This window comes from Peribacillus sp. NPDC097198 (genome assembly GCF_044762055.1).
In the GTDB taxonomy this organism is placed as follows: domain Bacteria; phylum Bacillota; class Bacilli; order Bacillales; family DSM-1321; genus Peribacillus.
On the sequence record NZ_JBIWDO010000003.1, the window covers coordinates 230,686 to 288,356 of the forward strand.

The 57,671-nt window shown below is 41.6% G+C and carries 58 protein-coding genes (2 of these 58 only partly in view); all 58 read left to right on the forward strand.

Annotation, left to right across the window (positions count from 1 at the left end; genetic code table 11):
* Positions 1-939 carry the 3' portion of a signal recognition particle-docking protein FtsY gene (gene ftsY, locus ACIQXQ_RS06595; RefSeq protein WP_402868269.1) on the forward strand. The gene continues 114 nt to the left of window position 1, outside the view, so 939 of the gene's 1,053 nt are visible here — the last part of the coding sequence; the start codon falls outside the window, past its left edge; the stop codon is at positions 937-939.
* 133 nt (positions 940-1,072) lie between these two features.
* Positions 1,073-3,454 carry a hypothetical protein gene (locus tag ACIQXQ_RS06600; RefSeq protein WP_402956267.1) on the forward strand — a complete coding sequence of 794 codons (2,382 nt, stop codon included), beginning with the start codon at positions 1,073-1,075 and terminating at the stop codon, positions 3,452-3,454.
* The gene (locus ACIQXQ_RS06605; protein WP_402868272.1) at positions 3,451-4,386 is read left to right on the forward strand and encodes an ABC transporter ATP-binding protein; all 936 of its coding nucleotides are present in this window, start codon (positions 3,451-3,453) and stop codon (positions 4,384-4,386) included. Before ACIQXQ_RS06600 ends, ACIQXQ_RS06605 begins: the two co-directional genes overlap by 4 nt.
* Complete coding sequence (locus ACIQXQ_RS06610) at positions 4,383-5,234, forward strand: ABC transporter permease (RefSeq protein ID WP_402868274.1); 852 nt, start codon at positions 4,383-4,385, stop codon at positions 5,232-5,234. The genes ACIQXQ_RS06605 and ACIQXQ_RS06610 overlap by 4 nt, the downstream gene beginning before the upstream one ends.
* Positions 5,231-6,781 (forward strand): hypothetical protein, encoded by a 1,551-nt coding sequence (locus ACIQXQ_RS06615; RefSeq protein ID WP_402956269.1) that lies wholly within the window; start codon positions 5,231-5,233, stop codon positions 6,779-6,781. The genes ACIQXQ_RS06610 and ACIQXQ_RS06615 overlap by 4 nt, the downstream gene beginning before the upstream one ends.
* A gap of 7 nt (positions 6,782-6,788) precedes the next feature.
* A complete protein-coding gene (locus tag ACIQXQ_RS06620) occupies positions 6,789-7,793 on the forward strand; it encodes an AAA family ATPase (protein WP_402868277.1) in 1,005 nt (334 codons plus the stop codon).
* A 68-nt stretch (positions 7,794-7,861) separates the two neighbouring features.
* A complete protein-coding gene (locus tag ACIQXQ_RS06625; RefSeq protein WP_402956271.1) occupies positions 7,862-8,656 on the forward strand; it encodes a DUF58 domain-containing protein in 795 nt (264 codons plus the stop codon).
* Positions 8,657-8,665: 9 nt separating this feature from the next.
* Positions 8,666-10,432 (forward strand): vWA domain-containing protein, encoded by a 1,767-nt coding sequence (locus ACIQXQ_RS06630; protein ID WP_402956273.1) that lies wholly within the window; start codon positions 8,666-8,668, stop codon positions 10,430-10,432.
* Complete coding sequence (locus tag ACIQXQ_RS06635) at positions 10,422-13,208, forward strand: VWA domain-containing protein (RefSeq protein WP_402956275.1); 2,787 nt, start codon at positions 10,422-10,424, stop codon at positions 13,206-13,208. Before ACIQXQ_RS06630 ends, ACIQXQ_RS06635 begins: the two co-directional genes overlap by 11 nt.
* Before the next feature lie 106 nt (positions 13,209-13,314).
* Entirely contained in the window at positions 13,315-13,647 is a 333-nt protein-coding gene (locus ACIQXQ_RS06640; RefSeq protein WP_402868284.1) for a putative DNA-binding protein, read from the forward strand.
* An 11-nt stretch (positions 13,648-13,658) separates the two neighbouring features.
* Entirely contained in the window at positions 13,659-14,999 is a 1,341-nt protein-coding gene (gene ffh, locus ACIQXQ_RS06645) for a signal recognition particle protein (protein WP_402868286.1), read from the forward strand.
* Between the two features lie 150 nt (positions 15,000-15,149).
* The gene (rpsP, locus tag ACIQXQ_RS06650; protein WP_053345299.1) at positions 15,150-15,422 is read left to right on the forward strand and encodes a 30S ribosomal protein S16; all 273 of its coding nucleotides are present in this window, start codon (positions 15,150-15,152) and stop codon (positions 15,420-15,422) included.
* 13 nt (positions 15,423-15,435) lie between these two features.
* Complete coding sequence (locus tag ACIQXQ_RS06655; RefSeq protein ID WP_402868288.1) at positions 15,436-15,666, forward strand: KH domain-containing protein; 231 nt, start codon at positions 15,436-15,438, stop codon at positions 15,664-15,666.
* 221 nt (positions 15,667-15,887) lie between these two features.
* Entirely contained in the window at positions 15,888-16,274 is a 387-nt protein-coding gene (locus tag ACIQXQ_RS06660; protein WP_402956278.1) for a YlqD family protein, read from the forward strand.
* A gap of 10 nt (positions 16,275-16,284) precedes the next feature.
* Positions 16,285-16,803, forward strand: coding sequence for a ribosome maturation factor RimM (gene rimM / locus ACIQXQ_RS06665; RefSeq protein WP_402868292.1), 519 nt, complete (start codon positions 16,285-16,287; stop codon positions 16,801-16,803).
* On the forward strand, positions 16,803-17,537 hold the full coding sequence (trmD, locus tag ACIQXQ_RS06670; RefSeq protein ID WP_402956280.1) for a tRNA (guanosine(37)-N1)-methyltransferase TrmD: 735 nt from the start codon (positions 16,803-16,805) through the stop codon (positions 17,535-17,537). The genes rimM and trmD overlap by 1 nt, the downstream gene beginning before the upstream one ends.
* 131 nt (positions 17,538-17,668) lie before the next feature.
* Positions 17,669-18,016, forward strand: coding sequence for a 50S ribosomal protein L19 (gene rplS / locus ACIQXQ_RS06675; RefSeq protein WP_402868296.1), 348 nt, complete (start codon positions 17,669-17,671; stop codon positions 18,014-18,016).
* Between the two features lie 210 nt (positions 18,017-18,226).
* A complete protein-coding gene (gene lepB, locus ACIQXQ_RS06680; protein ID WP_402956282.1) occupies positions 18,227-18,781 on the forward strand; it encodes a signal peptidase I in 555 nt (184 codons plus the stop codon).
* A gap of 17 nt (positions 18,782-18,798) precedes the next feature.
* Positions 18,799-19,671 (forward strand): ribosome biogenesis GTPase YlqF, encoded by an 873-nt coding sequence (gene ylqF, locus ACIQXQ_RS06685; protein ID WP_402868300.1) that lies wholly within the window; start codon positions 18,799-18,801, stop codon positions 19,669-19,671.
* Between the two features lie 174 nt (positions 19,672-19,845).
* Positions 19,846-20,613: a ribonuclease HII gene (locus tag ACIQXQ_RS06690; RefSeq protein WP_402956499.1), complete on the forward strand. Its 768-nt coding sequence runs from the start codon at positions 19,846-19,848 to the stop codon at positions 20,611-20,613.
* A gap of 21 nt (positions 20,614-20,634) precedes the next feature.
* Complete coding sequence (locus ACIQXQ_RS06695) at positions 20,635-22,761, forward strand: hypothetical protein (RefSeq protein WP_402956284.1); 2,127 nt, start codon at positions 20,635-20,637, stop codon at positions 22,759-22,761.
* Positions 22,758-23,030 (forward strand): EscU/YscU/HrcU family type III secretion system export apparatus switch protein, encoded by a 273-nt coding sequence (locus ACIQXQ_RS06700; RefSeq protein WP_402956286.1) that lies wholly within the window; start codon positions 22,758-22,760, stop codon positions 23,028-23,030. Before ACIQXQ_RS06695 ends, ACIQXQ_RS06700 begins: the two co-directional genes overlap by 4 nt.
* 450 nt (positions 23,031-23,480) lie before the next feature.
* A complete protein-coding gene (sucC, locus tag ACIQXQ_RS06705) occupies positions 23,481-24,641 on the forward strand; it encodes an ADP-forming succinate--CoA ligase subunit beta (RefSeq protein ID WP_402956288.1) in 1,161 nt (386 codons plus the stop codon).
* An 18-nt stretch (positions 24,642-24,659) separates the two neighbouring features.
* Positions 24,660-25,562: a succinate--CoA ligase subunit alpha gene (sucD, locus tag ACIQXQ_RS06710; protein WP_402868308.1), complete on the forward strand. Its 903-nt coding sequence runs from the start codon at positions 24,660-24,662 to the stop codon at positions 25,560-25,562.
* A gap of 144 nt (positions 25,563-25,706) precedes the next feature.
* Positions 25,707-26,573 (forward strand): DNA-processing protein DprA, encoded by an 867-nt coding sequence (dprA, locus tag ACIQXQ_RS06715; RefSeq protein ID WP_402956290.1) that lies wholly within the window; start codon positions 25,707-25,709, stop codon positions 26,571-26,573.
* A gap of 265 nt (positions 26,574-26,838) precedes the next feature.
* On the forward strand, positions 26,839-28,914 hold the full coding sequence (gene topA, locus ACIQXQ_RS06720; protein WP_402868312.1) for a type I DNA topoisomerase: 2,076 nt from the start codon (positions 26,839-26,841) through the stop codon (positions 28,912-28,914).
* Between the two features lie 399 nt (positions 28,915-29,313).
* Entirely contained in the window at positions 29,314-30,636 is a 1,323-nt protein-coding gene (gene trmFO, locus ACIQXQ_RS06725) for an FADH(2)-oxidizing methylenetetrahydrofolate--tRNA-(uracil(54)-C(5))-methyltransferase TrmFO (protein ID WP_402956293.1), read from the forward strand.
* Positions 30,637-30,696: 60 nt separating this feature from the next.
* On the forward strand, positions 30,697-31,599 hold the full coding sequence (xerC, locus tag ACIQXQ_RS06730) for a tyrosine recombinase XerC (protein WP_402868315.1): 903 nt from the start codon (positions 30,697-30,699) through the stop codon (positions 31,597-31,599).
* A gap of 20 nt (positions 31,600-31,619) precedes the next feature.
* Entirely contained in the window at positions 31,620-32,147 is a 528-nt protein-coding gene (gene hslV, locus ACIQXQ_RS06735) for an HslVU peptidase proteolytic subunit (protein WP_402868317.1), read from the forward strand.
* A 13-nt stretch (positions 32,148-32,160) separates the two neighbouring features.
* Entirely contained in the window at positions 32,161-33,570 is a 1,410-nt protein-coding gene (gene hslU, locus ACIQXQ_RS06740; RefSeq protein WP_402868319.1) for an ATP-dependent protease ATPase subunit HslU, read from the forward strand.
* A 107-nt stretch (positions 33,571-33,677) separates the two neighbouring features.
* Positions 33,678-34,457, forward strand: coding sequence for a GTP-sensing pleiotropic transcriptional regulator CodY (gene codY, locus ACIQXQ_RS06745; protein WP_402868321.1), 780 nt, complete (start codon positions 33,678-33,680; stop codon positions 34,455-34,457).
* A gap of 983 nt (positions 34,458-35,440) precedes the next feature.
* Positions 35,441-35,836, forward strand: coding sequence for a flagellar basal body rod protein FlgB (flgB, locus tag ACIQXQ_RS06750; RefSeq protein WP_402956295.1), 396 nt, complete (start codon positions 35,441-35,443; stop codon positions 35,834-35,836).
* Positions 35,836-36,294: a flagellar basal body rod protein FlgC gene (gene flgC, locus ACIQXQ_RS06755; RefSeq protein WP_402956297.1), complete on the forward strand. Its 459-nt coding sequence runs from the start codon at positions 35,836-35,838 to the stop codon at positions 36,292-36,294. Before flgB ends, flgC begins: the two co-directional genes overlap by 1 nt.
* 23 nt (positions 36,295-36,317) lie before the next feature.
* A complete protein-coding gene (fliE, locus tag ACIQXQ_RS06760) occupies positions 36,318-36,626 on the forward strand; it encodes a flagellar hook-basal body complex protein FliE (RefSeq protein ID WP_402956299.1) in 309 nt (102 codons plus the stop codon).
* A 92-nt stretch (positions 36,627-36,718) separates the two neighbouring features.
* Complete coding sequence (gene fliF / locus ACIQXQ_RS06765) at positions 36,719-38,320, forward strand: flagellar basal-body MS-ring/collar protein FliF (RefSeq protein ID WP_402956301.1); 1,602 nt, start codon at positions 36,719-36,721, stop codon at positions 38,318-38,320.
* A gap of 12 nt (positions 38,321-38,332) precedes the next feature.
* Positions 38,333-39,352 (forward strand): flagellar motor switch protein FliG, encoded by a 1,020-nt coding sequence (fliG, locus tag ACIQXQ_RS06770; RefSeq protein ID WP_402956303.1) that lies wholly within the window; start codon positions 38,333-38,335, stop codon positions 39,350-39,352.
* The gene (gene fliH, locus ACIQXQ_RS06775; RefSeq protein WP_402956305.1) at positions 39,345-40,106 is read left to right on the forward strand and encodes a flagellar assembly protein FliH; all 762 of its coding nucleotides are present in this window, start codon (positions 39,345-39,347) and stop codon (positions 40,104-40,106) included. Before fliG ends, fliH begins: the two co-directional genes overlap by 8 nt.
* Positions 40,107-40,108: 2 nt before the next feature.
* Positions 40,109-41,428, forward strand: coding sequence for a flagellar protein export ATPase FliI (fliI, locus tag ACIQXQ_RS06780; RefSeq protein ID WP_402956307.1), 1,320 nt, complete (start codon positions 40,109-40,111; stop codon positions 41,426-41,428).
* Between the two features lie 2 nt (positions 41,429-41,430).
* Positions 41,431-41,874 carry a flagellar export protein FliJ gene (fliJ, locus tag ACIQXQ_RS06785; RefSeq protein WP_402868333.1) on the forward strand — a complete coding sequence of 148 codons (444 nt, stop codon included), beginning with the start codon at positions 41,431-41,433 and terminating at the stop codon, positions 41,872-41,874.
* 8 nt (positions 41,875-41,882) lie between these two features.
* Positions 41,883-42,500 carry a MotE family protein gene (locus tag ACIQXQ_RS06790; RefSeq protein ID WP_402956309.1) on the forward strand — a complete coding sequence of 206 codons (618 nt, stop codon included), beginning with the start codon at positions 41,883-41,885 and terminating at the stop codon, positions 42,498-42,500.
* Positions 42,501-42,526: 26 nt separating this feature from the next.
* The gene (locus ACIQXQ_RS06795; protein WP_402956311.1) at positions 42,527-43,924 is read left to right on the forward strand and encodes a flagellar hook-length control protein FliK; all 1,398 of its coding nucleotides are present in this window, start codon (positions 42,527-42,529) and stop codon (positions 43,922-43,924) included.
* Between the two features lie 8 nt (positions 43,925-43,932).
* On the forward strand, positions 43,933-44,568 hold the full coding sequence (flgD, locus tag ACIQXQ_RS06800; protein WP_402956313.1) for a flagellar hook assembly protein FlgD: 636 nt from the start codon (positions 43,933-43,935) through the stop codon (positions 44,566-44,568).
* 11 nt (positions 44,569-44,579) lie between these two features.
* Positions 44,580-44,963 (forward strand): TIGR02530 family flagellar biosynthesis protein, encoded by a 384-nt coding sequence (locus ACIQXQ_RS06805; protein ID WP_402956315.1) that lies wholly within the window; start codon positions 44,580-44,582, stop codon positions 44,961-44,963.
* A gap of 77 nt (positions 44,964-45,040) precedes the next feature.
* Positions 45,041-46,240 carry a flagellar basal-body rod protein FlgF gene (gene flgF, locus ACIQXQ_RS06810; protein WP_402956317.1) on the forward strand — a complete coding sequence of 400 codons (1,200 nt, stop codon included), beginning with the start codon at positions 45,041-45,043 and terminating at the stop codon, positions 46,238-46,240.
* 50 nt (positions 46,241-46,290) lie between these two features.
* Positions 46,291-46,506, forward strand: a complete 216-nt coding sequence (locus ACIQXQ_RS06815; protein WP_402868573.1) for a flagellar FlbD family protein — start codon at positions 46,291-46,293, stop codon at positions 46,504-46,506.
* Positions 46,503-46,931 carry a flagellar basal body-associated protein FliL gene (gene fliL / locus ACIQXQ_RS06820; protein ID WP_402868342.1) on the forward strand — a complete coding sequence of 143 codons (429 nt, stop codon included), beginning with the start codon at positions 46,503-46,505 and terminating at the stop codon, positions 46,929-46,931. The genes ACIQXQ_RS06815 and fliL overlap by 4 nt, the downstream gene beginning before the upstream one ends.
* 52 nt (positions 46,932-46,983) lie before the next feature.
* Positions 46,984-47,982 carry a flagellar motor switch protein FliM gene (gene fliM, locus ACIQXQ_RS06825; protein WP_402868343.1) on the forward strand — a complete coding sequence of 333 codons (999 nt, stop codon included), beginning with the start codon at positions 46,984-46,986 and terminating at the stop codon, positions 47,980-47,982.
* On the forward strand, positions 47,972-49,195 hold the full coding sequence (fliY, locus tag ACIQXQ_RS06830) for a flagellar motor switch phosphatase FliY (RefSeq protein WP_402956319.1): 1,224 nt from the start codon (positions 47,972-47,974) through the stop codon (positions 49,193-49,195). Before fliM ends, fliY begins: the two co-directional genes overlap by 11 nt.
* A gap of 20 nt (positions 49,196-49,215) precedes the next feature.
* Positions 49,216-49,578 carry a chemotaxis protein CheY gene (gene cheY, locus ACIQXQ_RS06835; protein ID WP_063231856.1) on the forward strand — a complete coding sequence of 121 codons (363 nt, stop codon included), beginning with the start codon at positions 49,216-49,218 and terminating at the stop codon, positions 49,576-49,578.
* A 19-nt stretch (positions 49,579-49,597) separates the two neighbouring features.
* Positions 49,598-50,272, forward strand: coding sequence for a flagellar biosynthetic protein FliO (locus ACIQXQ_RS06840; RefSeq protein WP_402956321.1), 675 nt, complete (start codon positions 49,598-49,600; stop codon positions 50,270-50,272).
* Positions 50,269-50,934 carry a flagellar type III secretion system pore protein FliP gene (gene fliP, locus ACIQXQ_RS06845; RefSeq protein ID WP_402956323.1) on the forward strand — a complete coding sequence of 222 codons (666 nt, stop codon included), beginning with the start codon at positions 50,269-50,271 and terminating at the stop codon, positions 50,932-50,934. The genes ACIQXQ_RS06840 and fliP overlap by 4 nt, the downstream gene beginning before the upstream one ends.
* A 14-nt stretch (positions 50,935-50,948) precedes the next feature.
* Positions 50,949-51,218 carry a flagellar biosynthesis protein FliQ gene (gene fliQ / locus ACIQXQ_RS06850; RefSeq protein ID WP_402868351.1) on the forward strand — a complete coding sequence of 90 codons (270 nt, stop codon included), beginning with the start codon at positions 50,949-50,951 and terminating at the stop codon, positions 51,216-51,218.
* A gap of 3 nt (positions 51,219-51,221) precedes the next feature.
* On the forward strand, positions 51,222-51,998 hold the full coding sequence (gene fliR, locus ACIQXQ_RS06855; protein ID WP_402868354.1) for a flagellar biosynthetic protein FliR: 777 nt from the start codon (positions 51,222-51,224) through the stop codon (positions 51,996-51,998).
* Positions 51,999-52,000: 2 nt separating this feature from the next.
* Positions 52,001-53,083, forward strand: a complete 1,083-nt coding sequence (flhB, locus tag ACIQXQ_RS06860; protein ID WP_402868355.1) for a flagellar biosynthesis protein FlhB — start codon at positions 52,001-52,003, stop codon at positions 53,081-53,083.
* A 37-nt stretch (positions 53,084-53,120) separates the two neighbouring features.
* Positions 53,121-55,157 (forward strand): flagellar biosynthesis protein FlhA, encoded by a 2,037-nt coding sequence (gene flhA / locus ACIQXQ_RS06865; protein ID WP_402956325.1) that lies wholly within the window; start codon positions 53,121-53,123, stop codon positions 55,155-55,157.
* Positions 55,154-56,326, forward strand: a complete 1,173-nt coding sequence (flhF, locus tag ACIQXQ_RS06870; RefSeq protein WP_402956327.1) for a flagellar biosynthesis GTPase FlhF — start codon at positions 55,154-55,156, stop codon at positions 56,324-56,326. Before flhA ends, flhF begins: the two co-directional genes overlap by 4 nt.
* On the forward strand, positions 56,310-57,176 hold the full coding sequence (locus ACIQXQ_RS06875; RefSeq protein WP_402956329.1) for a MinD/ParA family protein: 867 nt from the start codon (positions 56,310-56,312) through the stop codon (positions 57,174-57,176). The genes flhF and ACIQXQ_RS06875 overlap by 17 nt, the downstream gene beginning before the upstream one ends.
* A gap of 10 nt (positions 57,177-57,186) precedes the next feature.
* Positions 57,187-57,671: the 5' portion of a protein-glutamate methylesterase/protein-glutamine glutaminase gene (locus ACIQXQ_RS06880; protein ID WP_402956331.1), read on the forward strand. 613 nt of this gene lie beyond the right edge of the window; the window shows 485 of its 1,098 coding nt (coding positions 1-485); it begins with the start codon at positions 57,187-57,189; its stop codon lies beyond the right edge, outside the window.

A 57,671-nucleotide genomic window follows, 5' to 3' on the forward strand; every position in this document is an offset into this window, starting at 1 on the left:
ATCGGGGAAAAGTTTAAGCAAGGTTTAACGAAGACGAGGAATTCCTTTACCGGAAGGGTTAATGAACTCGTTGCCCGTTACCGGAAAGTGGATGAAGACTTTTTCGAAGAACTTGAGGAGATTCTCATCCAGGCTGATGTAGGCTTCGATACCGTTATGGAATTAATCGACCAATTAAAAATGGAAGTGAAACTGCGCAATATCTCTGATACGAGAGAAGTGCAATCTGTCATTTCTGAAAAACTTGTTGAAATTTACCAAGGTGATGAAGAAGGAATATCCAGCTTGAACATTCAACAAGACGGCCTGACGGTCATTCTCTTTGTCGGTGTGAACGGTGTAGGTAAAACAACGACAATCGGTAAACTTGCCCATAAGTTTAAGGAAGAAGGCAAATCGGTCGTATTGGCGGCTGGTGATACTTTCCGCGCCGGAGCGATTGAGCAACTCGAAGTGTGGGGAGAACGTGTCGGTGTCAGTGTCATTAAACAAGGAGAAGGATCTGACCCTGCTGCTGTTATGTTCGATGCCGTTCAAGCGGCTAAGGCACGCAAAGCCGATATCCTGATTTGTGATACAGCAGGCCGTCTGCAAAATAAAGTGAATTTGATGAAGGAATTGGAAAAGGTGAAGCGTGTAATTGAACGTGAAGTGCCTGGTGCACCACATGAAGTGCTCCTTGCCCTTGATGCAACGACGGGTCAAAATGCACTCATTCAAGCGAAAACGTTCAAGGAAGCGACAGATGTAACGGGTATCGTCTTAACGAAGCTTGATGGTACAGCAAAAGGCGGAATTGTCATAGCGATCCGAAATGAGCTTTCCATTCCCGTGAAATTTGTCGGACTTGGTGAAAAAATGGACGATCTTCAAGAATTCGATGCTGAAAAATATGTGTATGGGCTCTTTGCCGATATCATTGATAAAGAAGAAGTATAAAGGTGGATAGTTTTAGCCGGAAGGGATTTTCCCTTCCGGTTTTTTTGATTTTTTTTACTTTTTATATAAATACTGTATACTTTTTCGTGATCTAATCGTCTATTAGGAGTATAGAAAAAAAGGGGGAGTTCGGTTGTTCAGAAAATTAAAGGGAATCGCTGCTTGTTTATTATTTTTAGGCCTATTTTTACATTCATATACAGTTCAAGCAAAAGCAGCGGACACGGACATAAAAATCTCGATTGAAACAGGGTTTGATGGATACATAACTCGGGCCAAGGCCATGCCGATGACCGTACATATCGAAAATAAGGGGGAGGCTTTCAGCGGTACGCTGATTTTTCAATTTCAGGCCGATTACGATTTCGGAGGGTCGCAAATTCTAAAAGTGGAATTGCCAAAGGAAAGCAAGAAAACCTATTCCGTTTCACTTCCAGGGTATACCGACGAAAATTATAATTATAATGGGACCGCACTGGCGAAGTCGATTTATCTCTATGAGGGAGATTGGAAGAATGGTAAAGAAGTAGACTATTCCGGCCCGAAGGTACTGGCACCTAAGTTCTTTGATGAAAGCGAGGACCTGATTGGAGTATTAAGTGAAAATTTCGATCGTTTGACGGAATTGAGAGTCTTGCCATCCCTCCAAGCCAGGATGGTCGAGTTGGAAAAAGAAGATTTGCCTAAACAGTCAATTGGCTATGAAATGTTAGATTATTTAATCATTGATGAATTTGCAATTGCCGCTTTGGATGAGGCACAACAGAAAGCACTAAAGGGTTGGATCCGTTCTGGTGGTGTATTGATTTCCGGGTCATCACCAAGTGCCGCTCAATCATACGGGTCCCTGTATAACCTTTTACCGATGAAGATGGATAAAGGAATCAAGATGGATTCATCCTTTCTTACAGAAAAGAAAAAAGATCGACCATCCTTTGAACAATTGCCGGGCTTTAATGGTGAAGTGGAGAAAGGGACAGAAATCATTGCGAAGAGCGGGTCATCACCGGCCGTTGTCAAAAAGCAATATGGAAACGGGATGATTGTCCAGACGGCCTTTTCGTTAGGAGATGAGCCACTTGCCTCTTGGAAAGGATACGGCACGTGGTTTGAAGCGATTTTAAAGAAGGTGGAGTTGAATGCGTTTTCCACTTCAAGTGAATTCATGGACGAAGCAAGATGGGAAATGAATGACCCCAATAGTTACTTTGATGATACGAATTTATCCGTGATTCAATTGGCATTGTTGCTGTTAGTCTACGTTGTGATCATTGTACCGATTTTATTTGTTATTCTGAGGAAAATGGATAAAAGGGAGCACGCTTGGTGGATCATTCCTTTGATTGCCTGCATTACGACGATTCTAACGTTTGCCGTCGGAGCGAAAGATCGTCTTGCCAAACCTCAACTCAATCAATTGGGAATCTATCAAATTGAGGATGACCAAATCATCGGCATCCAATCGAATGTCCTCCTGTCCAATAAAGGAGGCAATTACAACCTGACTTTCCCGAAAAATGAGTTAGTTGCGATGCCAATGACTCAGGAGGGATTAGGTGGAAGCGTGAAAAGAGCACCAATGCTTGAAGAGAAAGCTACCGATATGGAATTGACCTTTCCAAACGTCGAATATTGGTCTACCAGGTCCTTTATAGGAAAGGTTTATAAAGAAAATGCAGGTCAATTGAAAAATGACTTGACCGTTGAAAACAGGACCTTGACAGGTACGATTCAAAATGAGACGCCTTATGACCTTAAGGAATTAATGATCCTGACCGGCAATGAACGAATCAATCTCGGAACGTTGAAGAAGGGGGCAGAGATCAAGGTAAATGAAGCGTTAAAGAGTGATTTCTTATTTAAACCGTATGGAACGACATCGTCTTCTTGGAATAATGGAACTATGGGAAAAAAAATCGATATTGAAAAAATGCGCAGGGATCAGCTTCTTTATCTGACGGAGGCGTATTTCGGAGGGGCCTCGACAAAATCCGAACCTGTCATCGGCGGTATAACCGACGATTCAATCGTAGACGTTAGACTATCGAAAAAACCGAAAGTAAATATAGATAATCTGATTTTCCAAACATTCAGTCCGAAAACAATTTTGGCTGGGGAAGTGACATTGTCAAAAGAAATGTTCGCGGGGTCTGTGAATGCCCTCCGGGGTTCAGTTGGCGAAGAAGAAGGATATGGTACGTATTGGTTTGAAAGGGGAGAATATGAATATATCAGTTCAGTTCCAAAGATCATGAAGGACGATACATTCAAAGCGTCAGAAATGACGATTAAGTTCAGTAAACAAGATGTTAAGTATGAACTCTATAATTTTTCGACTGAAAAGTATGAATCGATACCTAAGGGAGAACGGGAAATTACTTTCAAAGGGACTAAGGATATATCATCCTATGTATCAAAACAAGGGAACATCCAGATAAAAGTCATGATAGATAATGATGATGACCCGAGTGTAAGGATGCCACAAATCACTGTGAAGGGAGTGGTGGAGAAATGATAGAAATTATACAGTTAACTAAACAGTATGGCACGTTCACCGCATTGGATCACTTGGATTTGCAAATAGACAAAGGAACCGTGTTTGGTTTTGTCGGTCAAAATGGGGCAGGGAAATCCACGACTTTTTCCATTTTGGCTACCTTGCTTGCACCAACATCGGGGACGGCTTATATCAATGGCTACAATATATCGAAGGAACCTAAACAAGTCCGTAGCCAGATCGGTTATATGCCTGACTTTTTTGGTGTGTATGATCAATTGAAGGCTGAAGAGTACCTGGATTTTTACGGAGCAAGTTATGGTATACCCGTTTCGGAACGGAGTAAACTGATTCCACAACTGCTCGAGCTCGTAAATTTATCGGATAAAAAGGATTCCTATGTGGATCTTTTATCACGGGGAATGAAGCAACGGCTTTGTCTTGCAAGGAGTCTGATACACGACCCCGAAGTGCTTATTTTGGATGAACCCGCTTCCGGGCTTGACCCGAGGGCTCGTGTCGAAATGCGGGAGATTTTAAAGGAATTGAAACATATGGGTAAAACGATTTTGATATCATCGCATATTTTACCTGAACTTGCGGAAATGTGTGATGTGCTCGGCATCATCGATCAGGGTAAATTGAAAGCACAAGGGTCGGTCGCGGAAATCCAACATAAGCTGCAGGGCGAAAAGAGCCTGATTATTAAGGTTCATGAGGATATTGAGCGATCCATCGCTTTTCTAGAAGATAATCCGGATATTAGCCAGATCAATACGCATGTTGATGAAAAAACGATTCAGTTTCTATTCAAAGGAGATGCAGGGGCCCAACAACAGCTGCTGAAGTCCTGTATGTTGCAAGACTTGCCCATTGTCTCTTTTTCGGAAATAGAGACGGATCTGGAGGATGTGTTCATGGAAATCACGAAAGGGGTTGAACTGTCATGAAGAGCTGGCTGATGAATCCGGTTTTGAATAAAGAGTTTAAGCTACGCTTTCGCTCTTTTAAAAGTTTTTTAGGTGTATTATTCTATGTTCTTGCGATTGGTGCCATCGTTATCGGTATGATTTTTATTCAGTCTCTTAGTAGCATGGGCGGGCGCGTTGACCCGGATGCAAGCCGGAGTATGTTTATATTTCTATCCGTTATCCAACTGGCCTTGGTCTTGTTCATTACACCTGGACTGACGGCAGGGGTCATCTCGAGTGAGAGGGAGCGACAGACGTTAAATATTTTATTGACAACTTCCCAAAGCTCGACAGGCATCATTTTCGGGAAATTAATTTCATCCATTTCCTACTTGCTATTACTGGTTGTGGCCAGTTTACCGCTATATAGCATCGTCTTTTTATTCGGCGGAATTTCGCCGAATCAGCTTTTGATGGTGCTGGGCTTCAATGTCTTCACCGTCATCGTATATGGCAGTATCGGGGTGCTTTTTTCTACACTTGTGCGAAAAACCATTCCGGCGATGGTCACGACTTATGGAATCACATTGTTTTTAGTAGGTGGCACAGCTTTATTGACCCTACTATTCACGACCATGGCCGTGGGGAATCAGGTAAATGTGACCACACCAACGACTAACCCATTGCCTTACTTAGCGGCCATGCTAAATACCCCAATCGTATTAATCGGCTTTGTTGAACCGACTTACTCTGAGGAAATCCAGAAGTTATCGGGGATTGATTTTCCGCTTTGGGCGTCTCATTTGATTTGCTACACACTTCTACTAATCGGGTCCGTTCTTCTAAGCGTTAAAAAGCTGCGCGTGGGGATGAAGACAAAACGATGAACAAAGATCTTATCCATGATGAACTCCAGTTTCTCAAGTTGATTAAACCCGTTAAGCGGCAACTTTTCATGCAGCATGTGATGAGGGAGGGGCAACTTTTACTCCTTGCCGTGTCTGCATGGACGACTTTACTATTTTTCATGGCACGTATAGTAGTCATTCCCTTCGTTTTCCGTTATTTTTTCATTGGAATCATCTGTTTACTTGCTTTTTTTGTCTATAGAATCATTAAAGGAAAACCCGGTAATAAAACGGCTGCTTTGCTGTTTAACCAGTATGTTCCTGATGACCGTGTCGTGACGGGATTCGCTTTTTTAGGGGAGATTGGTGAGCTTAAGTCGCTCCAGCTCAGGGATGCTATCCACCATATGAAAATCCATCAGGAGGAGGCCCTCAGAAGGAAGAAAGTATGGGTACATCCGAAATGGCTGACGCTAGCTCTTTGTTTAGCGATAGGAGGTTCCCTATTGGCAATTTTGCCAAATCAGAAAATGGATCAAGCCAGGCAGGCGGAAAAAGAAGTGAAGCTTGTCGAGGAGGTCAAAAAAGAGCTTGATGAAAAAGTGAAGGAAATAAAGGATCCTGATGTCAAAAAGACATTGAAAGATGTAAAAGAGAAAGTTGCGCTAGAGAAAGAGGCTGAGAAGGCCTTAGAGGCACTCGCCAAACAATCAAGCGAGCTGCAATTAAAAGAAAAGAAGCAAAGAGAAAAGCAAGAGTCACTGGAAACCTGGAAGGATCAGTCAAAAAAAAACGGCCTTACGGAGCTGTCCAAGGCACTTGAACAAAAGGACATGCGACTGGTCGAAAAAGAACTGAAAGAACTAAATGAAAGATGGGATGAGCTGTCCAAGGAACAGAAGCAGGCCCTAGAGAGCTACACAGAGCAGGATCGTCCATTAACGGAAGAACAATTGGATGCACTGATGCAGCAGTTGGAGGAAGCGATGGAATCGGGAGAACTTGCCAAGCAGTTAGCATCAGCCAATCAAGCTGTTCGTCAAGCGGGATCCCAACTTCAGAATAAAATGAGTCAAGATGGTATTCCTTCTTCTCAAACAGCTTTTTCTAACAGCGATGGAACACAAGGGAACCAACCCGCCAATCAGCCCCTAGGTCAGCCCTCCTCTACGCCTAATGGACAGCCCAACGCCAATTCTGGGAATAATCCCGGAAGCCAAAAAGGACAAGGACAGGGTCAAGGACAAGGACAAGGACAAGGACAAGGACAAGGAGCAAGTGGAACCGGCGGAGGAAAAGGAGGCACGAAGGGGGGTGCTGGACAAGGGTCGAGGGAAATGCTGACGATTCCCGAAAAGACCGATGGAAAGCAGAATATGGAAACCGACAATGGGAAACTTGGTGAAGGGAGTGGCGAGAAGGAGGAGGCCGAGGGTCCAGTATTGAGGGGGAACTTGCGGAATTATGAGGAGGTCTATCAGCAGTATGAGGAATCTTATCGCAAAAGTACGGATCGCCTTAGGCTACCCTCTGATTTGAATGATATCGTCAAGAATTATTTTAATAATCTTGATCCGGAAAGGTAGTGGGAAAATGACGGAAAAAGAACAGCAGTTTAATGAAGCAGGGACTATGATTGAGAGAGTTAAGCAGGAAATCTCCCGTTTTATAGTTGGGCAGGAAGACGTGATCGATCAAGTTTTATGGAGCATTTTTGCAGGTGGCCACGTATTGCTTGAAGGCTTGCCGGGACTTGGGAAGACGATGCTCGTTCGGACGATTTCGGAATGCCTGGATTTAGAGTTTTCTAGAATCCAGTTTACACCAGATCTGATGCCTTCCGATATTACGGGAACCATGTTATTGCAACCTGGAGAGGACGGAAGGCAGCAGTTTACCTTCCATGAGGGGCCTCTTTTTTCTCATATCGTCTTAGCTGATGAAATCAATCGGGCGACGCCGAAGACACAGAGTTCGCTTTTAGAGGCAATGGGGGAGAGAACTGTAACAGTCATGGGGGAAACGAAACAGCTTGATCAGCCCTTCTTTGTGCTTGCAACCCAGAATCCAATCGATATGGAGGGGACGTATCCATTGCCCGAAGCCCAGATGGACCGGTTTATCTGTAAGATTCTTGTCCGTTATCCATCAAAGCAGGAATTAAAGCAGATTGCCCTTCGAACGACAGGCAGGGAAACCATTTCTATTGAAAAAGCTGCCTCCATCAAGGATGTTTTGTTACTGCAGCAACTAGTAAAGGAGGTCCTTATTTCAGAAGAGATGCTGGATTACGCGGTTTTGATTATTTCGAGTACTCATCCAAATGTGGAGGAATCGCCGGAACTTGTCCGGCAATACGTTCAATTCGGAAGCGGACCTCGTGGGTTGCAAAGTTTGATCAAAATGGCAAAGGCAAGGGCTTTATTTGCCGGGCGTTATCATGTTTCTGCCGGTGACTTGAAGCAAACGGCCTATCCTGTGCTGAGGCATCGGATTATACTCAACTTTGAAGCGGAAGCAAACGGGGTTCTCATCGATTCCATTATTTCTGAAGTCGTTGAGTCGGCGTATAAATTAGGAAAAGGAACACCGGTTTGATGGTAGCTTATGCTTTTTTAGAAAGGCTACAGAAAAAGAGATTGCTCGTGAAAACGAGGAAGCGAGGGATGCATAAAGGTTCGAGACGGTCGAGTGCGTTTGGTTCTTCGCTTGAGTTCTCCGATTTTCGGGCCTATCAACCGGGAGACGATGTCCGGCAAATCGATTGGAATGTATTTGGCCGAACCCAGAAGCATTATATAAAAAGGTTCCTCGATGAACAGGAGTTATCCGTTGCCGTTTACCTGGATATGTCTTCTTCGATGCGAACTCTCCCGGGAAAATGGGAACAGGCGCGAAAGCTCGCCGCTTCATTGAGCTTTGTTGTCCTTGCAAGCGAAGACCGTCTGAATTTTGTTCCCGTCGGTAATCAAGGAGCCTATCCTATTCGACGTAAAGGAGCGGTTCACCGTAAAAGGGTTTTTCGAGAGATAGCTGGATTGGAAGATACGGAGAGAAGCGGGGAGTTTTATGAGCAACTTGGCAAAGTGATGGTGAGGAATCAGCAACTTGCGATTATCATCTCGGATGGTCTTGAGCCCATCAAAAAGGTGGAGGCGACTTTAAGAAAGCTACGCTCGGCAAGACAAGAAGTCTGGTTCATTCAACTGCTGGGGAAAGAGGAACTTCAACCTATGTATGATGGGGACCTGAAGTTTGTGGATAGTGAAATGGAAACAGCGGTCAATGTTAGCCTTAATCCGACCCTCATCGACAACTATCGAAGGCGTCTAGCACACCATAACGAGCAGCTTGAAGCTATCTGTGAAAGTCTTGGCAGCCGCTATATGCTCATATCTGCTGAAACGGATATACAAACGATTTTATTTCACGACTTCCCACGCCACGGGCTAATGAATTGAGGTGATGATATGCATATTTCAAACCCACTCTTTTTTCTATTGTCCATTTTTATCGGAGCCGTCATTCTGTTTTATTTTTTCCGGAAGCAATATGAGAAAACGACGATTTCGTCCAATTTATTATGGGAGCAGGTGCTGAATGAATGGCAGGCTTCTCCATGGCTTCATAAATTACAGCATAATCTCTTATTCTGGCTTCAACTTCTCGTACTTCTCCTCCTCATGTTCGCGTTGGTTCGACCCTTTTGGTTTCAAAAGGGCATTCCGGGCGACCACCTAATCCTAATTGTCGACACATCGGCTTCGATGAGTGCAAAAGAAGGGGAGCTCACCCGGTTTGAAAAAGCCAAGCAAGAAGTGGGGGAGATGCTTCAAGCGGTGGATGATCAAGAAGTGACAATCATAGATGCTGGTCAAAAGCCTGTGATACTTGCCAATCACGAAACAAACCGGGCTGAGTTAAAAAAACAAATAAAAGAAATGGAGCTAACATACAGTCATGAGCATGTTGATAAGGCATTGAAACTGGCAGACTCGCTAGCGGCTGGAAAAGAATCGGTCATTCATTTATACTCCGATGCGGTTGTGGAGGAGGACCTTAGGGGGTTATCGGAAGACATTCCCATTGGTGTACATAATTTCAGCAGCCTGACTGGCAATCTCTCCTTGCTTTCATTTGGCACGGCAAGCTCTGAAGGAGGCATTACTGGGGTGGCGGTCATTGAAAATCAAACGAAGCAGGATGAAACGGTGAAATTTCAAGTAACGAATGGAAAAGATGTTCTATTCACAAAAAGGATAATGGTGAAAGCAAGCAGCGAGAAAATAATTGATATACCGGTTCTGAAAGAAAAACCGTATTATACGGCCTCCATCATTGTGGATGATGACTATTCAGCGGACAATGAAATGACGGCCATCCAAACGGCCGTATATGAGAAAGTCTATGCAGTGGGGGATGTGAATCCATTTTTGATTAATGGGCTCGAAACGATTGGCCTTGATATCATCCAGCTTGACGATAAAGAAAAAGTCGAAATGGATGGAATCGTGATTGCCGAAGGAGTGGACTTAGAGGAACTTGGATCGTACCCGCTTCTTTTTATCAATGCCACTGAAAAAGGTAAACAAAAACTGACAGGTCAACCAAAGGGAACGGGTGACCCACTCATGGACTACGTACAAATGGACAAAGTGTATATTGAATCGGCATCCCCTCCGATCAGCAAGCAATGGCATCATGTTACTACAAGTGAGGGTATACCGCTCATTCAAAAAGGTACGCACCAAGGACAGCCGATCATTGCCCTGAACTTCTCCGTTGCGGACAGCGATTGGCCGTTACAACCTGGATTTCCTATATTTTTATATAATTCCTATCAATGGCTGACCCAACAGTCGAACTTTCTAGGTTACTATCAGCCTGGTGAAGAAAAGTGGTTGAATCTTGGAACGGAAACGGGAAAATTGGCTATATTTACAGAGTCCGGAACGAATCTCTTTTCCATTGATTTGCAAAAGGAGGGCTTTCGAGCGCCAAATAAGCCCGGTATATACGAAGCAATGGCGGGAGAACAGGCATTTTACTTTTCGGTTTTATTGGACGAAAGGGAAAAAAGAGTCGATTCAGCTCCGTCGTTCAAGATGAATATGAAATCATCAGAGTTGAAAGAAGGGGGAAGCGATACAAAACAGGATATCTTATGGTACTGGCTGACTTGTATGGCCCTTCTGCTACTAATGGCCGAATGGGAGGTATATCGACGTGGGCATTGATGTTACTTATCCCCTGGTTTTTTTATTGCTGCTTCCCTGTGCAGCGCTTATTTATATGTATGTGATAAAATCACATAATCAAACGAAGCATGTAGAGACGGTCGTTGTGGCCATATTGCGGTCATGTATTTTTTTTCTCATTGTATTGGCACTGAGCGTTCCGCAATTGCTACAACCTATCAAGGGATCGATGGTTGTTTTTTTAGTCGATCGTTCTGCAAGTGTCAAAGACTCTGACACAAAGTCGCTGGCTTGGATTGAGAAAAGTGTTGAAACCATGGGTAGAGACGACTCCTTTGCGGTGGCAGCCTTTGGGGGCAGTGCCGTTGCTGAGCAGGCGTTGTCGACAAAACATACGCCCATAAGCCAATTTAGCGGTGAAGTGGAAGAAGAGGCAAGTCAATTGGATTCAGGCATTCAATTTGCTTCCTCGCTCATTCCGAGCTATTCAAGTGGGAGAATCGTCCTTTTTTCGGATGGCAATGAAACGTCGGGAAGCAGTGTGGAGGAGGCCAAACTACTTGCAAATAAAAATATTGAGCTCGACATCGTGCCACTAATCGAATCGATTGGCGAAGATGTCGCCCTGAAGAATGTAACGATTCCCCCATCTATCTATCAAGGCGAAAAAACGGAGATTTCATTGGAGGTCTTTAGCAATACAGCGAAAAAAGCGACTGTCCGCATTTCACTGAATGATCAGGAAATCATCAAAAAGGCAGTGAGTGTAAAAGAAGGGACTAATTTATTCTCTGTTTCTCATACAGCCGAGAAAACTGGACTACAAGTATATAAGGCCGAAATCATCGCTGAAAATGATACATTTGCGGAAAATAACCAATTGCAGGCAATCACGAATGTAAAAGGCACACCAAAAGTATTGATTGTCGAAGGTGAGTCAACAGGACGGCTTGAAAATATTTTGAACGGCAGCGGGCTAATTGTCGAATCGACGATACCGGAAAAACTGCCGACCACTTTATCCGGCTTTTTACAATACCAATCGATTGTGTTTAATAATGTTCCTGCCACCTCAGTCTCGGAAATTCAAATGAAAATGATAGAGCGGTCCGTTAAGGATTTCGGTAATGGGTTCGTGATGACCGGCGGAGAAAATAGTTTCGGGCTCGGCGGGTATTTCAAGACACCAATTGAGAGATTACTTCCAGTAGATATGGACATCAAAGGAAAAAAAGAGATGCCATCTCTTGGACTGATGATTGTTCTCGACCGATCAGGCAGTATGGATGGAAACAAGCTATCATTGGCAAAGGAAGCGGCTGCCCGCTCTGTTGAACTTTTGCGTGAAAAGGATACGTTTGGATTCATTGCCTTCGATGACCGACCATGGGAAATCATCGAAGCAGCCCCACTTAAGGATAAGGAAAAAGTCGTGGAGAAGATTCGTACACTGTCTTCAGGTGGCGGTACTGAAATCTTCAGCTCGCTTGAAATGGCCTATGATAAGTTAAGGGATGAAAGGTTGCAGCGGAAGCACATTATTTTGTTGACCGATGGACAGTCAAACGCTTCAAGTAATTATGAAGACTTGATTGAAGAAGGAAAGGAAGAGAACATAACCCTCTCTACCGTTTCAATTGGAAATGATGCCGATAAGAACCTACTTGAGGACTTGGCCGACTTTGGTGCGGGGCGCTATTACGATGTCACGGATGCTTCCGTTATTCCGAGCATTTTATCGAGGGAAACCGTCATGGCGAGCCGCACTTACATTGAGGATACCCCATTTTATCCATCTATCAAGGACAATCCGGAATGGAACGGATTGTTTAAGGATGGCGTACCTAAGATGAATGCCTACATCGCGACAACTGCAAAGCAGCGTGCATTACAGTCGCTGATCAGTGAAAAAGAGGATCCCGTCCTTGCCGAGTGGCAATATGGAATAGGAACGACGGCAGCTTTCACTTCGGACATTAGTGGGAAATGGTCGGGCGATTGGCCTGCTTGGGGAAAGTGGGGGACATTTCTCAATCAATTGATCACAAACACGCTGCCCAAGTTCGAAAGTGAGCCGTATATGCTCACACAGGATAATGGTGGGGAGGAAACGGTCATCAACCTTGAATCGTCCACACAAAATCACCTTCCTGTATCGGCAAATGTAGTGTCTGAAAAAGGTGAGGAAGTAGACGTCAATACGAAGCTCATCGCGCCGGGAAAATACGAAGTCATCATGCCTAAGCAATCAGGGATGTATTTTCTCAGCATAAAACAAGATACCAAGGGTGGAAGTACGAATCTATATCAAACAGGTTTCACCGTGCCCTATTCAGAGGAATACCTGCAACAAGGCCTAAACAAAGCGCTTATTAAGGAATTATTGGCTGTTTCGGGTGGTCAGGAGTTGAAGGATGAATCTGAGGCATTCCGGCCATTGCAAAATACGTCTAGGCAAGAACAAAGTATTAGTTCTTGGCTACTTTTATCGGCATTCTTGCTTTTATTTTGCGAAATTGCGGTCCGAAGGTTTGGTTGGCACAGAGTTTCGCGTATCTATTCGGGAAGTCGCGAAAAATCAGAAACCACTTCATCTAGGCAAAACGAAAGAGTCGCAAAACTGAAAAAGGTAAACCAAAAAGTTGGTAAGGACGAAGCATTAAAGAAGCAGCCTGTAGAAATCGAGCAAAAAAAGGAGCAGGTAAAAGCAGTGCCAGCTCGCCACCACAAGAAGGAACCTGTAAATAAATTATCGGAATCGGAACGCGAAGAGCAGATGAAGCGCCTGATTGAAGCGAGAAAACGAAAAAAATGATGATTTTTATCTTGTGGTAAGGAGTTTAGCTTGACATGAAATAATCGACACTATACAATATAAACTTGTAAAGGGTTTTCACTTAACAGCAGGGAGGCTTGCTAACATGCTTGAAAAGACAACGCGGATTAATTATTTGTATGACTTTTACCAATCGTTGTTAACGGAAAAGCAGCAGAGCTATATGGCCCTCTACTATCTGGATGATTACTCTCTTGGAGAGATTGCCAATGAATACGAAGTCAGTAGGCAGGCAGTCTATGATAATATAAAAAGAACAGAAGCAATGCTCGAAGAATATGAAGCGAAGCTATTGTTATTTCAAAAATTTCAAGAGCGTAACCAATGGATTGCGAATGTGAAGGATCTTTTAGAGAAGGAATCCTTTTCTAAAGAAAAGTTGCTTGACGCAATTACAGCGCTTGAGAAGTTAGATTAGGAGGCGGCAATATGGCATTTGAAGGATTGGCCGACCGACTGCAGAACACGATGCAAAAAATCCGTGGAAAAGGGAAGGTCAACGAAGCAGACGTTAAAGAAATGATGCGTGAAGTTCGTTTGGCCCTGCTTGAAGCGGATGTTAACTTTAAAGTCGTGAAGGAATTTGTGAAGCGTGTAAGTGAGCGTTCGGTAGGTCAGGAAGTGCTAAAAAGCTTAACCCCCGGTCAACAGGTAATTAAAGTAGTTAAGGAAGAATTGACTCAGCTGATGGGCGGCGAACAGAGTAAGATTGCCGTTGCCTCCAAACCACCGACTGTCATTATGATGGTAGGTCTTCAAGGGGCAGGTAAAACGACGACTACCGGAAAGCTGGCAAATCTTCTTAGAAAAAAATACAACCGTAAGCCATTGCTGGTTGCGGCTGATATTTACCGTCCGGCGGCGATTAAGCAGCTTGAAACACTTGGCAAACAATTAAGCATGCCTGTTTTTTCCCTAGGTGATCAGGTCAGTCCTGTAGAAATTGCGAAACAGGCGATTGAAAAGGCGAAGGAAGAACATCATGATTATGTGTTGATTGATACCGCAGGTCGCCTCCATGTTGATGAAAATCTGATGGGCGAACTGAAAGATATCAAGGAATTGACCAAACCGGATGAAATCTTCCTAGTTGTCGATGCGATGACAGGTCAGGATGCTGTCAATGTGGCTCAAAGTTTCAATGAACAGCTCGGTCTAACTGGAGTCGTATTAACGAAGCTAGATGGGGATACTCGTGGTGGTGCGGCACTTTCTATTCGTTCCGTTACGGACACGCCGATTAAATTTGTCGGTATGGGCGAAAAATTGGATGCACTTGAAGCATTCCATCCAGAAAGGATGGCTTCAAGAATCCTTGGTATGGGCGATGTATTGACCCTTATCGAAAAAGCACAAGCCAATGTTGATGAAGAAAAAGCGAAAGAATTAGAGAAAAAGATGCGTACCGCTACTTTTACCTTTGATGATTTCCTTGAACAGCTTGGTCAAGTGCGCAATATGGGACCGCTTGATGATATTTTGAAGATGATTCCTGGTGCGAATAAAATGAAAGGGATGGATAACCTTCAGATCGATGAGAAACAGATTGGTCATGTTGAGGCTATCATCCGTTCAATGACGACGCAAGAGAAAGAACATCCAGAAACCATGAATGCATCCCGCAAGAAACGGATTGCCAAAGGGAGCGGAAGATCGATCCAAGAAGTGAACCGTCTACTGAAGCAATTTGAAGAAATGAAAAAGATGATGAAACAAGTTACAAGCATGCAAAAAGGAAAGAAAAAGGGATTTAAATTCCCGTTCATGTAAGTTTTTTTTATGGGAAATGAGCATAAAAATAGGCTGAAACCGCCTATTTAAACACTTTTTTCACCTGTTAAGAAAAAAACCTTTACAAACATACAAGACATTTGATATTATACTATCTTGTGTGAAACTATTCGGAGGTGCTTATTTAAAATGGCAGTAAAAATTCGCTTAAAACGTATGGGAGCAAAAAAATCTCCTTTCTATCGTATTGTAGTTGCAGATTCTCGTTCACCACGTGACGGACGTTACATCGAAGTAGTGGGAACTTATAACCCGGTGACTCAACCAGCTAAAGTTGACATCAATGAAGAGCTTGCTCTTAAATGGTTACAAGATGGAGCTAAACCATCTGATACAGTTCGCAACTTATTCTCAACTCAAGGCATCATGGAAAAATTCCATGTTGCAAAAAACAGCAAGTAATCGACGCTAGTTGATGAAATCTTTAATTGAAACGATTGTTTCAGCACTTGTGGATCATCCGGAAGAGGTTATTGTAACTTCGAAGGAAGAAGCCGACCGGGTTGTTTATGTCCTCTCCGTTCATAAAGAAGACATGGGCAAGGTCATCGGTAAACAAGGGCGTGTTGCTAAGGCGATTCGAACTGTGGTATATGCAGCAGGATCTTCACAGCAGAAGAAAATCTATTTGGAGATTTCCGAATAAGGAGGGCTAATCCCCTCCTTTTTTTGTACTTCAAGAAAAGTTCAATCCCGGGTCTACTTACAATTTCATGGATTCGGGGTCTAATTTTCATTCTTTTGAGACACATCTTTCACCGTTTTACGTTATACTTAAGAGAATGACCCTCATTTTTTCAAAAGATTACCCTATCATACATATTTTTTGAACGAAATAAGAAATCATAGATAATAGGAGGCGCTGGAATGAAAATTCTCCAAAACGTAATCGTTAACCAAGTATTAACGGAATCCAGCAAGAATCAGCTCCTCGATAAGTACAAATCAAAACGACTACAACTTCAAAAAGAAAGTGAACAGCTTCGTTTTGAACTGAAAAAACTTGAAAAGACCCGTAACCTTCAGCCTGCCAGCCTTCGTTCTCATTTTGAAAAAGAAATTAACCAAAGGCAGGAAAAAATCAAACTGCTTGAATTTCAAATGGAACAGTTGGAAATCCTTCCTATTGGAAGCGAACTGAAGGAACGGGAAGTCCAAAGCATTATTGATGTAGAAATCGGGGCAGATTGGGACGATCTTATGACAACGAAGACAATTGTCATTAAAGATGGAATTGTCTCGGAAATTCGTTAGAGGTGAAAGAATGGAAAACTGGTTTAATGTAGGTAAAATCGTCAATACGCACGGTCTTCTAGGAGAAGTCCGTGTTATTTCATCAACAGATTTCCCGGAGAAGCGGTACAAAGTTGGCAATACGCTGTATTTGTTCAGGGAAACAGAGAAAAAACCATTGCCGCTTACAATCAGGTCACACCGGACTCATAAAAACTTTAATCTATTGACGTTTGAAAACTATTATAACGTCGGTCAGGTAGAAGCTTTCCGCAACGGGATTTTGAGAATAAAGGAATCACAGCTTGGCAAACTGGATGAGGGGGAATTTTTCTTCCACGAGATCATCGGCTGTAAGGTCTTCACGGATGAAGAAGAGGAAATAGGAGAAATCGTAGAGGTATTGACTCCAGGTGCCAATGATGTTTGGGTCATTAAAAGGACGGCAGGCAAGGATGTTCTAATCCCGTATATTGATCAGATTGTAAAAGAGGTCGACATCTCGGAGAAAAAGGTTATCATCACGCCGATGGAAGGACTATTGGACTGATGAAAATCGATGTACTTTCTCTTTTTCCAGAAATGTTCGAAGGAGTGCTTGGTTCGTCTATGTTAAAAAAGGCGGCAGAAAAGCAGGCTGTCAGCTATCAAGTGACCAATTTCCGCGATTACGCAGATAATAAACATTCAACTGTTGATGATTACCCATATGGCGGTGGGGCAGGCATGGTGTTGAAGGCACAGCCCATTTTTGATGCTGTAGAAGCGATCAAAGGCCAAGGTGACCTAAAACCTAGGGTAGTACTCCTTTGCCCGCAGGGGGAGCGCTACACGCAGAAAAAAGCAGAGGAACTTGCAAAGGAAGAACATCTCATTTTCGTATGCGGCCATTATGAAGGATATGATGAGCGTATCAGGGAGCATATCGTCACAGATGAGATATCAATAGGCGACTATGTACTTACAGGTGGAGAATTGGGGGCCATGGTCATTATAGATAGTGTTGTCCGCTTGTTGCCGGGTGTTCTTGGAAATGTTGATTCCCCGATTCTTGATTCCTATTCTTCTGGTTTATTAGAGCACCCTCATTACACTAGACCTGCAGATTTCCGGGGCATGAAAGTCCCGGATCCACTCATATCCGGAAATCATAAAAAAATAGATGAGTGGCGGATGAAAGAATCATTACGGAGAACATGGCAGAGACGACCTGATTTGCTTGAAAGCTATGAACTTTCCGATCTTGAGAAAAAATTGCTGTCAGAGATTCAAAAAGAAGAATGATCGCTATTGCATCAATGCATATTGTATGGTAGGATAGACCTTGTGACTTGGGCAAAAGTCCGGTCTTATATCGATGTTCCGCTGCAAAACAATTCAGTATTTGCAAGAGCGTCCAGGAGGAGTTGGAATTCATGCAAAATCTTATTAACGAAATTACAAAAGAACAACTTCGCACAGATCTTCCATCATTCAGACCTGGTGACACAGTACGTGTACACGTTAAGGTTATTGAAGGAACTCGCGAACGTATTCAGTTGTTTGAAGGCGTTGTAATCAAACGTCGTGGCGGCGGAGTTAGTGAAACTTTCACAGTACGTAAGATTTCTTACGGCGTTGGAGTAGAACGTGCTTTCCCTGTTCACACACCAAAAATTGCGAAATTAGAAGTTATCCGTCACGGTAAAGTCCGTCGTGCGAAACTTTATTACCTACGCGAACTTCGTGGTAAAAAAGCACGTATTAAAGAAATTCGTCGTTAATTCTTCGAATCTCTCTATGCGGGTTTACCATGATCCACATAAGGTGCGAAACCAAATCGTATACAAAAAAAGGAGCCTGTTTTACAGGCTCCTTTTTTTATCGATTAAACCATCCGGAAAAGAAGTGAGAGGGTCCTAAACCTGCTCGCTATAGCGTCCGTAACATGTTAAAATGATTAGATGATATGCTTTTCTAAAAGGGTGGTAAGGATGGCGAAAAAGAAAAATGAATTGTGGGAATGGATAAAGGCAGCCCTAATTGCGGTCATTTTAGTAACGCTTATTCGTTATTTCCTTTTGGCCCCAATCTATGTGGACGGCTTTTCCATGATGCCGACTTTGAAGGATACAGACCGTATGCTCGTTAATAAATTCTCTTATTCAGTGGGTGAACCAAAAAGATTCGACATCATCGTCTTTAAAGCGCCGGAAGGCAAGGATTACGTTAAACGGGTCATAGGTCTTCCTGGTGAAAAGGTGGAATATAAAGATGATATACTTTATGTGGATGGAAAAGAATATGGCGAACCATATTTGGATGAATATAAAAAGCAATTGATTGATGGTGGACCATTGACCGAGCCTTTTACAATAAGTGATATCATTGAACAAGAAACGGTGCCTGAAGGACATTTATTTGTTTTGGGAGATAATCGTCGCTTCAGCAAGGACAGCCGCCATATCGGGGTTGTTTCGTACCGGGAAGTGTTAGGCAAAACTAAATTAGTTTACTGGCCAATCAAAGACTTTCGATTGGTGGAATAGTAGAAAGGTGGATTCCATTGACAATACAGTGGTTCCCTGGCCATATGGCCAAAGCGAGACGGGAAGTAACAGAAAAATTAAAACTGGTGGACATCATATTTGAACTTGTGGATGCACGTATCCCGGCATCTTCACGGAATCCGATGATAGATGAGATTATCCAGCATAAACCAAGGCTTATCTTGTTGAATAAAGCCGATATGGCTGATCCGGTAAAAACCAATCAGTGGCTTGATTATTATAAATCACAAGGTAAAACGGCAATTGCTATTAACTCACAGGCGGGAAATGGTCTGCATCAGATTACGACGACTTCTAAAATGCTCTTGAAAGAGAAGTATGATCGGATGGAGTCAAGAGGAATCAAGCCGCGTGCGATTCGTGCGATGATCGTCGGGATTCCGAATGTCGGGAAATCGACGCTGATCAATCGGCTTGCTAGGAAGAACATTGCCAAAACGGGCAACACGCCTGGTGTGACGAAGGCCCAGCAATGGATAAAGTTCGGTAAGGAACTCGAACTTTTAGATACACCGGGGATTCTGTGGCCTAAATTCGAGGATCAGGAAGTCGGTTTAAGATTGGCCTTGACAGGAGCAATCAAGGATACGATTTTAAACTTGCACGAAGTCTCTCTCTATGGTCTTCGCTTCTTGGAAAAAGAATATCCAGATCGGTTGAAATCACGATATAATCTTGATGTTATCCCACAAGAAACGCTGGAACTTTTCGATGCAGTTGGGAAGTTCAGAGGATGTATAGCCTCTGGAGGGTATATCGATTACGATAAGACCGCAGAACTGGTCGTTCGTGAGATCCGTTCTGAAAAGATGGGCCCGCTCACATTCGAGCTACCGCCTAAAGAGGATCAAGAAAACACGCCCGACTAACCTCTGTCTGGGCCAAGCTGTACAAGAGAATAAACACGGAGCGGGACTTTAGGCATCGAAGGTTGTTTTAACCTAAATGATGTCTCTTTTCCGCTCCGTATTTTTGATGGAACTATAGGAATGTAACATTTCTGCCGATACTTATAATGATGGGTGATAAAAATGAAAACAGCCATGAATATTAACGAAATTTCTTCAAGATTAAAATCCATAAGTAATCCGGAAGATCCTTTTTTGCAAGAATGCCGAGAGGATGCTCGCAAGGGAGTCGCCGATTTAATCGGCAAATGGAACAAAACCTACGAAAAAGCTCAACAAATCAGGGATACCTTCTTAAAAATGTCAGAGTTTGAGCGAGAGCTGCGCCAACAAGGGTTTTCGGTTCTTGCCGGTATAGATGAAGTAGGAAGAGGGCCCTTGGCTGGTCCGGTAGTGACAAGTGCGGTTATTTTACCAGAGACTTTCTATTTGCCTGGGCTAAATGATTCGAAAAAAATTTCCGAGTCCAAAAGGGAACAATTTTATGAGGCGATTCATAAAGAGGCTATATCAATTGGGATAGGCATTGTACATAGCGAAGAAATCGACGAAATCAATATCTATCAGGCTACGAAAAAGGCCATGATGGCAGCGGTGAACAATCTTTCGGAATTGCCGGATCATTTATTGATTGATGCAATGGAACTGGATATGCCCATTCCTCAGCTCTCGCTAATAAAAGGAGATGCTAGAAGTATTACCATATCTGCGGCTTCAATCGTCGCTAAGGTGACACGTGACAGGATGATGAAGGAATATGGGGTAAAGTACCCGGAGTATGGATTTGAAAAGCATATGGGCTATGGTACGAGCCAACACCTCGAAGCTCTCGATAAGCATGGGCTTACACCATGGCACAGAAGAAGTTTCGCACCTGTAAAGGAAATTTCGGCAAGGAAATAAGGATTAAAGGAGGATGAGGGGATGCAATCAATAACAAATGGTCAGTCTGTTTCTACACCCGTTGAGATACAAGGAAGCACGAATCTAAAGAGTGGGCAAATTCTTTTCGGAAAAGTGAATAAGATCTTTCCGAACCAAACGGCTGAAGTGCAGATTGGCCAACAAAAAATGATTGCGCACCTGGACGTCCCGCTACAGGTTGGGGAAAGATATTGGCTTCAAGTGCAGCCAAATGAGGGACAGGTGGTTTTGAAAGTACTTGATTCCCCGAATGTGAACCTCTCGAATACAAAAGAAGCAGCGGCACAGCTACTTGTTTACCTTGGTGTTAAGTCGGAACCAGAGTCTGCAAAGCTTGCCGAGTTTTTACTGAGAAATCAATTCCCCATCACCAAAGATTTCTTCTCATCAGCATTGCAATGGGTTAAAGCGGCAAGTACAACTGAATCGGGACTTTCCGTTATTAAAACGATGGTTACGCAGCAGCTACCTTTTGTTAAGGAGGTATTTTTTGCATTGGCCGAACTAGCAAAAGGTGAACCTTTTCATAAGTTACTAAGTGGTCTGCAACAACAATTACAGGAAAGCGGATCTGACACAAAGACGCTGGTGCAGCTAAAAGCCGTATTGGAGTCCCTACATATTACTAAACAAGATCAATTGCAACAAACTGGTTTGCACAGACTTATTGCAACTTGGCTTGATTCCAAGTCGACACCAGATATGAAATCAGGAGCCTTTTCCTTGCTTCAAAAGACTGGTTTCATTCCAAGTGGGATAACTGAAACGGAATTACTGAGAAGCATAGTTGCTGAATCGGTGCGGGCGCCGGAACCCATGAAGACCCCAACGGCTAATAAACTACAGCAAGGACTGCAAGCACTAGCAAATGGAACGCTTGGACAAGGGAATATGGAATCTAACCTTATTAAACTATGGGGGAGTTCGGATATAGGAGCGACGGCATCTTCAGATGTAAAAGATGTAATACCGTATAAAAGCATCGCAACCAATGAAAGGTCTGGACTTAATCTAAACCTGCTTGAACGTGCTTTTGGGAAAGGCTCCTCGGCAAGGGAACCAGGGACTATCCCTATGATTCAACGGAATGGAATCCAAAGCGAAAATGAAGGGCCGGAGTTAATCTCAGAATCATTAAAGAGCTCTAAGGCTGATACCCAATGGCAGGGGATGCAACAGACGGTCCGGCAAATTCCAGTGTTTACAAAAGAAGTCCTTAATCTTACTTCACATTTACTTGAACGTGCTTTTTCCGAGGTGTCTGCCAATCGTAAAATCACCCCGGCCGATCTAGAAGTCGATGAATTATTGAGTCAAATAAATAAGGATGTAGGGCAAGTTGGTGAGTCGAAGGGGAAAGTGGGGGATCTTCTACTTCAGGCTTTTAAGCAAGTTCCAGAAACTCCCTCTGTTGCTATCAATCCCGAGAAACTAGTGCTGAGCCATTTAATAGATGAAGGTTTTCAACCAAATGATTTTACAAATGGGACAGCTGTAGCCCAACAACTGAAAGAATGGACCAAAATGCTTGGGCTTCAACTGGAGCATGTTCTTGCTAATCTATCGGGAGGCGAATCGGAAGCGCTATCAGAGGAGTTAGAAACTCTCAAGCCTTTACTCCTAAAATTGTTGAATGAGCAGCATCCACCAGCAATTAAAGACATGGCTGAACAAATAGTGAATCGGCTCACTGCTCAGCAGGTTCTTTCACAGGATAACGGACCCATGCAAAATTTATTGCTCACCCTTCCTCTCAACTTAGGTTCGTTCCAAACGGATTTAACGTTGCAATGGAGTGGAAGGAAAACAAAGGATGGAAAGATCGATCCCGATTACTGTCGTATCCTGTTTTATTTAGAGTTAGAGAACCTTAACGAAACCATCATTGACATGCAAATCCAAAACCGCGTCATCAACGTGACTATCATCAACGAGCAGAATCAAACAATTGAAACTGCGGCGAGTAATTATCTGGACGTGTTGAAGGATAATTTGCGATTGATGGATTACAAGTTATCAGGAGTTTTATTTCAGGACACAACACGCACAAGAAATACGGGTGTGAGGCAGACTACTGTTCCTTTTTCAGAGACAGGAACTTATAGTGGGGTGGACATTCGGATATGAAACAGGAAAAACGGAAAGAAGCGATTGCCTTAAAGTATGATGCAAAGTCATCGCAGGCACCTGTCGTGTTGGCTAAGGGAAAAGGCAAGACGGCAGAGAATATCCTGGTAAAGGCAGAGGAACTGAATATTCCTGTACAGAAGGACGAAACGTTAACGGAACTTTTGGGTCAGCTTGATATTAATCAAACGATACCGGAAGAATTATATGGAGCTGTTGCCGAAGTATTCGCTTTTGTTTATAAGGTGGACCGGAATGCTAAAAGTTAAAACCCTAATTTTATTCGGCAGGTTAAAAAAATGGTCGGATTGTGAAGGAAACCATAAAAAGTACTGAAAAAAATTATTATATTAAAAACATAGTAAACTAATGATAAAAGGATGAAGCAGAAGCTTCGTGCTTTTATTTTTTTTGTCCAAAAAAATAAATCAGGGTGCAAATCTTATAAAAGTGAAGCAAAGAAATTCCTAAAAATGGCTTTAAATAAGGTGTTTAATTAAAAAAGTCTGTAGGTGTAAAATGATCATCCTGAAAATGAGCCTATGAATGAATAATGTATTTTCTTCCATATAATAGAAGGTTAATTAGGTATATTGTAATAATTATTTTTCATAGTCGATAAAGAAAATTATGCATGAAAGAGAATTTTGTTGTAATATGGTAGAGAAAACACGCACCAAATTTAAGTTTTGTTTTTTAGTAGATAAGGAGGATGGGAAATGAATATCCATGAGTATCAGGGGAAAGAGATTTTGAGACAATACGGGGTATCTGTTCCAAATGGCCGAGTTGCCTTTACTGTTGATGAAGCAGTTGAAGCGGCGAAGGAGTTAGGTACAGATGTTGTTGTCGTCAAAGCTCAAATCCATGCGGGTGGCCGCGGAAAAGCCGGCGGAGTTAAGGTTGCGAAGAATCTTGATGAAGCGCGTACATATGCAGAAGAGATTCTTGGTAAAACGTTGGTGACCCATCAAACAGGGCCTGCAGGTAAAGAAGTGAAGCGTTTACTTATCGAGGAAGGCTGCGATATCACCAAGGAATATTACATTGGTCTGGTCTTGGACCGTGCAACGAACAGTGTAGTATTGATGGCCTCCGAAGAAGGCGGAACGGAAATCGAAGAAGTGGCTGAGAAAACTCCCGAGAAAATCTTCAAGGAAGTAATTGACCCTGTGGTCGGTTTAACAGGTTTCCAGGCACGTAGAATCGCTTTTAATATTAATATTCCAGCTCCATTAATAAATAAAGCATCTAAATTGATGATCAACTTATATACAGCATTCGTAGAAAAAGATTGTTCGATTGCCGAAATCAATCCGTTAGTCGTGACGGGGGATGGCAATGTAATGGCCTTGGATGCTAAATTGAATTTTGATGACAATGCAATATACCGTCAGAAAGATATTTCAGAGTACCGTGATTTGGATGAAGAAGATGCTAAAGAAATTGAAGCATCAAAACATGGTCTTAGTTACATATCGCTTGACGGAAATATTGGCTGTATGGTTAATGGCGCCGGGCTTGCAATGGCAACAATGGACATCATTAAACACTATATGGGCGACCCAGCCAATTTCCTTGACGTCGGGGGCGGAGCTACAGAGGAAAAGGTGAAAGAGGCCTTCAAGATTATCCTGTCCGATGAAAAAGTAAAGGGCATCTTTGTCAATATCTTCGGAGGAATCATGAAATGTGACATCATCGCGACAGGCGTCGTAGCTGCTGCAAAAGAGCTAGGCCTGGATGTTCCACTCGTTGTTCGCTTAGAAGGAACGAATGTTGATTTAGGGAAAAGTATTTTGAAAGATTCTGGTCTAAATATCACCGCTGCTGAATCCATGGCAGACGGAGCGCAAAAAATAGTATCACTTGTAGGATAATAGGCAGGGGGGAACATAATGAGCGTTTATATTAATAAAGATACGAAAGTGATCGTTCAGGGAATCACTGGCTCAACAGCATTATTTCATACAAAACAGATGTTAGAATACGGTACGAAAATCGTTGCAGGGGTCACTCCGGGTAAAGGTGGAACAGAAGCGGAAGGGGTACCTGTATATAATACAGTTTCCGAAGCTGTCACTGAAACAGGGGCGAATGCATCGGTTATCTATGTACCAGCTCCATTTGCAGCAGATGCAATTCTAGAAGCGGTTGACGCGGAGATTGATCTCGTCATCTGTATTACCGAGCATATTCCAGTCCTTGATATGGTTAAGGTCAAGCGGTATATGGAAGGCAAAAAAACACGCTTAATTGGACCTAACTGTCCGGGTGTGATTACCCCGGAAGAATGCAAAATCGGGATAATGCCTGGCTATATCCACAAAAAAGGCCATATTGGCGTGGTTTCTCGCTCTGGTACTCTGACTTATGAAGCCGTACATCAATTATCACAAGAAGGTATTGGGCAATCATCAGCTGTCGGCATTGGTGGGGACCCTGTTAATGGGACTGATTTCATTGATGTGCTTAAAGCGTTCAATGAAGATCCAGAAACCCATGCGGTAATCATGATAGGGGAAATCGGTGGCACAGCAGAAGAAGAAGCGGCCATTTGGGTTAAGGAAAATATGACGAAACCGGTTGTTGGATTCATTGGAGGACGTACGGCTCCAGCTGGAAAACGTATGGGACATGCTGGTGCAATTATTTCAGGAGGAAAAGGAACAGCCGATGAAAAAATCCGCGTCATGAATGAATGTGGAATTAAAGTTGCTGAAACACCATCGGTCATGGGAGAAACCTTGATATCCGTCTTAAAAGAAAAAGGCATGTACGAACCTTGTAAAACGCATTAATAAGAGATGGGCCGACCTGATATTGGTCGGCCTTTATTTCACTTCTATAGTAAGTACCCTTCGAAAGTATCCATGACATCTTCGTTTGACAAACCATACGACCATCCCCTGCTTTTGAATAATCCTCAAAGGAGTGCTTCCAAATTGAACAGAAATGAAAAGCTAATCCACCTTCATCATTGTCGTGGTGCAGGCTGGAAAACGATAAAAATGATCTTGGCTGCAGACCCATCCCTCACCACCCTCTTTACAAAAACGTATGCTGAATGGAAAGAAATTCTCACCATCCCGAACGACAAACTCCAACTCTTTCTCGCAGACTTGCATTCTTACAATACGATTGAAAAACTGAAACAATATGAAAATAATCAAATCCACTGTATGACGATTTTTGATGAAGACTATCCATATCTATTAAGACAAATTTTCGATCCCCCCTGGGTGCTTTATTTAAAAGGCAATAAACAGCTTTTAGCTAAGAAGAATACCATAGGTGTCGTTGGTACACGGAATCCAACCTCGTACGGGTTAGAGGCCTTAAAAACGATTTTAACGCCACTCGTAAAGAGAAAATTCGTGATTATTAGTGGAGTGGCAGTTGGAATTGACGCGATTGCCCATAAAATCACGTTGAACGAAGGTGGACATACGATAGGGGTTTTAGGAGGGGGATTAATGCACATTTATCCGAAAATCAATATTCCACTCGCAAGGGTGATCATCGATAAGGGATTGCTTCTTTCGGAAACCCCTCCGACTAGGAGATCGGAACCTTGGATGTTCCCTCTCCGCAATAGAATCATCAGTGGTTTATCGCAGGGGATTTTCGTGGTAGAGGCAAAGCAGAGAAGTGGTTCGCTTATCACAGCGCAGGCTGCACTTGACCAGGGAAGGGACGTATTTGCACTTCCTGGTAATATAACCAGTCTTGAATCAATGGGGACTAATCAATTAATTCAAGAGGGAGCTAAATTAGTTTTGACAGCTGAACAGATTGAGGAGGAATATTAAAACAATATAATATAGAAGATATACGGTGAAACCTCCAATTTTTGTCGAAAAAGGTGCTTTTTTAGGTGAATAGAATAAAATATTAGACAAAAAGGTTGAAAAAATTGTAAAACTGTTATAAGTTTTGCAACAGGCACCTCTTGTCAAAATATCTAAATCCTGATGAATCAGCGGGATTGGAAAAGTAAAGAGGTGTTGACAAATGATTTTTGAATGATTAATAATAGTGAAGATTTATATTACCTCTTTGAGGAGGATTTATTGGATGTCAGATTACTTAGTGATTGTGGAATCGCCCGCAAAAGCAAAGACGATAGAGCGATACTTAGGAAAGAAATATAAAGTTAAAGCTTCCATGGGTCATGTACGCGATCTACCTAAAAGTCAAACGGGTGTCGATGTTGAACATGGCTATGAACCTAAATATATAACAATCCGCGGCAAAGGCCCGGTTTTAAAAGAATTGAAAACAGCAGCAAAAAAAGCAAAAAAAATCTATCTCGCAGCTGACCCCGACAGAGAAGGTGAAGCGATTGCCTGGCATTTAGCGCATAGCCTCGACGTCGACATAAACTCGGATTGCCGTGTCGTATTCAATGAGATTACGAAAGAAGCAATCAAAGAATCATTTAAATCTCCGAGACCGATTAATATGCAATTGGTTGATGCCCAGCAGGCAAGGAGGATATTGGATCGTTTGGTCGGGTACAATATTTCCCCTCTATTGTGGAAAAAAGTGAAAAAAGGCTTGAGTGCCGGACGGGTTCAATCAGTTGCAGTCCGAATGATCATAGATCGTGAAAAAGAAATCAAAGACTTCGTTCCTGAAGAGTATTGGACAATCAAGGCCGATTTTGTAAAAGGAAAAGAACAGTTTGAGGGTTCCTTTTTCAGCCTTGCGGGAGAACGTACTGAATTGAATACGGAAGAAGACGTGAAGAAGGTTCTGGATTCTTTGAGCGGTGGGGAATTTACAATCGGTACCGTGACGAAAAAAGAAAGAAAACGTAATCCAGCTGCACCATTCACAACTTCTTCCCTACAACAGGAAGCTGCGCGTAAATTGAATTTCAGGGCCAAGAAAACGATGATGCTTGCCCAGCAGCTTTACGAAGGAATTGAGCTAGGAAAAGAAGGAACAGTCGGACTGATTACTTATATGAGAACGGATTCAACCCGGATTTCCGATGTGGCTAAGCTCGAAGCGCATAACTTCATCTCAACTAGTTATGGTGAAGAGTATGTCCAGACGGAACAGCGTAAAGAGAAAAAACAGACAAATGCCCAGGATGCCCATGAAGCAGTGAGACCGACTAGCACACTGCGGGAACCAGGTTTAGTGAAAGAATTTTTATCCAGAGACCAATTCCGTTTATATAAATTGATCTGGGAACGTTTCGTTTCAAGTCAAATGTCTTCTGCTGTTATGGATACAATGAGCATCGACTTACATAACGGAGATGTCATATTCAGAGCAAATGGATCAAAAGTTAAATTTCCTGGTTTTATGAAGGTCTATGTTGAAGGAACGGATGACTCGGTGGAGGAAAAGGAGAATACCCTTCCTGATGTGAAAAAAGGTGATCAATTCTTTTCAAAAGATGTTGAGCCTAAGCAGCATTTCACGCAACCGCCGCCCCGCTATACAGAGGCACGTCTTGTTAAAACTCTGGAAGAATTAGGCATAGGTCGGCCATCCACTTATGCCCCTACTTTGGATACGATACAAAAAAGGGGTTACGTCACGCTTGATAACAAACGATTTATCCCGACCGAACTTGGTGAAATAGTCCTTGAACTAATTCGCGAATTCTTCCCATATATCCTGGATGCTGAATTCACAGCCAAGATGGAACAGGAGTTTGATGGTGTAGAGGCTGGAAGTGTTGAATGGGTTAATGTCATTGATGACTTCTACAAGGATTTTGCTGTTGATTTGGCCAAGGCAGAAGCCGAGATGGAAAAGATTGAAATTAAAGATGAACCTGCTGGCGAGGATTGTGAAGAATGCGGTCATGGAATGGTCTTCAAAATGGGGAGATACGGAAAATTCATGGCATGCAGCAATTTTCCTGACTGCCGTAACACGAAACCAATCGTCAAGGAAATCGGTGTGAAGTGCCCAAAATGTAAAGAAGGAAACATCATCGAGCGGAAAAGTAAAAAACGCCGCCTGTTTTATGGATGCGATACGTATCCAGGGTGTGATTTCATTTCATGGGATAAGCCATTGCCGCGTAATTGTCCAAAATGTGAAGGTACCCTTGTTGAGAAAAAACTTAAAAAAGGCGTACAAGTACAATGTATGGACTGTGATTTCAAAGAGGTACCTCAAGCTTAAGGAAAGGTGGGCAATCATGCCCACCTTTTTCATGTTCACCAAAAAAGGACTGACTCGGGTAGAGCTGAGTTTCTTCATATTAGGTAAGGTATGATATCATGATAAAGAGAAGGATGTTCCTCGCAGAATATATTGGAAAGGCATGAAACTTTTTAATTTTGCTCAAGTATTGTAAAATTCAGTGGACAAGTGCCTTCATTTAAAGTTATAATTCCTCTTTGTGTCCAGTTATTGTTTCTGTAAGAACACGACTTAAGGCATTTATCCAAATAGACATACTTAAAAAGTGCATCAGCAGGAATGTGCAAGATGGGGTATACATATAAACATATCGTTAAAATGAAGATTTTGTAAAAAACAATTTTGATGATAAATCTTCCTGTTTTATCATATCTATACATGGAGGTTCGAAATATGAAAGAAGCAAAAGTAAGTGTAATTGGTGCTGGGCTTGCAGGAAGTGAAGCTGCTTGGCAATTAGCTAAAAGAGGAATAAAAGTTGATTTGTACGAAATGCGTCCGGTTAAGCAAACGCCTGCACACCATACCGATAAATTCGCTGAACTTGTTTGTTCCAATTCACTTCGGGCAAATACGTTAACAAATGCTGTAGGTGTTTTAAAAGAAGAGATGCGAACATTGGATTCCGTTATTATTTCCGCAGCAGATACTTGTGCTGTTCCTGCTGGTGGTGCATTAGCCGTCGATCGTCACGAATTTGCTGACCTTGTAACGGAGAGGGTGAAAAATCATCCAAATGTGACCGTGTTCCATGAAGAAGTGACAGAGATTCCTGAGGGTCCAACCGTCATAGCTACGGGTCCATTGACTAGCCAATCTTTATCGGATAGCTTGAAGCAAATTATGGATGAAGAATATTTATATTTCTATGATGCTGCAGCTCCAATTCTTGAAAAAGAAAGCATCAATATGGATAAAGTCTATTTAAAGTCCCGCTATGATAAAGGGGAAGCTGCTTACTTGAACTGTCCGATGACCGAAGAAGAATTCGATCGGTTTTATGAAGCGCTGATTTCTGCAGAAACTGTTCCACTTAAGGAATTTGAAAAAGAAATCTTCTTCGAAGGGTGCATGCCAATAGAAGTAATGGCATCTCGTGGGAAAAAGACGATGCTATTCGGACCGTTGAAGCCGGTTGGATTGGAAGATCCAAAAACGGGTACACGACCATTTGCTGTCGTTCAACTTCGTCAAGATGATGCAGCTGGAACCCTTTATAACATTGTTGGTTTTCAGACACATTTAAAATGGGGACCTCAAAAAGAGGTACTTCAGCTGATTCCAGGATTAGAGAATGCTGAAATTGTCCGTTATGGAGTGATGCACCGCAATACATTCATCAACTCTCCGAATGTGTTAAAGCCGACCTATCAATTCAAAAACCGGGAAGATTTATTCTTTGCCGGCCAGATGACGGGTGTGGAAGGGTATGTGGAGTCTGCCGCATCAGGACTGGTCGCCGGAATTAATGCAGCAAGACTGGTTCAAGGGATGGAACCAATCGTTTTCCCTGCTGAAACGACAATGGGGAGCATGGCAAGGTATATTACGTCCACTAACGGGAAGAGCTTCCAGCCGATGAATGCGAATTTTGGTCTCCTCCCAGATTTAGAAATCAGAATCAAGTCGAAAAAGGAACGAAATGAGGCACATGCAAATCGCGCTTTAGACACAATTCAGAACTTTGTGAAAAGTTTGTAAAATTATTTGCCTGCTGTTTTAAAGTATGATACTATTTATAAGCCTTTGCGAGGTGTTTCTATGATCAATCAAAATAAGGCGTTATCTTCCTTCATTGAATATCTACAAATAGAAAAAAATAGTTCACACTACACGATTGAAAATTACAAGCGGGATATTCACGAATTTTTCTTATTCCTGAACGAACAACGGATTACCGATGTCGCGTCAGTCGAATATATGGATGTCCGGCTATATTTGACGAATTTATATGAGAAACAACTTTCAAAGAGGACTGTAGCAAGAAAAACATCTTGTTTGCGTAGTTTTTATAAATTTCTAATGAGGGAAGGGGAAGTCAAGGATAATCCTTTTTCCCTTGCATCTTTACCCAAAAAGGAACAGAGATTGCCTCGCTTTCTGTATGAGGAAGAAGTCAATCAGTTGTTTTCTTCTTTAAAGAAAGATACCCCAATTGAAATAAGAAACGTTGCATTACTGGAATTACTGTATGCTACTGGCATTCGCGTAAGTGAGTGCTGTGAAATCAAAGTACAGGATATCGATCTCTCGCTTGGAACCGTACTGATCCATGGAAAAGGGAAGAAAGATCGGTATGTCCCGGTTGGCAGTTATGCTCAGGAAGCGATAGATTTATACATACGTACAGCCAGGATGGAAATGACATCGTCTGACGCTAAGGCGCATGCTTATTTATTTGTTAACTTTCGTGGAGAACCCCTTACACCTAGGGGGGTCCGTTATATATTAAATGAATTGATTAAAAAGTCGGCCGCTGATGGAAATCTGCATCCCCATATGTTGAGGCATTCATTTGCCACTCACCTTTTAAATAACGGAGCAGATATACGTACGGTTCAGGAACTGCTTGGACATTCAAAAATTTCATCTACGCAAGTGTATACGCATGTAACAAAGGACCAATTAAAAAAAGTCTACAATGCATCACATCCGCGGGCTTAAAAGTTGAAAGGGGACACTTTATGACAACGATATTTGCAGTGCATCATAAAGGAGAATGTGCCATGTCCGGTGATGGGCAGGTTACTTTAGGGAATTCAGTAGTGATGAAGCATACGGCAAGAAAAGTGAGGAAAATCTTTAACGGGAATGTCCTGGCAGGTTTTGCAGGTTCTGTTGCAGACGCATTCACTCTTTTCGAAATGTTTGAAGCCAAGCTTGAGGAATACAATGGGAATCTTCAACGTGCAGCCGTCGAAATGGCGAAGCAATGGCGGAGTGATAATGTGCTTAGAAAGCTGGAAGCAATGTTAATTGTCATGAATAAACAAGATTTGCTTCTCGTTTCCGGTACTGGAGAAGTAATTGAACCTGACGACGGGATTCTAGCCATAGGATCTGGTGGAAATTATGCTCTAGCTGCAGGCAGGGCTTTAAAGCGTTTTTCTAGTGAAAACCTATCGGCAAGGGAAATAGCCCAATCATCTTTACAAATTGCAGCGGAAATTTGTGTATTTACAAATACGAATATAATCGTGGAAGAGTTGTAAGGAGGAGCGCACAATGTCAAAGAAAACTAATTTAACACCGAGGCAAATCGTAGAGAAACTGGATCAATATATTGTAGGACAGAGTGAAGCAAAACGTGCAGTAGCGGTTGCATTGCGTAATCGATATCGTCGTTCTTTACTCTCAGAACAACTTCGTGATGAAGTCGTTCCTAAAAACATATTAATGATTGGACCGACTGGTGTTGGGAAAACAGAAATTGCTCGGAGAATGGCTAAATTGGTTGGTGCTCCTTTTGTGAAAGTGGAAGCAACGAAATTTACGGAAGTCGGTTATGTCGGCCGTGATGTAGAATCCATGGTGCGTGATTTAGTGGAGACTTCCGTCCGCCTCGTGAAGGAAGAAAAGATGGTTAGTGTCAGAGAACGGGCAGAGGAAAATGCCAATCGCCGTTTAATTGATTTATTAGTGCCATCTAATAAAAAACAGAGCAATTTCAAAAACCCTCTCGAAGCATTTTTCGGAGGAGGAACGAATCAAGCTGAACAGGATTCGAGTGACAACTCAGAAGATTTAAGCCTTCAGCAAAAAAGAAAGCTTGTGGCCAATCAGCTGGCTAAAGGCGAGTTAGAGAATGAAATGATTACAGTTGAGGTGGAAGAACAGGCCGCATCCATGTTTGATATGCTACAAGGTTCGGGAATGGAACAAATGGGGATGAATATGCAGGATGCCTTGGGAAGCTTGATGCCCAAGAAAAATAAAAAGCGTAAATTGAAAGTAAGCGAAGCACGAGTTGTCTTGACCAATGAGGAAGCGGCAAAATTAATCGACATGGATGAAGTAACATCGGATGCTGTATACGGTGCAGAGCAAAATGGGATAATATTCATCGATGAAATTGATAAGATCGCTAGCAAACAGTCGGGAAGTTCTTCAGCGGACGTTTCAAGAGAAGGTGTACAACGGGATATCCTTCCAATTGTTGAAGGGTCTACAGTTGTAACAAAATACGGATCCGTTAAAACCGATCATGTACTCTTCATTGCAGCAGGGGCTTTCCATACGGCTAAACCCTCGGATCTTATTCCTGAGCTGCAGGGCCGTTTTCCAATCCGTGTGGAATTAAACAAATTGACCGTCGAAGACTTTGTGAAAATTTTACACGAGCCGGATAATGCTCTGTTAAAGCAATATGTAGCTTTATTAGAAACAGAAGGTATAGAAATTGAATTTTCTGACGAAGCTGTAAGTAAGATAGCAGAAGTGGCTTTCGAGGTTAATCAAAACACAGATAATATTGGGGCAAGGCGCCTTCATACAATCCTGGAGCGTCTTCTAGAGGACTTATCTTTCGAAGCTCCTGACATTACGATGGAGAAGATTACAATCACTCCTCAATATGTCGAAGATAAGCTGGGCTCGATTGCCCGTAATAAAGACTTAAGCCAGTTTATCCTTTAGAATGAACCAGCGGCAATATTCATTGCCTAAGCAAATTACATCACATTACGGAAATACAACTTCATAGTCAATTGTGAACCATGGTATTTTTAGGAGGAACAAGTCAGATGAACTTATTAGCAAAAACAAGAAAAATTAATGCAATGCTCCAAAAAGCAGCAGGAAAAGCAGTTAATTTCAAAGAAATGGCAGAAAGTTTAAGTGAAGTAATCGAAGCGAATGTATTCGTCGTTAGCCGTCGCGGAAAATTACTTGGAATCGCAGTAAGCCAACAAATCGAAAATGAACGTATGTATAAAATGTTAGAAGATAAGCAATTCCCTGAAGTGTATACAAAGAATCTATTCAACATCCAAGAAACATCTTCTAACCTCGATATTGAAAGCGAATATACAGCTTTCCCAATTGAGAATAAAGAGTTGTTTTCAAATGGCCTAACTACCATCGTTCCTATCATGGGCGGGGGAGATCGTTTAGGAACATTGATTCTTGCTCGATTACAAGATAAGTTCCATGATGACGACTTAATCTTGGCGGAGTATGGAGCCACTGTTGTTGGAATGGAAATCCTTCGTGAGAAATCAGAAGAGATTGAAGAAGAGGCACGTAGTAAAGCAGTCGTTCAAATGGCTATATCTTCACTTTCTTACAGTGAATTAGAAGCTATTGAACATATATTCGAAGAACTTAAAGGGAACGAAGGATTACTTGTTGCATCTAAAATTGCAGACAGAGTTGGTATTACTCGTTCAGTAATCGTAAATGCACTTAGAAAACTTGAAAGTGCCGGTGTTATTGAATCACGTTCATTAGGAATGAAAGGGACGTACATCAAAGTATTGAACGATAAATTCCTTAACGAGTTAGAAAAACTTAAAAATAACTAAAATTCAGCTCTAGATATAAAGCTGATAGTACCAAAGGAAAGGGTTCGGGAATTTAATTCCGGATCCTTTTTTTATCTTTAAATGTAGATGGAGAAAATTAGCATCTCGATTTCTAGCAATCTAACCAAAAAGGCACGATCTCTTAGTGGGTGAGAGATCGTGCCTTTTTGGGGTTAGGTACGAAATATAATCGTATATATAATAAATTGCACTTATTTAATATATCCTTCATCCGGTAAAACTAAGGTAGTAGTTATAAGAACATGTAGGAGGTTCAATTTATAATGAAGTTTTCCATTATAGGGTAATTGGAATCAAATTCTAATAGGCAGTATGAGGATAAAGAATCGTTTATCCAAAATACAGTATAATTTTCCTTATAAAGGGTAATTATACTGTGATAGCTATCTGAATAGACAGTCCTCTATGGTCAATAAAAGATTGTCTTCATTAATTTTAAGAATACTTTATATCTCAGGCATTTATTAATCGGAATTTCCGGGAAGTTTAATATGTGGAAAAAAGTCGAATGCTTTAATAGTTTTATATTCTTTTAAAAAAATTAGGGAGTCAGTATTTGTAAAAAATCTGATTTTTTACACGTTAATTCACCCTTTGCTGAAGCAGTATGTAGATTACCATTAAACTATTACCAATATATACCTGATGGTTTCTATACTAATTAGTTCTAAAGTATCAGGTATATGGGTTTGTGATTCTGTATGATAAATAAGTATTTAAAGATAAAAAATGGATAAAATCATAAAATAATGTAATATAACGTCACAATTGACTAGAAATTTAAATAAAAAAGCTATAAATTTGAGCAAATTGTGACATTTTTCGACTATAATAGGTCTAAAGTCTATATATTGATTATAGACATCGTTCTTGCGTTTCTTTAAAATTAAGGATATTAAGATAATGGATTTATTTATCACATAAGTTATTATTTGCTTGGATAGAAAGAGGGGAGCGACAAAATGGAGTTATTTTCAAATACCTTTCAATCACTGGAAAACGCTCTGAATTTTTCTAGTACGAAACAAAAGGTCATTTCGCAAAATATTGCTAATTCCGATACGCCGAATTATAAGGCGAAAGATGTTTCTAATACAAAGTCCTTTCGAACAGAACTTGATACGGCTATTCAATCATATCGTACCGATGACAGGCACTTTAGCTTTAAATCAAACGGCAAAGCGACTTCTTCCATTGTTACACAGAACAATGTGAATTATAACAGTAACGGGAACAGTGTGGATGTCGATAAAGAAATGACGGACCTGGCTACGAATCAAATTTATTATAATGCTGTAACGGATAGACTTTCGGGTAAATTCCAGTCATTGGAATCAGTGATTAGGGGTGGGAAGTAATGGGGATTTTTCAGAGTATTAATACGACGGGCTCAGCTTTGACTGCCCAAAGGCTTCGGATGGATGTGATTTCTGCCAATATGGCTAATGCCGATACGACTAGAGCCGAATTTGATGCGGAGTCGGGACAATGGAAACCTTATTCAAGAAAATCGGTTGTTCTGCAAAATAAGGAAGCAAGTTTTGCAAGTTTTCTAGATGCAGCAACCGGAAAAACGAACGGTACGGGTACAGGTGTAAAAGTATCAGGAATTGTTAAAGATGAAACACCATTTGAACTGGATTACAATCCAGATCACCCAGATGCAAATGAAGATGGATATGTAGAGATGCCAAACGTGGATCCACTGAGAGAAATGGTCGACTTAATGAGCGTCACTAGATCCTATGAAGCCAATGTCACTGTTTTGAATGCATCAAAGGGAATGATGATGAAGGCATTAGAAATCGGTAAATAATTTTTGATTGGAGCGTGTGCATTATGGAGGGGATTTCTCTTTCAAGCATAAGCAATATAGATAAAGCATGGAAAAGTCAGCAGACTAACACAAGTACACCATACGAAGCGCAACAAGATTTTGCGTCCGTATTAAAAGAAACTATGAATAAAGTTAACGAGGCCCAGGTATCATCGGACAGCCTTACAGCTAAGTTAGCTAACGGAGAAGACGTGGAACTTCATAATGTGATGATTGCTTCACAAAAGGCGAGCATTACGATGCAGGCTACGTTAGAGGTTCGGAATAAAGTGGTCGAAGCCTACCAGGAAATGATGAGAATGAGCATTTAACATTCATTTTAAAGACCTCATATAAAGAGAGAAAAATGGCTAGGGGGAAAATGCCTCCTCTCATAAATTCATAGACTGACCGGGGGATTTAAATGAATGATGCACTAGTGAACTTTAAAAATAAAATAACTGGTTACTGGAGTACAAGAAGTAGAAAACAAAAGATGATAATGATTGGTTCAACGGCATTAGTCATCATCATCGTCATGGTTGCCTCATTTTTCGCAACCCGAACGACATTGGTTCCGTTATATTCCAATCTGAAACCATCCGAGACGGGTAGCATAAAAGAAAATTTAGACAGTCAAGGAATAAAAAACGAGATTGCGGATAACGGTACAACCATCAAAGTACCACAAGAAAGTGTTGATACGCTCAAAGTCGAACTAGCGGCTGAGGGAATACCAGAGTCTGGTAGCATCGATTATTCATTCTTTAGCCAGGGAGCTGGATTGGGAATGACTGAAAATGAGTTTAATGTAATTAAATTGGATACGATGCAAACAGAGTTATCCAATTTAATAAAGAAAATTGATGGAGTCGAGGACGCTAGCGTCATGATTACGCTTCCTGATAAAGGAGTCTTTGTCAGCGAATCCGCCGGTGAAGCTTCAGCATCGATTGTATTGAATACGAAATCGGGCTATAAGTTCGAGGAGAGTCAAGTCAATTCCCTATATCATCTTGTTTCGAAAAGTGTTCCCAACCTTCCTACAGATAATATCGTCATCATGAATCAAGATTTTGAGTATTATGACCTTAAAAATGAAAATTCGTCATTCGGTTCTGCTTTTCAATCTCAAAATGAGATAAAAAAAGAAATAGAACGAGATATACAAAGACAAGTGCAAAATATGCTTGGAACTATTATGGGGCGGGATAAAGTGGCCGTTTCCGTTACGACCGACATTGATTTTACTCAAGAAAATCGGGAAGAGAACCTTGTGGAGCCGGTGGATGAGGAAAATATGGCTGGAATAGAAATTTCAGCCCAAAGGATCAACGAATCTTATAGCGGGGACGCAGCTGAAAATGGGGGAATTCCCCAAAGTGAAGACTCCGCGGATTCATTGGGTTCCAGTTATGTAGAAGGTACGACAGGTTCAGGCGATTATGAAAAAACAGATGAAACGATAAATAGTGAAGTGAACCGAATCAAGAAAGAAATCGTTGAAAGTCCATATAAAGTCAAGGATTTAGGCATTCAAGTCATGGTAGAACCACCTACCGCTGATGATCCGAATTCATTATCTCAACAGAGCGTGGATGATATCACACAAATCCTAAGTACGATTATCCGAACGACGATAGATAAAAAAGCGGTAGGGGAAGAACTGACAGATGATGAATTAAATCAGAAGATTGCCATTTCCGTACAACCTTTTAATGGAAAAATGAAGATCTCAGAAGAGGAGAATGCTTCCTCACTACCGATATGGGTTTATATTGTTGGTGGAGTTCTATTGCTAGTCATTATCATTCTATTAGTCTTATTCTTCCGTTCAAGACGTCAACGGGATTTGGAAGAGGAGTATTACGAGGAAGTAGAAGAGGAAGCCCAATTCGAAGTTCCTGATTTAAATAAAGAGACGGAATCGGAGGCCTCTTTAAAAAGGAAACAGCTTGAAAAATTGGCTAAAGAGAAGCCAGATGAATTCGCAAAATTATTAAGAAGCTGGATAGCAGAAGATTAGGAGGCCATGCAAGTGATAGATCGAAAGAAAAAGGGTGGATTGACAGGTAAACAAAAGGCGGCAATCCTCCTTATCTCCTTAGGCCCGGATGTTTCTGCATCCGTATATAAGCATCTTTCAGAAGAAGAAATCGAGAGGCTGACTCTGGAGATTTCAGGAGTTAGAAGTGTCGACTCGCACGATAAGGAAGAGATTTTAGAGGAATTTCATAACATCGCTTTAGCACAGGATTATATTTCGCAAGGTGGGATAGGATACGCGAAGCAGGTTTTGGAAAAGGCGTTAGGCACCGATCAAGCTGCGGCCATCATTAACCGTTTAACTTCATCCCTGCAAGTTCGGCCTTTCGACTTTGCTCGTAAAGCAGACCCAGGGCAAATATTGAACTTTATTCAAAACGAGCACCCTCAGACGATTGCCCTGATTTTATCTTATCTTGATCCAACACAGGCCGGACAAATTTTATCAGAACTGCCTCAAGAAGTGCAGGCAGACATTGCAAGAAGGATTGCTTTGATGGATAGCACTTCGCCAGAGATTATTAATGAAGTGGAACAGATATTAGAAAGAAAACTTTCTGCAACCGTTACCCAGGACTATACACAAACCGGTGGTGTCGAAGCTGTGGTAGATGTCCTGAACGGAGTCGATCGTTCCACGGAACGAACCATTTTGGATGCTCTTGAAATTCAAGACCCTGAACTTGCAGAAGAAATCAAGAAGAGGATGTTTGTCTTTGAAGATATCGTGACCCTTGATGGTAGAGCCATTCAACGCGTGGTTCGGGAATCTGATAATGAAGATCTTAAACTTGCACTTAAAGTGGCAAGTGAGGAAGTGAAAGACATTGTATTCCGCAATATGTCCAAACGGATGGTCGAAACCTTTGAGGAAGAAATGGAATATATGGGACCTGTTCGTCTACGTGATGTAGAAGAAGCACAATCAAGAATCGTTGCTGTCATTCGCCGCCTTGAAGAAACTGGTGAAATTGTAATCGCCCGTGGCGGAGGGGATGATATTATTGTCTAGAATTATTAAATCTCATCAGGCGAAGGAAGATGAAAGTAACAAATTCACGATTAAAATCCGGCAATTTGATGTCCAGGTAACAGAAAATGATGAGGGGCAAGTCACCAATCACTTCCCACCTAATGAATTTCTTAATCAAACCATACAAGAAGCGGATGCCATATTAATAGAAGCAAAGCAGCAAGCCGAAACGATTGTCGAAGAAATTCAACAAGCAAAGGATTATTGGGAGAAAGAGGAAAAAAGAATATACATTGAACAAGCACAAAAAGAAGGATACCAACAGGGCATTGAGGATGGACTTCAAAAGGGCTATAACGAGATGGCCGGGGACATCGCTTTTGCTAAAGAAGTGGTGGAGGCATCAAAAGTTGATTATCAGCAGCATCTTGAATCCTCTGAATCAGTCATTCTAGATATAGCATTGAACGTAGCCAAAAAAATCATCGGACAGCAATTGGAGGCTAAGGAAGAAACATTCTTATCTCTCGTTAAGGGAGCGATTAAAGAAGCAAGGGAATACCGGGAAGTTCAGCTGCACATTCATCCGTCCAGATACCAATCGATTCTTTCTCACAAGGATGAACTGATTTCGATTTTTCCAAAAGAAACGGAATTATATATTTATCCTGATGATGAATTGGATGAAGGCAGCTGTATCATAGAGTCGGAGAATGGAAGAATTGATGCAAGTGTCGATAGTCAACTACTAGAAATTAAGGAAAAACTATCCGAACTGTTGGAAGGGGAGTAAAGATGAAAGCGAGAGACCTCATACCCTATATTGATGAAGTCGATACATTTAAACACTATGGCCGAGTCAAGCGTGTCGTAGGGTTGATGATTGAATCTCAAGGCCCTGAAAGCTCTGTTGGAGACGTTTGCTATATCTATACCGGTGTTCAAAAAAAGAAAAAACCGATACTGGCTGAAGTCGTCGGTTTCCGCGATGAAATGGTTATTCTCATGCCATTTACAGCTGTGAGTGATATTTCACCAGGGTGCATCGTCGAAGGAAGTGGGCGTAGCCTTGAGATAAAAGTGGGAAGCGGATTGATTGGCCAGGTTGTCGATCCTCTGGGTTTTCCCATCGATCATTCCCTGCTTCCGAAGGGACTAGCTACGGTACCAGTCGATCAAGATCCTCCCAATCCTATGGAAAGACCACCGATTGATGAACCGATTGATGTTGGTGTCAGGGTGATAGATAGTCTACTAACAGTCGGAAAAGGGCAACGTGTCGGGATTTTCGCTGGGAGTGGAGTAGGGAAAAGTACATTGCTAGGCATGGTGGCCAGGAATACGACAGCTGACTTAAATGTTATTGGACTTGTTGGGGAACGTGGTCGGGAGGTTCGGGAGTTCATTGAGAAGGATCTTGGTCCAGAGGGATTGGCTCGTTCCATTGTGGTGGTGGCAACTTCCGATCAGCCAGCGTTGATGCGGATTAAAGGAGCAATGACAGCAACTGCAATTGCAGAATACTTTCGGGATAAGGGATTGAATGTAATGTTGATGATGGACTCTGTCACAAGGGTGGCGATGGCCCAAAGGGAAATCGGACTAGCTGTCGGTGAGCCACCTACGACAAAAGGGTATACACCATCGGTATTCGCCATTCTTCCAAGACTTTTAGAAAGAACGGGAACAAATCAACTAGGATCTATCACAGCCTTTTATACAGTTCTTGTTGATGGAGACGATATGAATGAACCAATTGCCGATGCAGTCAGGGGAATATTGGACGGGCATTTCATCTTAGACCGTAATTTGGCTAACAAGGGCCAGTATCCCGCGCTTAATGTTTTAAAGAGCATCAGCCGAGTCATGAATAACATCGTTGGAGAAAGACACAAAAAGTCGGCAGAAGAACTACGTGCAAACTTATCTACTTATATGGATTCGGAAGATTTAATTAATATAGGAGCTTATAAAAGGGGATCTTCGAAGGAAATAGATAATTCCATAAAGCGCTACCCGGAAATCATTTCATTTTTAAAGCAGGGCACTCATGAAAAGGCGCCTAAAGATATAAGTATAGGAAACCTTGTAGATTTGATGGAAAGAGGTGAGTAGCTATGATTTATCAATATAAGTTCGAAAAGATCCTTACCATAAAAGAAAAAGAAAAAAGAGATGCACTATCTAAATATAATACAGCGCTGAAAAAGTTTGAAGAAGTGGCTGGAAAACTATATAAGTTCTTGAAGAAAAAAGAGGACTTACTGGCATTTCAAGAGGAAAGGTTGAGAAATGGTTTGTCCATTCAAGAAATTCGCCATCACCAGCTGTTTATGGACAATCTTGAAAAGCTCATAAGTCTTAGCCAGGAGGAAGTCATAGAAGCTCGTTATAAAATGAATGTCCTGCAAGAAGTATTAATGGAAAGAAATATTGAAGTGAAGAAGTACGAGAAAATGAAAGAAAACGATTTTCATAAATTCTTGGATATCATCAAGGAAGATGAGAATAGACAAATGGATGAAATATCTATCAGGCAATTCTTAAGTAAAGGGCGTTAGGTGATAGAATGCGTAAAAAAGAAGAACCAACTGGATTGGATGAATTGGAAGAAAGTAAAATAAGTAAATTTCAATGGTTTCTTGTCATCTTTATCCCTTTGATTTTTGCGGTGACTGTTGCATTGATCGTTTTTACTGTAGCCGGTGTGAATGTCATGGAAAAGGCTAAGGAGCTATCAGGGAAAATCCCCTTAATTGAACTATTTGAAAAAGATGATGAAAAAGTAAAACCTGCACAAGAGATTGGTAAGGATTCAAAAAGATTGGCTAGACTAGAGACTGAAATTAAAGACAAGGAAAAAGAGATAAAGAAACTGGAAAGCATCATTGACACCCGTGATCAAGCGGTCGAAAAGGCTGAGGCAGAAAAACAGCAACTGCAAACTCAATTGAATCAGCTTAAAGAAAGCCAGGATGGGAGTAAACGGGCATTCAAGGACATCATACGCACATATGAAACGATGGCTCCTAAAAAATCAGCGCCAATCATTACGGAGATGAACGATGAAGATGCCGTGAAAATCTTGGCAAGTATGAAAGCTGATACATTAGCGAAGGTCTTGGAGCAGATGCCTACCGCAGATGCTGTCAGATTAACGAAGAAACTAACAGAGTCTAGTACGTAAGTCGCATGAAAGGAGGTGATTTAAACGTGAATTCGGCCATTAATTCGATGCTACCTTTGGCATCAGTGAATAAAAAAGTACAACCCAACCAGAGCCAAGGATCAAATGCCCAGTTTGGATCCGCCCTTCAATCCGCATTGACTGTAGAGACAGATTTGGACAAGACGTTGGATGCAGAATCTATCACTCTTTCGGAGGAAAAACTCACAACACTAAAGGATTTGGTGGATTTCTTGAAACAATCCAATTTAAGTGATCTTGAAGGGGGAGTAGCAGCTGAGGACTTGTTAATAAACGAGTCGTCAGGTTCGGGAGAGTTACTTTTACAGCTACTGCAAATTCTTAACGGTGATGACAAAACTAGTCTAGAGAGATTTTTTACAAGTATCGAAGAACTTGATTTAGATAGTGACCAGGAAGAGATGGCACTCGACGCTCAAAGTCTTCTCGGTGCTAATGTCATGGACCTATATACAATCCTTAAACAGTTTGCATCGTTAAGTGAAGATGAGTGGAAACAGCTCCCAATAGAGGGAACGGCAAACCTTTTAAAGCTAGTGAAAGTTCAGGAACTTCTATCAGAAACTAAAGATATGACACAGGACGAAGCATCCATCCAGAAGCAAATGAAGAACGTGCTTGATGGAATAACCGGAAAGCTTGAAAAATGGGTGTCCAATGAGCAACAGAAAAAAAGTGGAGATCTTGATTTTTCAGTTCTAGTGGACAAAGGGCAGAATAAATCTCTCGAAACGGTGAGGAATGCATTCTCTCGGATGGTAGGGGCTGATAAAGAAGGAAACAAGCAAGGTCTGGGTTTGCCAATACAGATTGTAAAGTCAGCTCACTTTAAGCTCACTCTAACGAAAAGTGGAAATTCAGGAACGCTTAGCAATGAAAAGGTTTTAAATGAAGCTATTAACCAAGGTGCAAGTGTACAGGGGCAAATCACAAAACTGGAACAGCTGGTTATGACAGCTTCCAAAGATGGACAGACGGTTAGTCAAGAGGAATTCGTCAAGCGATTTGAATCCATCCTGAACAAATCAAATTTCTCAGGAACGAATGGCGTCAATAAGCTGTTAATCAGACTGAATCCTGAACACCTTGGTTCACTTAGAATTGAATTGATCCAAAAAGATGGTCTGATGACAGCAAGAATCTTAGCCACTACAGCACAAGCAAAGGATATGCTGGAGAAACAGGTTCAAGGTTTAAAGCAAGCCTTTAGTGGTCAGAACATCCAAATTGAAAAAATTGAAATAGCACAGAGCTTTAACTCTTTCAATTCAGAGAAATTCAGCCAGAAAGATGCAGAGGACCAAAGCAGACAACACCAAGAAAGCAAGCAGGAAAGTAAAGAAGAATCAGAAAGTGAATTTATAGGTTCATTTGCTGAAGCCCTGTTAAATCTAGAAGTGTAGGTGAAGAGATGACGACCATTGATACATCACTCATGTTATCAAACTATCAAACCGAAACAAGAAAAACGGGGGATAATCTAGGAAAAGATGATTTCCTGAAGTTGTTGCTTACTCAACTGCAAAATCAAGACCCTTCAAGCCCGATGGACAATTCGGAGTTCATAGCCCAAATGGCGACTTTTTCATCTTTAGAACAGATGATGAATATCGGAACTAAAATGGACGAGTTGCTTGCATCCAATCAGCAAAATAGTTTGATGAACTATAACTCCTTTGTTGGTCAAGAAGTGACATGGCATAAACTTGACGAGGGTGATGAGAACCTTGCAATTGAAGAAGGAACAGGAATCGTGGATTCAATTCAATTTAAAGGAGATAAAGTTTATTTCCTTTTAGAAGATGGAACTAAACTTGAACCGGCGAATATTTCAGCCATGAAGCAGACGGGAACAGGCTCAAATAGCCTGACGACAGCAAGTGAACTGATTGGAAAAAGTGTCACCTGGAATGATGAGAAAAACGGTGAGCAGTCGGCCATCGTGTCTTCCGTATCAATGAGTAATGGTAAGTTGCAAATCGAAGTGAATGATGAAGCAGGCACAAAATTATCAAGAGAGCAATTGATAAAAATAGCTGGCGCTTAAGGAGCGGAACGATGAATAAACTAGATTTTCAAACTAATTCCGCTCAAGCGATACCACTGATGAAAACACCCTTGAGAAAAAGGCAAACGGCCCAGCAAGGATTTCAACAGCACTTTCAAACAGCAGTAACGGCCGTTGAGAAATTGACAATCAGTAAACATGCCCAAATGCGGATGAATCAAAGAAAAATAGAAATAAATCCGCAAATGTGGAGCCGAATTGCCGATAAAGCCAATGAGGCCAAAAAGATGGGAGTGACAGAGTCACTCATCATCACCGATAATGCGGCGCTCGTAGTCAGCACGAAAAATAACAAAGTTATCACAGTCATGGACCGAGAGGAAGCATCGTCTCAAGTTTTCACGAATATCAATGGAACCATATTACTGGATTAACGGGCCGGTCCTAGTATAGGAAGCCTAGACTGTGGAATGACAGAAGCAGTCGCTAATATGAAAGGGGAACGTTTAATATGCTTCGTTCAATGTACTCAGGAATTAGTGGGTTGAAAAACTTACAAACAAAATTGGATGTCATCGGGAATAATGTGGCTAATGTAAATACGTATGGTTTTAAGAAAAGCCGTGTTACTTTCAGTGATACGATGAACCAAACAATATCAGGGGCAAGTGCTGCAACGGAAAATAGAGGGGGGACCAATGCTAAACAAGTAGGTTTAGGGTCTACCATCGCGACGATAGACACGATTCATAGTCAATCAAGCTTGCAAACTACTGGACGTGATCTTGACTTGGCTGTTTCTGGTGACGGTTATTTCGTCGTTAAGCAAGGAGATACCTTATCGTATACACGTGCAGGAAACTTCTATTTGGATGACAATGGTACGCTTGTAAACTCAAGCGGGTCAAAAGTACAGGCCTACAAGGTTGATGCAAAGGGAAATACTTCAAATACTATCGGAGATGTGGCAGTAAACGTTAATGCCGTTTTACCGGCAGTAAAAACTACTACAGTAACCGTGAGTGAAAATCTTGCAGCAGACGCTATTAAAGGTTCCGTATTTAGCCAGCAAATCAAAGTGATTGATGATAAGGGCCAGGAGCAAACGAAAACAATGTATTTTCAAAAAACATCTGAACCAAACGCAACTACTGGATCATGGGATGTATTTATAGACCAGGAACCTCCAGCTATTGCTGGTACAGGTACAGGGAAATTAACTACGCTTGCTTTTGATAACGTCGGTAAGTACACATCTGGTAATAAAAAAGATGCTACCATAGATTATGTTTTCTCAGACCTTACCCAAGTTGCAGGAACCACAACGGCCCTCGTCAATCCAAATGGAAATAAAGAGGGGAAACTAGAAAGCTTTAACTTTGGCGCTTCAGGTGAGATTAATGGGATATATTCAAATGGGAAAATTATAACACTGGGCCAATTGGCAATTGCTAAGTTTTCGAATGCTTCCGGTTTAACTAAATCTGGAGGAAGCACATTCCAGGAATCGATAAACTCAGGAACGGCAAATATAGGTGTCGCAGGGGAAGGTCGAGGATCAATTGCTCCAGGTTCACTTGAAATGTCCAATGTCGATTTATCCGAAGAGTTTACGGAGATGATTGTTGCTCAGCGTGGTTTCCAATCTAATTCACGTATCATCACCACGTCTGATGAAATCCTGCAAGAACTGGTTAACTTAAAACGATAGGTTAAGGGAGGGAGGAGCCAGGTGCTGATTTGCTCTGGCTCCTACATATTATTATTAAAGTGACAAGGCTGAATGGCAAAAGATTTCATATTAATGCATTGTACATAGATACGGTCGAATCCCTGCCGGATACGACCATTACTTTTACAAATGGCAAGAAGATTGTCGTGCTTGAGAAAGAAGAGGATTTGATTCAGGCTATCATTCAATTTTACCGTTCCGTTAACGTTCTTGGATTTCAAAAAGATGGGGAGGGAAGCGTATGAAAAAAAAGCTATTGACGATTATTTTGATTATGCTAGTGGCGATAACCCTGGTTGGCGTCATAGCAGTAGTGGTTGTTACGAAGTTATCTGACCCCACATCGGCAGAGGACAAGCCTAGTATAGATGAAATCGTTAAATCTTCCGTAGAAATTCCGGAGATTACGACGAATCTAGCGGGCAATGATTATATTAAAATATCGTTTATGGTCCAGACAGATAGTAAAAAGGCTAAGGAAGAACTGGAAAAAAGGAATTTTCAAGTGAAAAATATCATTATAACCGAGCTTTCCGAAATGAAGGCAACAGATTTGACAGGTAAAAAGGGCAAGGAAAAACTTCAGAATACATTACAAACTAAAATTAATGAATTAATGGAAGAAGGAAAAGTTGAAAAGGTTTATATAACCTCCTCGATCCTTCAATAAGAACATCCTGACTTCATTAAATAAGAAGGGGAAGTTTTGGAGGTGAATGCTAATGTCCGGGGAAATATTATCGCAAAATGAAATTGATGCACTACTATCAGCGATTTCTACAGGAGAAATGGATGCAGACGATTTAAAGAAAGAAGAAATAGAAAAAAGGGTGAAAGTGTACGACTTCAAGAGAGCGCTCCGGTTCTCGAAAGACCAAATCAGGAGTTTGACACGCATCCATGACAATTTCGCAAGGTTATTGACAACCTACTTTTCAGCGCAGCTAAGAACCTATGTTCAAATTTCGGTCGCTTCCGCTGACCAAATCCCTTATGAAGAATTTATACGGTCCATCCCAAAAATGACGATTTTGAATGTATTCGAGGTCCCACCCTTGGATGGTCGCATTATACTGGAGGTCAACCCGAATATTGCGTACTCCATGATGGACCGGGTGTTGGGCGGCAGGGGCGTCAGTGCAAATAAAGTTGACAGTCTAACGGAAATCGAAACGAAAATCATGTCAAACCTCTTTGAGAAGGCTTTTGAGAATTTACAGGAAGCCTGGGAGACGATTGTCGAAATCGAACCGGTGATGACGGAATTCGAAGTGAATCCGCAGTTCTTACAGCTAGTTTCACCCAATGACACAGTGGTGGTCATTTCGTTGAATACCCAGATTGGTGAAACAAGCGGAATGATCAATATATGTATACCGCACGTCGTTTTAGAACCGATTATACCAAAATTATCTGCTCATTACTGGATGGAAACTTCCCAAAAAGAAAGACTGCCTGAGGAAATCAAGGTCTTGGAAACGCGTATCAGGAATTCAGACCTCCCAATCATTTCCGAACTTGGAACCACTGATATTACCATACAGGATTTTCTGCTTCTTGATGTAGGTGATGTTATCGATTTAAATCAGGCAATCGATCAACCTTTATTAATTAAAGTTGGAGGAATTCCAAAATATAGTGGGCAACCAGGTAAAGTAGGTAAAAAACATGCCATCCAGATTCTTGATATTTTGAAAGGGGGAGACGAAGATGGTAAGTGACGAAATGCTTTCACAAGACGAAATAGATGCCCTTTTAAAAGGTACAGACGATACAGATGAAGAGGTAAGCTCGCTTCCCATTGCTGATTATTTATCAGCAATGGAACTGGATGCACTCGGTGAAATCGGGAATATCTCTTTCGGAAGCTCAGCAACTGCATTATCCACCTTATTGAACCAAAAGGTGGATATCACGACTCCGACTGTTACCATCATTGAAAAAGGTAAAATAGCAGAGGAGTTTCCACAGCCATATGTGGCCATCCAAGTAAGGTATACGGAGGGGTTTTCCGGTATCAATATGCTTGTCATCAAGCAAAGTGATGCAGCCATCATCGCCGATTTGATGTTGGGTGGTGATGGATTAAGTCCTTCGGATATGCTAGGGGAAATCCAATTAAGTGCGGTCCAGGAAGCAATGAATCAAATGATGGGGTCCGCCGCTACGTCAATGTCGACCATTTTCAGCAAAAAGGTTGATATTTCTCCACCTAGCATAGATTTACTCAATTTTTTGAACGGCGAAGGCGAGGACGCCATCCCGAACGAAGATCTATTTGCAAAAATTTCGTTCCGGCTGCGCGTCGGTGATTTAATTGATTCCAGCATCATGCAGTTATTGCCTTTAGAGTTCGCTAAGGGGTTGGTCGATGAACTATTGAATGGTACCGGAGATAGTGAACCTGCCGAAATTCCAAAAGCGATGGAACAGGTGGCCAATCAGCCGCAGAGCATTCCGACACAAGCGACTGTTCAATCACAGATGCCCATTACGAACCAATCAGTCCATGATCCATATGGACAAATGCCTTATCAGGCACAACAACAGACTTATCAAATGCCCAATGAACCTCAGCATTTTGGTTCACCAAGTGTATCCAATGGAAAGCCTGTAAATATCCAACCAGCTAGTTTCACAAGTTTTCAGCCTTATCAACTTCAAGAATCGGAAACGAAGAACCTCAGCATGCTGATGGACATTCCTCTTCAAGTAACGGTAGAGCTTGGCAGGACAAAGCGTTCGGTCAAGGAAATCCTGGAGTTGTCATCCGGTTCTATCATTGAATTGGATAAACTGGCTGGGGAACCCGTTGATATTCTTGTAAACAGCCGGTTAATCGCAAAGGGCGAAGTTGTTGTCATTGATGAAAACTTTGGAGTTCGAGTTACTGATATTATGAGTCAGAGCGACCGATTAAAAAAAATTAGATAAAATTTGGGGGAAGAAACAAAATGGCAAATAGAATATTAATTGTAGACGATGCAGCATTTATGAGAATGATGATCAAGGACATCCTTTCTAAAAATGGCTTTGAGATTGTCGGAGAAGCGGCAGATGGAGCCCAAGCAGTTGAGAAATATAAAGAAACGCACCCAGATCTTGTAACGATGGATATAACGATGCCTGAAATGGATGGAATTACCGCATTAAAGGAAATTAAAAAGGTAAATCCTCAAGCCAAGGTCATTATGTGCTCTGCAATGGGCCAACAAGCGATGGTCATTGATGCCATTCAAGCGGGAGCCAAAGATTTCATTGTAAAACCGTTCCAAGCGGATCGCGTATTGGAAGCCATAAATAAAGCACTAAGCTAACTAAGAGGGTGTCTTCGTATTGTTTGCTTTAAAAAAATGGCTTCAAGTTTCATTAGCGCTAGTCATTGTGTTTTGCGGGGCCATTCAGGCCCATGCACAAGATCAGGATGACACAGTAAAGAATTTTTTTGAGCCAGAAAATTCAAAAACGGATAAAACCGATAAATCAAAAGAATCTCTTTCTACCAATTCCCAATCTACCGATGAAGCAACGAATCCTGAAAAAGTAGGAATTACTGGATGGGAGTTCCTCAGGATGATTCTTGCGACCATTTTTGTGGTCGTGCTACTTTATATAGTTTTAAGATTTGTAGGAAAGAAAAGCAAAACGTATCAAAAAGCCAATTCGGTTGAGAATCTGGGAGGTACGAGTCTCGGGGCAAACCGCTCCGTACAGCTTGTAAAAGTCGGAGGAAGGATTCTAGTCGTAGGGGTTGGTGAAAACATCCAACTTTTAAAGGAAATAGATGATCCAAAAGAATACGAACAGCTGATAGAAGATTACAATGGGAAAATAGACCAGATGATCCAGCCAAGAGATTTTGTGGCAAAAATGAAAGGCAAATGGCTGAAAAAGGATGAAACAGAGACTAATAGTTTTTCCTCGGAGTTCAAAAATCAGCTCGAGAAAATGTCTAAAAGCAGGAAGAAGCTGTTAAAAGAACTTGATAGGAAAGGAAGAGACAAAGAATGAATGAGTTCATGGAGTTCTTTAACAACAGTGATCCCACTAGCGTCTCTACTTCCGTCAAGTTAGTTCTTTTGCTAACCGTTTTATCTCTTGCTCCGAGCCTATTGATTTTAATGACGTGTTTTACGAGGATCATCATCGTACTCAGTTTTGTGAGGACTTCGCTGGCGACGCAACAGATGCCGCCGAACCAGGTACTGGTCGGCTTGGCCCTTTTCATGACTTTTTTCATCATGGCTCCCACTTTCCAGGAAGTGAATGAGAAGGCATTGACTCCTTTATTTAATGAAGAAATTGATTTGGAAGAGGCGTATGAGCAAGCAGCGATTCCTTTTAAGGAATTTATGAGCGCTCATACGAGACAGAAAGACCTGGCCTTATTTCTTGACTATGCCCAGGTAGAACAGCCAAAAACGATACAGGATATCCCCTTGACTGCCTTTGTTCCAGCATTTGCAATCAGTGAAATTAAAACGGCCTTTCAAATCGGATTCATGATTTTCATTCCATTTTTAGTGATAGATATGGTCATTGCCAGCGTCCTGATGTCAATGGGGATGATGATGTTACCGCCGGTCATGATTTCCCTCCCATTCAAGATCCTTCTCTTCATTCTTGTTGATGGTTGGTATTTAGTAGTGAAGTCGTTATTACAGAGTTTTTAAGCAGGTGAGAAAAGATGAGTGCAGATTATGTGATTGATGTAGCAGAAAAAGGGATTTATATGGTGTTGATTATTGCGGGTCCGTTGATGTTGATAGCTCTTGTGGTCGGGTTATTAGTAAGTATCTTTCAGGCGACCACTCAGATTCAGGAGCAGACATTGGCCTTCGTTCCGAAAATTGTGGCTGTTTTATTGGCGCTTATTTTATTGGCCCCATGGATGCTCAGTCATCTATTATCATACGCCAATGATATATTCGGTAATTTGAATCGATTTGTAGGTTAGGGCATGGAGGAAATATTCCCTTACTTTCCTGCTTTTTTATTAATAGTAGTCAGGGTTACCACCTTTTTCGTGGCCATGCCGATTTTTTCGTATCGATCAATTCCGATACAGCACAGAATCGGGTTAGGGGTTTTCCTGGCTTGGATCATGTACTATACCATCGATGCCCCAGTTCTGGATTTGGATGTGACATTTTATTTATTGATCATGAAGGAAGCACTTGTAGGACTTTTCATTGGGTTTGCTGCTTATATGATTTTGTCTGCGGTCCAAATTGCCGGTGGGTTAATCGATTTTCAACTCGGCTTTTCAATAGCGAATGTCATCGATCCGCAAACAGGAGCACAAAGTCCCTTGATGGGTCAATATTTATACACGATAGCTCTATTGTTTCTATTAAGCACCAATGGTCATCATTTACTACTGGATGGAATCTTTTATAGCTATCAATTTATCCCGATTGACCAATTGTTTGTCCCGTTCGGCGACCAAACAATAATAGAGTACTTGGCCAAGGCGTTTAGTAAAGCATTTATGATTGCCTTTCAAATGGCGATCCCAGTTGTGGGGAGCATATTTTTAGTGGATGTCACGCTTGGTATCCTAGCAAGGACCGTTCCTCAACTAAATGTTTTTGTTGTCGGCATCCCTGTGAAAATCATCGTGGGTTTAGCGATTGTCATCATAGTCATGGGAATGATGATGACGGTTGTGTCACAGTTATTTAACTTCATGCTCCTGACGATGCGTCAGTTAATGCAGCTGATCGGGGGCTTATGAAAATGGAATGGATACAACTGGATTTACAGTTTTTCGCTGGTGAAAAAACGGAAAAGGCAACCCCAAAAAAACGTCAGGATTCAAAGAAAAAAGGGCAAGTTGCCAAAAGCCAGGATGTCAACACCTCAGTTAATTTAATAACTGTATTCTCAGTGTTGCTGTTGATGGGACCCTATATGTACAATCATTTACTCTCCCTTATGAAGAAATACCTACAGAACTTCACGATGGCTGATTTCAGTGAAGAGGGGATGCAAGTCATTTTGCTCGAAATTCTTGTAGAGATGGGACTTGTTTTGGGTCCTGTTTTTCTGGCAGCAGTGGTAGCAGGGATTTTGGCCAATGTGATGCAAATCGGTTTTATGTTTTCTACGGAATCAATTCAGTTCAAGCTCGAAAAGCTGGACCCCATTAAAGGGTTTAAACGAATTTTTTCCATGAGGGCAATTGTTGAATTATTGAAATCCATTCTTAAAATATCATTTGTTGGTTTTGTTGCTTTTTATGTACTTTGGAACCGTATGGAAGAGATCATGATTTTATCACAGATATCTGTGGCAGATGCAATGGCAACATTGGCGGATATTACGATTAAAGTAGGGTATTATGCTGCCGTGGCTTTATTGTTCATTGCACTATTGGACTATATGTATCAAAAATATGACTTTGAAAAAAACATCCGGATGTCTAAGCAAGATATTAAGGATGAATATAAAAATTCTGAAGGCGACCCGCTCATTAAATCTAAGATCAGGCAAAAGCAACGTCAGATGGCTGCCCAGAGAATGATGCAGGAAGTGCCGAATGCGGACGTTGTCATTACAAACCCCACGCATTTTGCCATTGCTTTAAAATATGATGAAAATGAAGCGGAAGCTCCCTTTGTCGTGGCGAAGGGTGTGGATTTTGTTGCTCAGAAGATTAAATATATCGCGAAAGAAAATGATGTCGTCATGGTGGAAAATCGGCCTTTGGCAAGATCTTTATATGATCAAGCCGAAGTGGGACAAGCGATACCGGAAGAGTTTTTTAAGGCAGTCGCTGAAATACTGGCCTTTGTATATAAAACGAAAGGCAAGCTTTAAAAGGTAGATTGTTACCTGTTAGTTAGGAGAGAAAAACATGCGAGCAAGAGATTTGGTTGTTATATCGAGTGTCATCATGATTGTCGCCATGTTGGTCATACCATTACCAACTTGGTTATTAAGTATCTTACTTCTTTTAAATATATCTCTTGCGCTGTTGGTTCTATTGACTACGATGAATATGAAAGAGCCGCTTGAGTTTTCAATCTTTCCGTCGCTGCTCTTATTATTAACCCTTTTCAGACTTGGATTGAATGTGTCCACGACTCGTGCCATTTTGACGTATGGAGATGCTGGCGGTGTCGTTGAAACCTTTGGCTCCTTTGTGGTTGGAGGGAATGTGCTTGTCGGTTTAGTGGTATTTATAATCTTGGTCATCATCAATTTCATTGTCATCACGAAAGGGTCCGAAAGGGTATCTGAAGTAGCGGCAAGGTTTACGCTGGATGCGATGCCTGGGAAACAGATGGCCATTGACGCCGATTTGAACGCTGGGATGATCTCTGAAGGCGAAGCACGTACAAGGCGAGAAAAAATTAGCAACGAAGCCGATTTCTATGGATCCATGGACGGAGCGAGCAAGTTCGTAAAAGGTGATGCCATAGCAGGTATAATCATTGTCATCATCAACTTGATTTTTGGGATGATCATCGGTGTCATGCAATTGGACATGAGCTTTGGCGAATCAGCCGTCCATTTTTCGATGTTATCGGTGGGCGATGGAATCGTCAGCCAAGTGCCGGCATTACTGATTTCAACGGCTACAGGGATTGTCGTGACTCGTGCGGCTTCTAATGGCAATTTAGGCGCGGATATCGTTGAGCAGTTATTTCAATTTCCTAAAATGCTTTACTTGACTGCAGCAACAATTTTCCTCCTGGGATTATTCACCCCCATATCGGATATATTCACAATGCCGATTGCTGCTTTGTTGGTTCTGGGGGGATATGTCATTTCCAAAACACCACAACCTGATGAAAGTGAAATCCAGGAGATGGAAGAAGTATTGGAAACGGACGAGATGAAAAGTCCTGAAAGCGTCGTAAACCTTTTGAGTGTCGACCCCATAGAATTTGAGTTTGGCTATGGACTAATCCCCCTTGCCGATACGAATCAGGGAGGAGACCTTCTCGATCGGGTTGTCATGATCCGCAGACAGCTGGCAATCGAAATGGGTCTGATTATCCCAGTGGTTCGGATTCGGGATAATATCCAGTTGAATCCTAATGAGTATCGCTTGAAAATCAAGGGAAGTGAAATTGCCAACGGAGAATTACTTTTGAACCACTATTTAGCCATGAGTCCTGGCATAGAGGACGATACAATAGAAGGAATCGATACGGTTGAACCGTCATTCGGTCTGCCTGCTAAATGGATTACGGAAGACATGAAAGAGCATGCGGAAATGATGGGCTATACCGTGGTGGATCCTCCGAGTGTGGTTTCCACGCATTTAACGGAAGTTATCAAAGCTAATGCTCATGAACTTTTGGGCAGGCAGGAAACGAAACAATTAATCGATCATCTACGAGAAACATCGCCGATTCTCGTCGAGGAGGTCACCCCGAATCCATTATCGATTGGGGATGTCCAAAAGGTATTGGCAAAACTATTGAAAGAAAAAGTTTCGATAAGGAACTTACCAATCATTTTTGAAACGCTTGCTGATTATGGAAAGTTATCTACTGATACCGATTTGCTCACTGAATATGTAAGGCAGAATTTAGCGAGACAAATTACGAACTCCTTTATTTCAGGGGAAAACCGGATAAAAGTCATTACTTTATCGGGAAAAGTGGAGAAGGCGATTGCAGATGCGGTACAACAAACTGAACATGGTAACTTTTTATCGCTCGATCCTACTGTATCCCAGTCGATTCTAGAGGCGATTGCTAGTAAATTGGAGGAGCTGACTTTGATGGATCATCAACCGATTGTGCTTTGCTCCCCAGCTGTACGTATGTACGCTCGACAATTGACAGAACGTTATTTTCCCAATGTACCGATTCTTTCTTACAATGAACTCGAATCAAATGTAGAAGTACAAAGTGTAGGGGTGGTGAATATTGATTGAGGATAAAGAAATATATGGCACCTTCCATGTCTGAAGCCATGAAGCAGATACGACAAGAGTTAGGCAGTGAAGCGGTCATTTTAAGTTCGAAAGCGGTATACAAGGGTGGTTTTCTAGGGTTGTTCAAGAAAAGGAATATTGAAGTCATGGCCGCCATCGATCCCGTTTCACAGCCCTCCCAACCTGTAACTAAACAAAAAGAGAAAAAGCTGCCTGTAAAACCGGCACTTGAGAGTTCTATAGTGAAAATCAATGAACCGGCTGCACCAAAACAAAACAACCGGGGAGATGTTGAACTGTTAAAGGAAATTGAAGGGTTAAAAGGGATGATAAGAAATATACAAATCCCATCACACGCTCATTATCCGGAGAAATTACAACAGGTTTATGAGTATCTTATCGAACAGGATGTCAATACAGTTATCCGCTCACAAATCATGGACGAGCTCCTTGATAAATGGTTTGCTACTAAAGAGGATTCTACTGATGAAGAAATTAAAAACTGGCTAGAAGCATCTTTATGTAAACTAGTGGATCAGGTACCGAATGGAAGGCCCGGCCTACAGAAGAAATATATTAATATTGTAGGTCCGACAGGTGTTGGCAAGACAACAACTTTAGCCAAGGTAGCAGCAGAGACCATGCTGAAGCATGATAAGAAGGTAGCTTTCATTACAACCGACACGTATAGGATAGCTGCTATCGATCAGTTGAAGACATATGCAAAGATTCTAAACGTTCCAATCGAAGTGGCTTATAACTTGGAAGATTTCAAAAAAGCCACAGAACGCTTTTCTCATTATGATTATGTTTTTATCGATACAGCTGGAAGGAATTTTCGCAATCCGCAGTATGTTAAAGACCTAGGGGAAATCATCCACTTCACAGATGAGATGGAAACGTACTTAGTGCTTTCATTGACTTCGAAGCAAAAGGACATGGAAGATATTTATCGACAGTTCACGACGATTCCGATTAAGCAGGTCATTTTTACGAAAGCGGATGAAACGTCTACTTTTGGTTCGATCTTTAATTTTATTCACACTCATAAATTGGGGGTAGCTTATATAACAAATGGACAAAATGTGCCAGATGATATTGAAAAAGCAACTTCATCCAATTTATTGAAGATGGTTCTTGGAGCTAAAGATTATGAAAGATCAAGCTGAAAACCTAAGAAGGAGACTGGAATTGCAAAAAAACCATTCAATGGCCAAGACACTTGCCATCTTGAGTGGAAAAGGTGGAGTCGGTAAATCCAACTTTTCTTTGAACTTTGCCATTTCCTTGTCGAAACTGGGAAAAAAGGTATTGTTGTTCGATATGGATATTGGAATGGGTAATATAGATATCTTATTTGGGCAGCATTCTCCATATAGCATCGTTGATTTTTTTGAAGATGGTCTAAGCTTGAAAGAGATTATGACCACAGGACCGGAACAAATTTCCGTAATAACAGGTGGAACGGGGCTGACCCACCTTTTTACTTTAGATGAAGATAAATATGCACGTTTTACTGATGAATTTGGTTCTCTGCTAGAGAGTTATGATTATATATTGTTTGATATGGGGGCAGGTATCACACAGGATTCCGCAAAATTCCTTTTGTGTGTGGATGAGTTAATCATCATCACAACCCCAGAACCGACTTCTGTGATGGATGCTTACTCTACGATGAAATACATTCATTCAGTAAATGATGAGATTCCATTTTTTCTCGTTTGCAATAGAGTGTTCACGAAAAAGGAAGGGAAAGAAACGATGATCAGACTTCAAAATGCCCTGAGAAAATTCCTTGGAGCGGAGATGGTTTCACTTGGCTATCTCCCCGATGATAGGTCCGTTTCCAAAGCGGTTTCCAAGCAGATTCCTTTTATCCTTTCTTATCCTGATGCGGCTGTTTCCAAATCTCTAATCGAGGTTGTATCTAGATATGTAAATCATGGCTTAGGTGAAGAATCAATTATACAAAAAAGTAATTTCCTGCAAAATATGAAACGATATTTTCTTGGAAAGTAGGTTTCCTTATATGGAAAAGGTTAAAGTGTTGATAGTGGATGATTCCGCGTTTATGAGGAAGCTGATTTCTGAACTTTTAGCAGAAGATAATAGAATGGAAATCATTGGTACGGCCAGGAACGGTAAAGATGCTTTATTAAAAATAAAATCGCTGAAACCGGATGTCGTCACCTTGGATATTGAAATGCCGGTTATGGATGGATTAGAAGCGTTAAACCGGATTATGGAAGAATGTCCGACAGCAGTGGTCATGCTATCAAGCACGACGAAGGAAGGGACGGAAAGTACATGTATTGCCATGCAGAGTGGCGCCATTGACTTTATTGCTAAGCCTTCAGGGGCTATTTCACTGGATTTGCATAAAATTAAGGAAGAACTATGTGAGAAAGTTATGGCAGCCAGCCTTGCAAATGTTCACAAACTACAAAAAAGTGCGATAAATGTTGAAAGAAACCCATCATACTGGAAAAAATATAGTAAAATAGAATCAAAAGA

Coding starts and splice junctions, on each gene's coding strand:
- ACIQXQ_RS06605 (WP_402868272.1), top strand. CDS start 3,451: ATGATAGAAATTATACAGTTAACTAAACAGTATGGCACGTTCACCGCA.
- ACIQXQ_RS06610 (WP_402868274.1), top strand. CDS start 4,383: ATGAAGAGCTGGCTGATGAATCCGGTTTTGAATAAAGAGTTTAAGCTA.
- ACIQXQ_RS06615 (WP_402956269.1), top strand. CDS start 5,231: ATGAACAAAGATCTTATCCATGATGAACTCCAGTTTCTCAAGTTGATT.
- ACIQXQ_RS06620 (WP_402868277.1), top strand. CDS start 6,789: ATGACGGAAAAAGAACAGCAGTTTAATGAAGCAGGGACTATGATTGAG.
- ACIQXQ_RS06625 (WP_402956271.1), top strand. CDS start 7,862: ATGCATAAAGGTTCGAGACGGTCGAGTGCGTTTGGTTCTTCGCTTGAG.
- ACIQXQ_RS06630 (WP_402956273.1), top strand. CDS start 8,666: ATGCATATTTCAAACCCACTCTTTTTTCTATTGTCCATTTTTATCGGA.
- ACIQXQ_RS06640 (WP_402868284.1), top strand. CDS start 13,315: ATGCTTGAAAAGACAACGCGGATTAATTATTTGTATGACTTTTACCAA.
- ffh (WP_402868286.1), top strand. CDS start 13,659: ATGGCATTTGAAGGATTGGCCGACCGACTGCAGAACACGATGCAAAAA.
- rpsP (WP_053345299.1), top strand. CDS start 15,150: ATGGCAGTAAAAATTCGCTTAAAACGTATGGGAGCAAAAAAATCTCCT.
- ACIQXQ_RS06655 (WP_402868288.1), top strand. CDS start 15,436: ATGAAATCTTTAATTGAAACGATTGTTTCAGCACTTGTGGATCATCCG.
- ACIQXQ_RS06660 (WP_402956278.1), top strand. CDS start 15,888: ATGAAAATTCTCCAAAACGTAATCGTTAACCAAGTATTAACGGAATCC.
- rimM (WP_402868292.1), top strand. CDS start 16,285: ATGGAAAACTGGTTTAATGTAGGTAAAATCGTCAATACGCACGGTCTT.
- trmD (WP_402956280.1), top strand. CDS start 16,803: ATGAAAATCGATGTACTTTCTCTTTTTCCAGAAATGTTCGAAGGAGTG.
- rplS (WP_402868296.1), top strand. CDS start 17,669: ATGCAAAATCTTATTAACGAAATTACAAAAGAACAACTTCGCACAGAT.
- lepB (WP_402956282.1), top strand. CDS start 18,227: ATGGCGAAAAAGAAAAATGAATTGTGGGAATGGATAAAGGCAGCCCTA.
- ACIQXQ_RS06690 (WP_402956499.1), top strand. CDS start 19,846: ATGAATATTAACGAAATTTCTTCAAGATTAAAATCCATAAGTAATCCG.
- ACIQXQ_RS06695 (WP_402956284.1), top strand. CDS start 20,635: ATGCAATCAATAACAAATGGTCAGTCTGTTTCTACACCCGTTGAGATA.
- ACIQXQ_RS06700 (WP_402956286.1), top strand. CDS start 22,758: ATGAAACAGGAAAAACGGAAAGAAGCGATTGCCTTAAAGTATGATGCA.
- sucC (WP_402956288.1), top strand. CDS start 23,481: ATGAATATCCATGAGTATCAGGGGAAAGAGATTTTGAGACAATACGGG.
- sucD (WP_402868308.1), top strand. CDS start 24,660: ATGAGCGTTTATATTAATAAAGATACGAAAGTGATCGTTCAGGGAATC.
- topA (WP_402868312.1), top strand. CDS start 26,839: ATGTCAGATTACTTAGTGATTGTGGAATCGCCCGCAAAAGCAAAGACG.
- trmFO (WP_402956293.1), top strand. CDS start 29,314: ATGGAGGTTCGAAATATGAAAGAAGCAAAAGTAAGTGTAATTGGTGCT.
- xerC (WP_402868315.1), top strand. CDS start 30,697: ATGATCAATCAAAATAAGGCGTTATCTTCCTTCATTGAATATCTACAA.
- hslV (WP_402868317.1), top strand. CDS start 31,620: ATGACAACGATATTTGCAGTGCATCATAAAGGAGAATGTGCCATGTCC.
- hslU (WP_402868319.1), top strand. CDS start 32,161: ATGTCAAAGAAAACTAATTTAACACCGAGGCAAATCGTAGAGAAACTG.
- codY (WP_402868321.1), top strand. CDS start 33,678: ATGAACTTATTAGCAAAAACAAGAAAAATTAATGCAATGCTCCAAAAA.
- flgB (WP_402956295.1), top strand. CDS start 35,441: ATGGAGTTATTTTCAAATACCTTTCAATCACTGGAAAACGCTCTGAAT.
- flgC (WP_402956297.1), top strand. CDS start 35,836: ATGGGGATTTTTCAGAGTATTAATACGACGGGCTCAGCTTTGACTGCC.
- fliE (WP_402956299.1), top strand. CDS start 36,318: ATGGAGGGGATTTCTCTTTCAAGCATAAGCAATATAGATAAAGCATGG.
- fliF (WP_402956301.1), top strand. CDS start 36,719: ATGAATGATGCACTAGTGAACTTTAAAAATAAAATAACTGGTTACTGG.
- fliI (WP_402956307.1), top strand. CDS start 40,109: ATGAAAGCGAGAGACCTCATACCCTATATTGATGAAGTCGATACATTT.
- fliJ (WP_402868333.1), top strand. CDS start 41,431: ATGATTTATCAATATAAGTTCGAAAAGATCCTTACCATAAAAGAAAAA.
- ACIQXQ_RS06790 (WP_402956309.1), top strand. CDS start 41,883: ATGCGTAAAAAAGAAGAACCAACTGGATTGGATGAATTGGAAGAAAGT.
- flgD (WP_402956313.1), top strand. CDS start 43,933: ATGACGACCATTGATACATCACTCATGTTATCAAACTATCAAACCGAA.
- ACIQXQ_RS06805 (WP_402956315.1), top strand. CDS start 44,580: ATGAATAAACTAGATTTTCAAACTAATTCCGCTCAAGCGATACCACTG.
- flgF (WP_402956317.1), top strand. CDS start 45,041: ATGCTTCGTTCAATGTACTCAGGAATTAGTGGGTTGAAAAACTTACAA.
- fliL (WP_402868342.1), top strand. CDS start 46,503: ATGAAAAAAAAGCTATTGACGATTATTTTGATTATGCTAGTGGCGATA.
- fliM (WP_402868343.1), top strand. CDS start 46,984: ATGTCCGGGGAAATATTATCGCAAAATGAAATTGATGCACTACTATCA.
- fliY (WP_402956319.1), top strand. CDS start 47,972: ATGGTAAGTGACGAAATGCTTTCACAAGACGAAATAGATGCCCTTTTA.
- cheY (WP_063231856.1), top strand. CDS start 49,216: ATGGCAAATAGAATATTAATTGTAGACGATGCAGCATTTATGAGAATG.
- fliP (WP_402956323.1), top strand. CDS start 50,269: ATGAATGAGTTCATGGAGTTCTTTAACAACAGTGATCCCACTAGCGTC.
- fliQ (WP_402868351.1), top strand. CDS start 50,949: ATGAGTGCAGATTATGTGATTGATGTAGCAGAAAAAGGGATTTATATG.
- fliR (WP_402868354.1), top strand. CDS start 51,222: ATGGAGGAAATATTCCCTTACTTTCCTGCTTTTTTATTAATAGTAGTC.
- flhB (WP_402868355.1), top strand. CDS start 52,001: ATGGAATGGATACAACTGGATTTACAGTTTTTCGCTGGTGAAAAAACG.
- flhA (WP_402956325.1), top strand. CDS start 53,121: ATGCGAGCAAGAGATTTGGTTGTTATATCGAGTGTCATCATGATTGTC.
- ACIQXQ_RS06875 (WP_402956329.1), top strand. CDS start 56,310: ATGAAAGATCAAGCTGAAAACCTAAGAAGGAGACTGGAATTGCAAAAA.